At 40.6% G+C, this 57,671-nt stretch carries 56 protein-coding genes and 1 other annotated feature (1 of these 57 running past the window's edge); of the genes, 42 read left to right on the top strand and 14 right to left on the bottom strand.

The genetic code is table 11. The features are described from left to right. On the bottom strand, positions 1–502 hold the 5' portion of the coding sequence (locus WFH04_RS07680) for a M24 family metallopeptidase (protein WP_336823478.1). 599 nt of this gene lie to the left of the window's left edge; only the first 502 of its 1,101 coding nucleotides appear in the window; it begins with the start codon at positions 500–502; its stop codon lies off the left edge, out of view. A 101-nt stretch (positions 503–603) separates the two neighbouring features. Here WFH04_RS07680 and WFH04_RS07675 point away from each other — a divergent pair, with 101 nt between their 5' ends. The 4 genes from WFH04_RS07675 to WFH04_RS07660 all read left to right on the top strand — a co-directional run bounded on the left by WFH04_RS07675 (position 604) and on the right by WFH04_RS07660 (position 4,101). Further along, on the top strand, positions 604–1,284 hold the full coding sequence (locus WFH04_RS07675; protein WP_336823477.1) for a metal-dependent hydrolase: 681 nt from the start codon (positions 604–606) through the stop codon (positions 1,282–1,284). Between the two features lie 172 nt (positions 1,285–1,456). After that, positions 1,457–1,810 carry an NUDIX domain-containing protein gene (locus WFH04_RS07670; protein ID WP_336823498.1) on the top strand — a complete coding sequence of 118 codons (354 nt, stop codon included), beginning with the start codon at positions 1,457–1,459 and terminating at the stop codon, positions 1,808–1,810. A 58-nt stretch (positions 1,811–1,868) separates the two neighbouring features. Next, positions 1,869–2,219: a hypothetical protein gene (locus WFH04_RS07665; protein ID WP_336823476.1), complete on the top strand. Its 351-nt coding sequence runs from the start codon at positions 1,869–1,871 to the stop codon at positions 2,217–2,219. A 574-nt stretch (positions 2,220–2,793) separates the two neighbouring features. Further along, a complete protein-coding gene (locus WFH04_RS07660) occupies positions 2,794–4,101 on the top strand; it encodes a DRTGG domain-containing protein (protein ID WP_336823475.1) in 1,308 nt (435 codons plus the stop codon). 24 nt (positions 4,102–4,125) lie between these two features. On the opposite strand, the gene WFH04_RS07655 is transcribed toward WFH04_RS07660, so the two are convergent. Continuing rightward, complete coding sequence (locus WFH04_RS07655; protein ID WP_336823474.1) at positions 4,126–4,446, bottom strand: YtpI family protein; 321 nt, start codon at positions 4,444–4,446, stop codon at positions 4,126–4,128. Positions 4,447–4,538: 92 nt separating this feature from the next. On the opposite strand from WFH04_RS07655, the gene WFH04_RS07650 reads away from it, so the two are divergent. From WFH04_RS07650 to WFH04_RS07615, 8 genes are all read left to right on the top strand, one after another. After that, positions 4,539–5,483, top strand: a complete 945-nt coding sequence (locus WFH04_RS07650) for a DHH family phosphoesterase (protein ID WP_336823473.1) — start codon at positions 4,539–4,541, stop codon at positions 5,481–5,483. A gap of 19 nt (positions 5,484–5,502) precedes the next feature. Further along, the gene (locus tag WFH04_RS07645) at positions 5,503–8,577 is read left to right on the top strand and encodes a DNA polymerase III subunit alpha (protein WP_336823472.1); all 3,075 of its coding nucleotides are present in this window, start codon (positions 5,503–5,505) and stop codon (positions 8,575–8,577) included. 395 nt (positions 8,578–8,972) lie between these two features. Further along, on the top strand, positions 8,973–9,617 hold the full coding sequence (locus tag WFH04_RS07640) for a FadR/GntR family transcriptional regulator (protein ID WP_336823471.1): 645 nt from the start codon (positions 8,973–8,975) through the stop codon (positions 9,615–9,617). Then, positions 9,618–10,505, top strand: a complete 888-nt coding sequence (gene accD / locus WFH04_RS07635; RefSeq protein ID WP_336823470.1) for an acetyl-CoA carboxylase, carboxyltransferase subunit beta — start codon at positions 9,618–9,620, stop codon at positions 10,503–10,505. Next, positions 10,483–11,436 carry an acetyl-CoA carboxylase carboxyltransferase subunit alpha gene (locus tag WFH04_RS07630; RefSeq protein ID WP_336823469.1) on the top strand — a complete coding sequence of 318 codons (954 nt, stop codon included), beginning with the start codon at positions 10,483–10,485 and terminating at the stop codon, positions 11,434–11,436. The genes accD and WFH04_RS07630 overlap by 23 nt, the downstream gene beginning before the upstream one ends. 298 nt (positions 11,437–11,734) lie before the next feature. Next, positions 11,735–12,697, top strand: a complete 963-nt coding sequence (pfkA, locus tag WFH04_RS07625; RefSeq protein WP_336823468.1) for a 6-phosphofructokinase — start codon at positions 11,735–11,737, stop codon at positions 12,695–12,697. Positions 12,698–12,762: 65 nt separating this feature from the next. Beyond that, complete coding sequence (gene pyk, locus WFH04_RS07620) at positions 12,763–14,523, top strand: pyruvate kinase (RefSeq protein WP_336823467.1); 1,761 nt, start codon at positions 12,763–12,765, stop codon at positions 14,521–14,523. 108 nt (positions 14,524–14,631) lie between these two features. After that, positions 14,632–15,015 carry an FxsA family protein gene (locus WFH04_RS07615; protein ID WP_336823466.1) on the top strand — a complete coding sequence of 128 codons (384 nt, stop codon included), beginning with the start codon at positions 14,632–14,634 and terminating at the stop codon, positions 15,013–15,015. Here WFH04_RS07615 and WFH04_RS07610 read toward each other — a convergent pair. Next, on the bottom strand, positions 15,005–15,979 hold the full coding sequence (locus WFH04_RS07610) for an AI-2E family transporter (RefSeq protein ID WP_336823465.1): 975 nt from the start codon (positions 15,977–15,979) through the stop codon (positions 15,005–15,007). The genes WFH04_RS07615 and WFH04_RS07610 overlap by 11 nt on opposite strands. Positions 15,980–16,153: 174 nt before the next feature. Between WFH04_RS07610 and citZ the strand changes: the two genes are divergently transcribed. From citZ to hflC, 8 genes are all read left to right on the top strand, one after another. Continuing rightward, positions 16,154–17,269 (top strand): citrate synthase, encoded by a 1,116-nt coding sequence (citZ, locus tag WFH04_RS07605; protein ID WP_336823464.1) that lies wholly within the window; start codon positions 16,154–16,156, stop codon positions 17,267–17,269. A gap of 114 nt (positions 17,270–17,383) precedes the next feature. Continuing rightward, positions 17,384–18,643: an NADP-dependent isocitrate dehydrogenase gene (gene icd / locus WFH04_RS07600; protein ID WP_336823463.1), complete on the top strand. Its 1,260-nt coding sequence runs from the start codon at positions 17,384–17,386 to the stop codon at positions 18,641–18,643. 107 nt (positions 18,644–18,750) lie between these two features. Next, positions 18,751–19,689 (top strand): malate dehydrogenase, encoded by a 939-nt coding sequence (gene mdh / locus WFH04_RS07595; protein WP_336823462.1) that lies wholly within the window; start codon positions 18,751–18,753, stop codon positions 19,687–19,689. 310 nt (positions 19,690–19,999) lie between these two features. Continuing rightward, entirely contained in the window at positions 20,000–20,473 is a 474-nt protein-coding gene (locus tag WFH04_RS07590) for a MaoC/PaaZ C-terminal domain-containing protein (protein ID WP_336823497.1), read from the top strand. Positions 20,474–20,510: 37 nt separating this feature from the next. Then, positions 20,511–21,215, top strand: coding sequence for a response regulator transcription factor (locus WFH04_RS07585; protein WP_336823496.1), 705 nt, complete (start codon positions 20,511–20,513; stop codon positions 21,213–21,215). After that, the gene (pnpS, locus tag WFH04_RS07580) at positions 21,215–22,618 is read left to right on the top strand and encodes a two-component system histidine kinase PnpS (protein ID WP_336823495.1); all 1,404 of its coding nucleotides are present in this window, start codon (positions 21,215–21,217) and stop codon (positions 22,616–22,618) included. Before WFH04_RS07585 ends, pnpS begins: the two co-directional genes overlap by 1 nt. Before the next feature lie 381 nt (positions 22,619–22,999). Then, complete coding sequence (gene hflK / locus WFH04_RS07575) at positions 23,000–23,968, top strand: FtsH protease activity modulator HflK (protein ID WP_336823461.1); 969 nt, start codon at positions 23,000–23,002, stop codon at positions 23,966–23,968. Next, a complete protein-coding gene (hflC, locus tag WFH04_RS07570; protein ID WP_336823460.1) occupies positions 23,968–24,969 on the top strand; it encodes a protease modulator HflC in 1,002 nt (333 codons plus the stop codon). The genes hflK and hflC overlap by 1 nt, the downstream gene beginning before the upstream one ends. Positions 24,970–25,022: 53 nt before the next feature. Here the strand turns inward: hflC and WFH04_RS07565 are convergent, their stop codons facing one another. Beyond that, positions 25,023–25,259, bottom strand: coding sequence for a YkuS family protein (locus WFH04_RS07565; RefSeq protein ID WP_336823494.1), 237 nt, complete (start codon positions 25,257–25,259; stop codon positions 25,023–25,025). A 204-nt stretch (positions 25,260–25,463) separates the two neighbouring features. Here WFH04_RS07565 and polA point away from each other — a divergent pair, with 204 nt between their 5' ends. The 12 genes from polA (at position 25,464) to WFH04_RS07505 (ending at position 38,480) form a co-directional block, all read left to right on the top strand. Next, on the top strand, positions 25,464–28,088 hold the full coding sequence (gene polA / locus WFH04_RS07560; RefSeq protein WP_336823459.1) for a DNA polymerase I: 2,625 nt from the start codon (positions 25,464–25,466) through the stop codon (positions 28,086–28,088). Positions 28,089–28,097: 9 nt separating this feature from the next. Further along, entirely contained in the window at positions 28,098–28,970 is an 873-nt protein-coding gene (gene mutM, locus WFH04_RS07555; RefSeq protein ID WP_336823458.1) for a bifunctional DNA-formamidopyrimidine glycosylase/DNA-(apurinic or apyrimidinic site) lyase, read from the top strand. A 13-nt stretch (positions 28,971–28,983) separates the two neighbouring features. Next, entirely contained in the window at positions 28,984–29,580 is a 597-nt protein-coding gene (gene coaE / locus WFH04_RS07550) for a dephospho-CoA kinase (RefSeq protein WP_336823493.1), read from the top strand. Between the two features lie 111 nt (positions 29,581–29,691). Beyond that, positions 29,692–30,714, top strand: coding sequence for a glyceraldehyde-3-phosphate dehydrogenase (locus WFH04_RS07545; RefSeq protein ID WP_336823457.1), 1,023 nt, complete (start codon positions 29,692–29,694; stop codon positions 30,712–30,714). 202 nt (positions 30,715–30,916) lie between these two features. Continuing rightward, positions 30,917–31,375 (top strand): transcriptional regulator NrdR, encoded by a 459-nt coding sequence (gene nrdR / locus WFH04_RS07540; RefSeq protein ID WP_336823456.1) that lies wholly within the window; start codon positions 30,917–30,919, stop codon positions 31,373–31,375. A 30-nt stretch (positions 31,376–31,405) separates the two neighbouring features. Then, complete coding sequence (locus tag WFH04_RS07535; RefSeq protein WP_336823455.1) at positions 31,406–32,758, top strand: replication initiation and membrane attachment family protein; 1,353 nt, start codon at positions 31,406–31,408, stop codon at positions 32,756–32,758. Next, a complete protein-coding gene (gene dnaI / locus WFH04_RS07530) occupies positions 32,758–33,702 on the top strand; it encodes a primosomal protein DnaI (protein ID WP_336823454.1) in 945 nt (314 codons plus the stop codon). The genes WFH04_RS07535 and dnaI overlap by 1 nt, the downstream gene beginning before the upstream one ends. 70 nt (positions 33,703–33,772) lie before the next feature. Then, positions 33,773–34,004 (top strand) — a binding site (T-box leader). Between the two features lie 49 nt (positions 34,005–34,053). Beyond that, positions 34,054–35,991 carry a threonine--tRNA ligase gene (thrS, locus tag WFH04_RS07525; protein ID WP_336823453.1) on the top strand — a complete coding sequence of 646 codons (1,938 nt, stop codon included), beginning with the start codon at positions 34,054–34,056 and terminating at the stop codon, positions 35,989–35,991. An 814-nt stretch (positions 35,992–36,805) separates the two neighbouring features. Next, complete coding sequence (gene infC / locus WFH04_RS07520; protein ID WP_336823452.1) at positions 36,806–37,312, top strand: translation initiation factor IF-3; 507 nt, start codon at positions 36,806–36,808, stop codon at positions 37,310–37,312. A 26-nt stretch (positions 37,313–37,338) separates the two neighbouring features. Continuing rightward, positions 37,339–37,539 (top strand): 50S ribosomal protein L35, encoded by a 201-nt coding sequence (gene rpmI / locus WFH04_RS07515; RefSeq protein WP_041075504.1) that lies wholly within the window; start codon positions 37,339–37,341, stop codon positions 37,537–37,539. Between the two features lie 114 nt (positions 37,540–37,653). Next, positions 37,654–38,013, top strand: coding sequence for a 50S ribosomal protein L20 (rplT, locus tag WFH04_RS07510; protein WP_336823451.1), 360 nt, complete (start codon positions 37,654–37,656; stop codon positions 38,011–38,013). Positions 38,014–38,189: 176 nt separating this feature from the next. Then, the gene (locus WFH04_RS07505; RefSeq protein WP_336823450.1) at positions 38,190–38,480 is read left to right on the top strand and encodes a DUF1294 domain-containing protein; all 291 of its coding nucleotides are present in this window, start codon (positions 38,190–38,192) and stop codon (positions 38,478–38,480) included. 113 nt (positions 38,481–38,593) lie between these two features. Here WFH04_RS07505 and WFH04_RS07500 read toward each other — a convergent pair whose 3' ends face one another. Beyond that, positions 38,594–38,980, bottom strand: a complete 387-nt coding sequence (locus WFH04_RS07500; protein ID WP_336823449.1) for a sigma-w pathway protein ysdB — start codon at positions 38,978–38,980, stop codon at positions 38,594–38,596. 186 nt (positions 38,981–39,166) lie between these two features. On the opposite strand from WFH04_RS07500, the gene WFH04_RS07495 reads away from it, so the two are divergent. The 6 genes from WFH04_RS07495 (at position 39,167) to WFH04_RS07470 (ending at position 45,680) form a co-directional block, all read left to right on the top strand. Beyond that, positions 39,167–39,655, top strand: a complete 489-nt coding sequence (locus WFH04_RS07495; RefSeq protein ID WP_336823448.1) for a dUTP diphosphatase — start codon at positions 39,167–39,169, stop codon at positions 39,653–39,655. Positions 39,656–39,742: 87 nt separating this feature from the next. Then, a complete protein-coding gene (locus tag WFH04_RS07490; RefSeq protein WP_336823447.1) occupies positions 39,743–40,237 on the top strand; it encodes a helix-turn-helix domain-containing protein in 495 nt (164 codons plus the stop codon). 4 nt (positions 40,238–40,241) lie between these two features. Next, the gene (locus WFH04_RS07485) at positions 40,242–41,090 is read left to right on the top strand and encodes a metallophosphoesterase (RefSeq protein WP_336823446.1); all 849 of its coding nucleotides are present in this window, start codon (positions 40,242–40,244) and stop codon (positions 41,088–41,090) included. 180 nt (positions 41,091–41,270) lie between these two features. After that, on the top strand, positions 41,271–42,251 hold the full coding sequence (locus tag WFH04_RS07480; RefSeq protein ID WP_336823445.1) for a zinc-binding dehydrogenase: 981 nt from the start codon (positions 41,271–41,273) through the stop codon (positions 42,249–42,251). Between the two features lie 42 nt (positions 42,252–42,293). Further along, entirely contained in the window at positions 42,294–43,973 is a 1,680-nt protein-coding gene (locus tag WFH04_RS07475; protein WP_336823444.1) for a formate--tetrahydrofolate ligase, read from the top strand. Positions 43,974–44,207: 234 nt separating this feature from the next. Then, entirely contained in the window at positions 44,208–45,680 is a 1,473-nt protein-coding gene (locus tag WFH04_RS07470) for a GGDEF domain-containing protein (RefSeq protein WP_336823443.1), read from the top strand. Positions 45,681–45,765: 85 nt separating this feature from the next. Here WFH04_RS07470 and WFH04_RS07465 read toward each other — a convergent pair whose 3' ends face one another. Continuing rightward, the gene (locus WFH04_RS07465) at positions 45,766–47,463 is read right to left on the bottom strand and encodes a M3 family oligoendopeptidase (RefSeq protein WP_336823442.1); all 1,698 of its coding nucleotides are present in this window, start codon (positions 47,461–47,463) and stop codon (positions 45,766–45,768) included. A gap of 172 nt (positions 47,464–47,635) precedes the next feature. Between WFH04_RS07465 and WFH04_RS07460 the strand changes: the two genes are divergently transcribed. Beyond that, positions 47,636–47,920, top strand: coding sequence for a DUF6509 family protein (locus tag WFH04_RS07460; protein WP_336823441.1), 285 nt, complete (start codon positions 47,636–47,638; stop codon positions 47,918–47,920). Between the two features lie 398 nt (positions 47,921–48,318). Next, a complete protein-coding gene (locus WFH04_RS07455) occupies positions 48,319–49,302 on the top strand; it encodes an NAD(P)/FAD-dependent oxidoreductase (RefSeq protein WP_336823440.1) in 984 nt (327 codons plus the stop codon). Positions 49,303–49,678: 376 nt separating this feature from the next. Here the strand turns inward: WFH04_RS07455 and WFH04_RS07450 are convergent, their stop codons facing one another. The 3 genes from WFH04_RS07450 to WFH04_RS07440 all read right to left on the bottom strand — a co-directional run bounded on the left by WFH04_RS07450 (position 49,679) and on the right by WFH04_RS07440 (position 52,980). Next, a complete protein-coding gene (locus WFH04_RS07450) occupies positions 49,679–50,779 on the bottom strand; it encodes a DUF1648 domain-containing protein (RefSeq protein ID WP_336823439.1) in 1,101 nt (366 codons plus the stop codon). A 2-nt stretch (positions 50,780–50,781) separates the two neighbouring features. After that, the gene (locus tag WFH04_RS07445; RefSeq protein WP_336823438.1) at positions 50,782–51,165 is read right to left on the bottom strand and encodes a GntR family transcriptional regulator; all 384 of its coding nucleotides are present in this window, start codon (positions 51,163–51,165) and stop codon (positions 50,782–50,784) included. Between the two features lie 303 nt (positions 51,166–51,468). Continuing rightward, positions 51,469–52,980, bottom strand: coding sequence for a polysaccharide deacetylase family protein (locus WFH04_RS07440; protein ID WP_336823437.1), 1,512 nt, complete (start codon positions 52,978–52,980; stop codon positions 51,469–51,471). Between the two features lie 540 nt (positions 52,981–53,520). Between WFH04_RS07440 and trhO the strand changes: the two genes are divergently transcribed. Continuing rightward, positions 53,521–54,492, top strand: coding sequence for an oxygen-dependent tRNA uridine(34) hydroxylase TrhO (gene trhO / locus WFH04_RS07435; RefSeq protein WP_336823436.1), 972 nt, complete (start codon positions 53,521–53,523; stop codon positions 54,490–54,492). A 37-nt stretch (positions 54,493–54,529) separates the two neighbouring features. Here trhO and WFH04_RS07430 read toward each other — a convergent pair whose 3' ends face one another. The 3 genes from WFH04_RS07430 to WFH04_RS07420 are packed head-to-tail and all read right to left on the bottom strand — an operon-like array spanning position 54,530 to position 55,666. Further along, a complete protein-coding gene (locus WFH04_RS07430; RefSeq protein ID WP_336823435.1) occupies positions 54,530–54,958 on the bottom strand; it encodes a hypothetical protein in 429 nt (142 codons plus the stop codon). Positions 54,959–54,981: 23 nt separating this feature from the next. After that, complete coding sequence (locus tag WFH04_RS07425) at positions 54,982–55,464, bottom strand: hypothetical protein (protein WP_336823434.1); 483 nt, start codon at positions 55,462–55,464, stop codon at positions 54,982–54,984. A 1-nt stretch (position 55,465) separates the two neighbouring features. After that, the gene (locus tag WFH04_RS07420; protein WP_336823433.1) at positions 55,466–55,666 is read right to left on the bottom strand and encodes a helix-turn-helix transcriptional regulator; all 201 of its coding nucleotides are present in this window, start codon (positions 55,664–55,666) and stop codon (positions 55,466–55,468) included. Positions 55,667–55,833: 167 nt separating this feature from the next. On the opposite strand from WFH04_RS07420, the gene WFH04_RS07415 reads away from it, so the two are divergent. After that, positions 55,834–56,652: a DUF368 domain-containing protein gene (locus tag WFH04_RS07415; protein ID WP_336823432.1), complete on the top strand. Its 819-nt coding sequence runs from the start codon at positions 55,834–55,836 to the stop codon at positions 56,650–56,652. Between the two features lie 24 nt (positions 56,653–56,676). On the opposite strand, the gene WFH04_RS07410 is transcribed toward WFH04_RS07415, so the two are convergent. Next, positions 56,677–57,018: a DUF5658 family protein gene (locus WFH04_RS07410; protein ID WP_336823431.1), complete on the bottom strand. Its 342-nt coding sequence runs from the start codon at positions 57,016–57,018 to the stop codon at positions 56,677–56,679. A 142-nt stretch (positions 57,019–57,160) separates the two neighbouring features. Continuing rightward, positions 57,161–57,671 (bottom strand): IS3 family transposase (locus tag WFH04_RS07405; protein WP_336823430.1); only part of this gene is annotated, 511 nt, incomplete at its 5' end.

Raw genomic sequence — 57,671 nt, 5'->3', positions numbered from 1 at the left:
TACCTTCGGCGATTTCACGGCATCCGATTTCAACTGCACGGTCGGCAAGTTCTGCAGCTTTGCGCAATTTCGCAAGCTCATCCTCGCTTTTAATATTTCTCATTTTGTTCAACTGGTCGTCCAAACGGACAAACTCAGCTTTACTGTACAATTGCTGCATTCGTTCCAATCGCTCAACAGTTAGATGCGATTTTTCAATTGCAATTTTGTCTAATGCAACCCCTCTTTTTTGAACAGCGGCATTCAGTATTTCCCATGAATCGTCTGTATCTTCATAGCCAACTGCTTCAAATTCCCATCCGGTCGCCTTCAAATCAGGAACCTCCATAAGAGGGCAGATGACAAAAGGTTCAGCATCTTTAAAAATCATGACGCCTAAAAGCCTTTCATGAGGTTCACTTCTGAATCCCGAAACATAAAAAACATTATCAGGAGTTGTAATAAAAGTGGCATCTACGTTCTCATTTTGCAAAAACTTTTGAAGTTCATTAATTTTAGACATAAATACTCCTCCTTTTCACTATATAATCATACCAAAAAAAGAGGATTTAGACGTTATATACAGAACATTTAAGAGAGATTATTTTTTGGAGGGAATATAAGATGAAAATTTCTTATCATGGCCATTCAATAGTGAAGATTGATACAAAGGGAAAAACGATACTATTTGATCCGTTTATTACCGGAAACGGTTTGACTGATTTGAAAGTAGAAGAGGAAAAGCCTGACGTCATATTATTGACTCATGGACATAATGATCATGTAGGGGATACGATCGAGCTTGCTAAGAAAAATGATGCATTCGTTATTGCACCTGTCGAACTTGCGAATTATTTAGGCTCGTTAGGATTGCAAACTCATGGGATGAACATCGGAGGAGCGAAAGAATTCGACTTTGGAACTGTGAAGTATACACAAGCTTTCCATAGTTCTTCTTATACGACGGAAGATAATGAAGTGATCTATGCAGGAATGCCTGCTGGAATTTTATTCAAAGCTGAAGGGAAGACGATCTATCATGCGGGAGATACGTCGCTGTTCGGCGATATGAAGCTGATCGGGGATCGAAATCCAATTGATGTAGCATTTTTGCCGATCGGAGATAACTTCACAATGGGCCCAGAAGATGCAGCAACTGCAGTGGAGTTTCTTAACCCGAAATTAACGGTGCCAATCCATTACAACACATTTCCGCCGATCAAGCAGGATCCGCAAAAATTCAAGGAACTTGTAGAGACGCATGAAGTGAAAATTATGGAAGCTGGGGATTCACTCAATTTATAAGAAAGATAGCTGTTTTGACTTCGAAAACAAAGATCCATCGTCTGTTGTTGGCGATGGGTTTTTCGTTTTTATTTGTTGAATACACCTGAATAAATGCAATAGGGCATTTTTCAAATAAGAAAAGAGCTGGAAAACGAATGGTAAAAATGAGGATGTTGACTGAGCATATCTTCTGAATGGCAATAAGATTTTAATGTCGAAAAGATCTAAAGAAAGAACCCTAACTTCTAATTTATGGACCGGTCTCGGTGGACATTTGGAAGCTCATGAACATAATGTACCAGAAAAATCCTGTTTAAGAGAAATTTTTGAGGAAGCTGCTATTAGAAGTAATGAAATAGAACAATTTAAGCTTCGATATATTTTAATAAGAAGAAGTAAAGATGAGATTCGTCAACATTTTATTTATTTTGGCAGAACTACAAGGGAAGACTTCGTAAATACTGATCAAGGTGAATTAAACTGGATTGATCTTTCAGAAATACTACACTTGCGCCACCATGGGAATAGAAGAGGGCTATCTTAAGTAATGGATTATCCCCCTAACGAAATTTACAATACTTATAAGGGAGGCGATAATTCAAATGGTAGATTTATGTAACTGTGATCAAACGGTCAATTTAAAAGTTGAAGCGGATATCGGTGCGGACGCTATTTGGTGTGCTAAATGTTATGCCAATATAGATATAGAGCTTGTCCCACTATCAATTGAATTGAAGTCAGAATTGGCGAAATGGATTTTTCAATACGGTGAGTGGATTGATTGGAACACCGATGGCATCGTACAAAATGGGGTTGAACTTGAGGTAAAACATAATAAACAAGGATTGAGACTAACAGAAAAAGTACGAAAAGAGCTCACAGGAAAATATGAAGTATCATTTTCACCTTCGACATTTGCGAAAAGACAATCGAATAAGGAATTTAACGATTAATTACAGTATCTATTTATTGTCGCGCACCTGCCTAAACTTGGCTGGTTTTTTTCTGAAAAAATCCATTACGCCGTGTTACGTTGTGTTGCTCGTTCTATATTGTGATGCGCCGAGTTTACGTTGTGTTGCGCTCCATTTACGTTTCGTTGCGCTCACTTTACGTTGTGTTGCCGATTTATATCCCCTACGTTTATTACACGCACTTTTACATTGTGTAGCAAATGACCGATGCCTTAATCCAACTTTTCATTAGAAATTATGCTTGTTCAGCAACGTTTATGCGTTTATGTATGAAGTTATGCGCGTTCCAAGTCGTTTATACGCTTGTGCAGCGAGTTATGCGCATTTCATACTGTTTATGCGCTTGCGGGAAGCGTTATGCGTGCGTCAGTGAACGTTATGCGTCCTATTTGCCTTTTATGCTCGCGAAAATGTATTTATGCGTTTTTAATTCCTTCTATACATGAAAGCGATGTAACTTCGTAATGGGGGAATAGACAAGTAGTTGTATTGGCGCTATTTGGCATGTTTTATGATAAAATAAGGGTAGGTTATTAGAGAAAAAGGTGAAGGTATGTCAACAAAACATGAATTGATCCTACGTTATATTGAAAGTTTGGATGTAGGAGAAAAGATTTCGGTCCGTCAAGTTGCGCGTGCGCTTTCAGTTAGTGAGGGCACGGCGTATCGGGCGATTAAGGAAGCCGAAAACCAAAAGTTGGTTAACACGATTGAAAGAGTTGGCACAATTCGCATTGAAAAGAAGAAGAAAGAGAATATCGAACGGCTGACGTTTGCTGAAGTTGTCAATATTGTTGATGGCGTCGTCCTTGGTGGTCGAGGGGGCTTGCATAAGACGCTGACGAAGTTTGTGATCGGGGCAATGCAGTTAGACGATATGAGAAGATATATAGATGCCGGCAGCTTGTTAATTGTCGGGAATCGTTTGAAAGCCCACGAAATCGCTTTAATTGCAGGGGCTGCCGTTCTTGTGACTGGTGGCTTTGATGCGGCGGATGAAGTGAAGAAATTGGCGGATGAATTAAATTTGCCAATCATTTCTTCGAGCTATGATACATTTACCGTTGCAACAATGCTCAATCGCGCGATCTACGACCAATTGATCGAAAAGGAAATATTGCTTGTAGAAGATATTTTGACGCCTGTAGATGAAACGATTAAGTTTTATCCGAAAGAGACCGTCGGCTATTTTAACAATATTAATAGCAAAACGGTTCATTCTGGTTATCCTGTTGTTGAAAAGGATGGCAAACTGGTCGGCATCGTTACGTCAAGAGACGTTGTTGGAAAAGCTGACCATGAAATGATCGGGAAAGTGATGACCCCCCATCCGATTACGGTTAGTGGGAAGACGAGCGTTGCATCAGCAGGGCATAGCATGATTTGGGAAGGGATCGATTTAATGCCGGTTGTGAGCGACAGCGGCGTTTTGGAAGGGATCATTAGTCGGCAGGACGTTTTAAAGGCGTTCCAAATGACGCAGCGACAGCCGCAGCAAGGTGAAAAGATCGATGATATTGTTATTAATCAAATGAAGGCGGTTTCGGACGATCCGCAATCCATCGAATTTACAGTCGTTCCTCAAATGACAAATCAATTTGGTTCGCTATCATACGGTGCGTTAACGACCTTGTTGACAGAAGTTGGCAATCGTGCAATTAAAATGCGTAAGCGCGGAGAGAGCTTGCCGGAAAATATGAATGTCTATTTCATTAAACATGTTCAACTGGGAAGCACTGTTACCGTTGAGCCAAGAATATTGCATATGAGTAGAAGAATCGTAAAAGTGGATTTCGATTTATTTTCGGAAGGGGAACTTATTGCGAAAGCGATGTTCATGTACCAGCTGTTTGAAAGATAAAAACTGATGCCCAAATTATAGGCATCAGTTTTCATTCAGTCTCGTTTCCTCATCGACAAATTGGTTATAATGCTTCGCAGCTTTCGTATTGAAGATCATAATATAAGCGCCGAAAACGATAAACAGCCCAGCAACTATGTAAGTGGCGATTCCTTGAAACAGAATAAGTTGATTCACTCCGAAGAAAAATAGTAGTCCGCCTAAAAATGCACCAGCTTTGCTTGCAAACATTTTTTTGCGGATCGGGAATACGCTTCTTGTCCTGAATTGGCGTGTTTTAAAATAGAAATAAAAGACGCCGGATGCGACAATAAAGAAGACGAGCAAGAAATTAAGTGTTTTCATACAAAAAGCCTCCATCAAAGAACTGTTTCCATTGTATCGGCTTTTTACATAGAATGCGAATAGAAATCATTATAACCGGAGGAATTGGAAAAATGAAAAGACAAATCATTGACACAATTGAAAAGTACGACAAAATCATCATACATAGGCATGTTCGGCCGGATCCGGATGCTTACGGTTCGCAAGTAGGGCTGAAAGAATTGATTAAAGCGAATTATCCGGACAAGTTGGTATACGCTGCTGGAACGCATGATGAGTTGCTTTCTTATTTGGCGCTGCAGGATGAAATCGGACAGTCGGATTATGCCGGAGCGCTCGTCATTATTACGGATACAGGCAACACGGAACGCATCGATGCGGATCAGCATTATGAAGCGGCAGACTTTATCTTAAAAATCGATCACCATCCAGATGTCGACCAATACGGTGACTTAAGATGGGTCGATACGACAGCAAGTTCCACTTCAGAAATGATTTACGTTCTCTATGAAGAAGGTAAGGCGGAATATGGCTGGAAAATGCCGGTAGAAGCAGCGAGGCTGTTGTTTGCAGGTATCGTTGGAGATACCGGACGATTCATTTTCCCGAGTGCAACGGAAAAGACGTTTGAAATCGCAAGCAAACTGATTAAATATGATTTTGATCGAACGGAATTATTTGCGCGGATGTATGAGTTAGATCGCAATATATTGCATTTGCAAGGTTATATTTACCAAAATTTTGTTATGGATGAAAACGGAGCTGCCTATATTAAAATCGATCAATCCATATTGGAGCAATTCGATGTGACAGCAACGGAGACATCGTCGCTTGTCGGTTCCTTAGGGAATGTGTATGGGATTTGTGCATGGGTCATTTTCATCGAGGAAGATGATCAAATACGAGTTCGTTTCCGTTCAAAAAGACCAGTCATTAACTCGCTTGCTGCCGAGTACGGTGGTGGAGGACATCCTCTTGCATCCGGTGCATCCATATATTCTTGGGATAAAGCGGAAGAAATCATTCAAAAATTGAAAGGCTTATGTGCAGCAAATTAATTGGGCGGAGGGATTTCAATTGGCTCTTGTCTATCCGCAAGTAATTACCGGTGCGGATCTATTGCACGGTATTATTAAATTAGATCAATTAGCCCCGCTTCTGAAAAGGAGGGGGGCTGTAGCAGTTGGTATCGTCAACTCGAAAATGTATGGCGTCCGGTCTTTTTGCAAAGTGATGGAGAAATACGGCATAAAGCCGGTCATTGGCCTGTCGATTGAGCTGTTGATCGATGATGACCGGACTGTATTGCTCTATGCGTATGCAAAAGACGATATCGGTTACAGTAATTTGCTGAAAATTAGCAGTGCTTCTTCTACTCGTGAAACGGAAACATTGCCTTTAAAATGGTTGAAAGCATATAGTGCAGGCTGTATTTTCATCTGTCCGATGACGGATGATTCTTATGAAGGATTACGAAATGTGGATTTGATTCGCCTCCTGACAAACAGTTGTGGCGAAGAATCGCTTTACATCGGAGTCGGTAGGCCGGGCGGTATCCGCCATCATGAGGAGTATGCGATTGTTGAAATGGCTGAAGCAGCTCATTTGACGATTACAGCGATACAGGAATCTCGTTATTTGCATAAAGAGGATGAATTTGCATTCGAAGTCGCCTCGGCAATCCGCCTAGGCTATAAATTAAATGATCCATCTAAGCCACAAACACGTAAAGAAAATGCGTATGTACCGGCCGAAGAGGAATTGAAAGATTGGTTTTCAGATCGTCCGGAATGGCTTTCGAATATGTCTGAGATGCTTTTATCCTGTAATGGGGGCTTGCCGCCTGCTCAATTCATTTTGCCGAAATTTCCTGTAGCCGAAGGTATGACCGCCGAGAAATTATTGAAGAGCAACTGTCAAGCAGGCTTAAAGAGAAGGATTCCATTTATTGATGAAAGATATGAAAAGCGTTTGGAGAAAGAAATTGGCATCATTTGTGAAATGGGATTTGCCGATTATTTTTTAATTGTCGAGGATTTCATCCGATTTGCAAGAGAACAGGGCATTTTAACCGGTCCTGGTCGCGGATCTTCGGCAGGTTCGCTTGTCGCTTATGCACTCCATATAACCGATGTCGATCCAATTCGGTACAACTTGATTTTTGAGCGCTTTTTAAATCCAGGACGCATTACAATGCCGGATATTGACGTAGACTTTGCAGATCACCGAAGGTCAGAAGTGATCGAATATGTCGCCCGAAAATACGGCAAAGGTCATGTCGCTCAAATCATTACTTTTGGAACGCTTTCAACTAAATCGGTAGCACGAAATGTAGCCCGGGTTTTTGATTTTACAAATGAAGAGATGGCTTTCGTATCGAATGCGATCCGTGAAGAACATGCAAGATCGCTTGAAGAGGCAGTTAATAAATCAAAGCCGCTACAGCAATGGATTGCAATTGACCCGATTCGTGAAAAATGGCTGCATGCTGCAAAAGCATTAGAAGGTCTGCCAAGAAATGCTTCCACCCATGCTGCAGGTGTCGTCCTATCGCCAACCCCATTAGTGAACACAGTTCCATTGCAAAACGGGGGGGAAGACATCTATTTGACACAATGGGCGATGGGCGATGTAGAAGAGTCGGGCTTATTGAAAATGGATTTCTTAGGATTGCGGAACCTAACTTTAATGGATCGCATCAAATCAATGATCGAGCATGATAAAGGTGGAACATTCCGTTATGATAATATTCCATTAAATGACGACAAGACGCTTGAGTTATTTAGAGCAGGCGATACGACAGGCATTTTCCAATTCGAATCAGCGGGCATGCGCGACGCTTTACGACTTATAAAACCAGATAAATTTGAAGATGTCTATGCCGCTACAGCTTTGTATCGGCCAGGTCCGATGGAAAACATTCCTCTATATAGTAAAAGAAAAAATGCTCATGAACGTTTCACTTATTTGCATCCAGAATTGGAACCGATTTTAAAGGAAACAGAAGGCATTATCGTCTACCAGGAGCAAATTATGCAAATTGCGGTTCGTATTGCGGGGTTCTCCCTATCTGAAGCTGATTTATTGCGCAGAGCTGTCAGCAAGAAGAAAAGGGAAATTTTGCATGAGGAACGGATTCACTTTGTGCAAAGTGCTGTTCGCCGCAATTTTCCGGAAAAGGTAGCTGCTGATATTTATGATTTGATCGTTAAATTTGCAGATTATGGATTTCCAAAAAGCCATGCGGTTGCGTACTCTTATATTTCTTATCAATTAGCTTATGTGAAAGCGAATGAGCCAGCTTATTTTTATGCTGCGTTGTTATCGACCGCAGCTGGCAATCAAGAGAAAATGATGGAAATGATTCGGGAAGCAAAGGAGAAAGGCATTCAAATTTTGCCTCCTTCCGTCAACAAAAGCAAATATATGCATATCGTTGAAAATGGCCATATCCGTTTAGGTTTGGGCGCTATAAAAGGAATTACGCCAACATTTTACAATGTGCTGAAAGAGGCAAGAAGGATCAGCAAGCCATGGACATCGTTATTTGATTTTGCCGTTGCAATTGGCGGTGATCATTTTACGGAGAAAAATATTATCCCGCTCGTCAAAGCTGGGGCATTGGATGAATTCGGAGAAAGCCGGGCAGTGCTTTTAGCATCGATTGATGCGGCGAGGAATCATGCTTTGTTTGTCCGTCCGGAAGGTGATGATTTATTGCATGAAGTGATTTACTCTGTTGCAAACCCAAAATATTCTCCAGGCGGAACGATGAAAAGATTGACATTGCTTGAAAACGAGCGGGAAGTATTGGGATTTTATTTATCCGAACATCCTGCTGTCGAGATGAAAAGAAGGATGCAGGAACGTTATCTTGCTTTATCTGAAGTTGACAAAATGAACGACCGTACTTTTGTGAAAGTAGTCGGGCTCCTGATTGACATTAAAAGGATTCGAACGAAAAAAGGCGAGGCGATGGCTTTTGTTACGCTTCAAGATGAAACAGGCGAAAAGTCTTGCACCATTTTCCCGAAACAATATGCAGCGAATAATGTTCATTTGCAAGAACTGAATTTAGTAATGATCGAGGGAACAGTTGAAAGAAGAAGGGGACAGCCCCAAATAGTAGTACAGTCAGTGAAGGAAGTATAATTAAAATGAAAACAGTGTTGAAACGAAATGTTGTTTCAACACTGTTTTTTAATTTGGTTCTTAAACAGGAATATTTGCGCTCAATTGGAGTCGATATGCATGCAGCAATTGTATTTCTGCATATATCCCATGCGTCCCTGTCCGGAAATTTTGGCAAAAGGTGAGTGTTCGTGCGCTCCTATATTGACTTATGCGCTTATAGTTCGATATGCAGCTTTGAGCGATTGCATTGCATTCCTAAACATTGAAAAATCATCCTTTTGGTATATAAACATTCACTCTTTTTTTCCTAACTTCCTAAAAATACTTTACGTTTGCGCCTATTTTCTGTATGCTTAAAGACATGAGTGGTCTGACCACTTTCTACGATGAAGATTATCCAAAGGGGTTCTCGAATGCAAAATCCAAATCCACCATCAAAAATGTTTATTGATATTGTTAGCGAGCTGCGGTTGATGATTAAAACAGAAGGCGTAAAAATAGGAGATAAATTGCCTTCTGAACGAGTGTTAGCCGAAAAGTTGCAAGTTGGCAGATCTACTGTGCGTGAAGCTTTGAGAAGCCTTGAATTATTAGGCCTAATTGAAACGAGGCGCGGAGAAGGAACGTTTTTAGCTGATTTCAAAAAACATCAGCTCGTTGAAGTGCTATCCGATTTTGTCATGCAACAGCCGAATTCGGCAACCGATGTGGATAATACGAGGAGCATTCATGAGCGAGCAGCAATCCAAACCATTTGCGGTGATCCTGCTAAACATGCATTGCCTGTTTGGGAAAGCTTATATGCCAATTTGGAAGAGAGTGGTTCAGTGTTGCGTGAAGACATCATTCGGGAAATGATCGTTGCAGCGAACAACAGACTATCTTTGAAAATTTGGTTCATATTAAGACAATATAGCAAAATTCCTTTTTCGCAGATGACAGATGAAGGAGAAAAGCCGATTGTTGCCGAATTGTTACTAGGCATTATTCAAGGCGATGAGAATAAAGCACTATCGGCATATAGTCAATGGATTGATGAAATCGAAGGGGGAAAATGAATGCTACGCGATTTATTTGCAAAAAATAAAAAGAAACAAGCGATCACAATACCATCTTCGGATGCTAAACATGATGTACCAGAAGGGATTATGACGAAATGTCCCGAATGTAAACAAATTATATTAACAAAGGATTTAATGAAAACTGCAAAGGTTTGCCCGAAATGTGATTTCCATTTTAAAATGACAGCTCAAGAACGGGTGGAGTGCTTGTTCGATGAAGGCACTTTCCAATCGATGGACGATCATTTAAAAACGGAAAACCCGCTGTCATTTCCTTCCTATACAGAAAAAGTGGAAGCCGATGCAAAAAAGACAGGATTGAATGAGGCAGTATTGACTGGCGTAGGAAAGATAGATGGCCATGAAGCAGCAGTTGCGATAATGGATTCCCATTTCCGGATGGGTTCGATGGGATCTGTCGTCGGTGAAAAGATTACGAGGGCTGTTGAGAAGGCAACGGAATTACGTATTCCTATATTGATTTTCTCAGCGAGCGGCGGCGCCCGCATGCAAGAAGGGGTATTATCACTCATGCAAATGGCAAAGACAAGCGTTGCGCTAAAACGGCATGCGGATGAAGGATTGCTGTTCATTTCTATTATGACATATCCGACAACAGGTGGTGTGTCGGCAAGTTTCGCTTCTGTTGGGGATATTAATATCGCTGAGCCGAAAGCGCTGATCGGGTTTGCAGGACGGCGTGTCATTGAACAAACAGTTAGGGAAAAATTGCCAGATAACTTCCAAACGGCGGAATTCCTTTTGGAACATGGTCAAGTAGATGCAGTCATTCATAGATGTGATCTAAAAGAAAGCATCGGAAAATTGATCGGTCTCCATCAAGTGAAGGAGGAAGTAAAGCATGAGCAAAACATTGTCGTTTGAAGAACCGATCGTTAAACTGCGAGAAAAGATCGAGGAATTAGAAGAGTTCACATCGACAAATGAAGTGGATCTTTCAGATGAAATCGAAAAATTGAAAACCCGGCTTAGTAATTTAGAAATAGAAATATATGGCAATATGGAACCGTGGGATCGCGTACAAGTTGCAAGGCATCCACAGCGTCCGACAACATTAGATTATATCGCGGAGTTGTTTGAAGACTTTATTGAACTGCATGGGGATCGCAATTTTGGGGATGACGCAGCAATTGTAGGAGGACTTGGCCGTTTCGATGGCATGCCGATTACAGTCATCGGCCATCAACGCGGAAAAGATACGAAGGAAAATGTTAAGCGTAATTTCGGAATGCCGCATCCTGAAGGGTATCGAAAAGCACTACGCCTTATGAAACAGGCGGAAAAATTCGGGCGTCCGGTCATTTGTTTTATTGATACGAAAGGGGCTTACCCTGGAAAAGCTGCGGAAGAACGTGGTCAAAGTGAAGCAATTGCAAGAAACTTAGTCGAAATGGCGGGCTTAACGGTTCCGATCATTTCAATTGTGATCGGAGAGGGAGGGAGCGGTGGTGCGCTGGCACTTGGCGTAGCCAACCGGATTCATATGCTGGAGCATTCCACATATTCCGTCATTTCGCCTGAAGGGGCTGCATCCATTCTATGGAAGGACGCAAGCTTATCTAAGCAGGCAGCCGAAGCAATGAAAATTACAGCGCCGCATTTAAAGGAAATGGGTATTATAGATGAGATTATTCCAGAGGTATTGGGAGGCGCGCATCGTGATGTTCAAAAACAAGCTGATGCAATTAGGGAAGTTCTAAAAACATCATTACATTCCCTTTGTTCCATGAGTGGGTCGGAATTGATCGAAGACCGATATGAAAAATTCCGCCGAATTGGTGAGTTTACTGAATAAAATTGAAAAGCAATACGCTTGAAAATCGTTGGAATAGGCGACACTCCGTAATAGCGTTAGGCAATGGCTGCATTTTAAATGCAAGACCTTTTGCATGACAGCGGGCGGGTGGCTTTCCGTTTCAACGATTTTTCTTGTTTTAGCCTTAGTCTAAAACAGTTTTTTTATTAAGAATATGTCTCCTTACTTCTATAAGAATGCAATGAATGATAGAATATAGGCAATTCGACTGTTTAGGAAATGATACATATGTCTAAAAAGCTATAATGTAACTGCATATATGAAAGGAGTGTGCCAAATGCGAAAAATTGCTGTGCTAACAAGCGGTGGTGATGCACCAGGCATGAATGCAGCTGTCCGGGCAGTCGTACGGAAAGCGATTTATGAAAATCTTGAAATAGCCGGGATTTTCAATGGCTACCAAGGCTTAATCGATGGGAAAATTGAATTGCTTCAATTAGGCTCCGTCGGCGACATCATTCATCGCGGAGGTACGATGCTCCGTTCAGCAAGGTCTTCGGAGTTTATGACTCCTGAAGGAAGGGAAAAAGCTGTTGATCAATTGAAGCTGAATGGCATTGAGGGAATTGTCGTCATCGGTGGGGATGGATCGTTTAGAGGTGCATATGAATTGATGAAGATGGGAATTCCATGTGCATGTGTGCCAGCTACAATTGACAATGATATTAATGGCACTGAATTTACAATCGGCTTTGATTCTGCATTGAATACTGTTATCGATGCAATCGATAAAATTAGAGATACAGCGACTTCCCATGAAAGGACTTTCATTATTGAAGTGATGGGACGAGATGCCGGGGATTTGGCGCTTTGGTCAGGTCTTGCAGGTGGAGCGGAAACGATTTTAATTCCAGAAGAGGATTATGATATTCATGAAGTCGTTGAACGGTTGAAAAGCGGAACGGGCCGCGGCAAAAAGCATAGTATTATTATCGTTGCAGAAGGCGTTATGTCTGGGGGCGAACTAGCAAAAATGCTGATGGAAACAGCGAATATAGAGACACGTGTTTCTGTCTTGGGACATATTCAACGCGGCGGCTCCCCTTCTGCAAGAGATCGGGTCATTGCAAGCCAATATGGTGCAAGAGCGGTTGAAGTGTTAAAAGAAGGTAGAGGAGGAGTTGCCATTGGTATGCAAAAACATATGGTGGTAGACTATCCTTTGGAAGAGGTATTTGTAAAAAGGGATCATTCCGTGGACAGAGAGCTTTATAAATTGTCCAAGGAATTATCGATATAATAATCTTAGTGAGACATGCAAAAATTTACGCTGAAGCGTATGGATACTGGAAAGGGCGTTATTGAATGAGAAAGACTAAAATCGTATGTACAATCGGACCTGCAAGTGAATCACCTGAAGTATTGGAACAATTAATGGAGGCGGGTATGAATGTCGCACGTCTCAACTTTTCCCACGGTTCCCATGAGGAGCATAGGGCGCGGATTAAAGCGATTCGTGAAGCATCGAAACGGACAGGAAAAGTGGTAGGCATACTGTTGGATACAAAAGGTCCGGAAATCCGAACGCATTCCATGAAAAACGGGCAAGTCGAATTGATTACTGGAAAAGAAATCGATATTTCCATGCAGGAAGTCGAAGGGGACGAGCATGTATTTTCCGTAACCTATTCAAAATTGATTGAGGATGTAGACAAGGGTTCCGTCATATTATTGGATGACGGGCTTATCCAGTTGGAAGTGACTGGAAAAGATGAAGAGAAGGGTCTCATTCATACGATAGTCGTCAATTCAGGCGTCTTAAAAAATAAAAAAGGCGTCAATGTGCCAGGAGTTTCAGTCCAACTGCCTGGGATTACAGAAAAGGATAAAGAAGATATATTATTTGGCATTGAAGAAGAAGTAGACTTTATAGCTGCATCATTTGTACGCCGTGCCTCTGATGTTATGGAAATTCGGGAACTATTGGAGAAAAATAATTGCCGTCAAATTCATATCATTCCAAAAATCGAGAATCGTGAAGGCGTCGACAATTTAGATGAAATATTGAACGTCTCAGACGGTTTGATGGTTGCACGGGGTGATCTTGGCGTGGAGATCCCTGCGGAAGAAGTACCATTAGTTCAAAAGCAGATGATTGAAAAATGTAATCAAGTAGGCAAGCCGGTTATTACGGCAACACAGATGTTGGATTCCATGCAAAGAAATCCGCGCCCAACGCGAGCAGAGGCAAGTGATGTCGCCAATGCGATCTTAGATGGCTCGGACGCTATAATGCTTTCTGGTGAAACGGCTGCGGGATTATACCCGGTCGAATCAGTAAGAACGATGGACCGTATTGCTCTAGCCACTGAAGGAGCTGTCGATTATCGTTCGGTCGTTTCAACACGCCGCCGTGAAAAACATGGCAATATGACGGAAGCAATTGGACAGGCTGCCGCCTACACTGCAATTAACTTAAAAGTGAAAGCAGTATTAGCACCTACTGAAAGCGGCCATACTGCGAAAATGATTGCTAAATATCGCCCGGGCTGCCCAATTATCGCGATTACGTCTTCGGAAGTTTGTTCTCGAAAACTAAGCCTCGTTTGGGGGATTTATCCAATCTTAGGCGAACGTGTTTCATCGATCGATGAAATTTTGCAAGAATCAGTCGAAGAGAGTGTCAAGCACCAATACGTGACACATGGTGATGTCGTTATTATTACTGCTGGAGTTCCTGTCGGAGAAGCAGGTACGACAAACTTGATGAAAATCCACGTTATTGGCGACATGTTAGCGCGTGGGCAAGGAATTGGGAAAACTGTTTCTTATGGAAGAGCAGTAATCGTACCGAATCCACAAAATATTGACCCTTCCGCTGCAGAAGGAAACATTATCGTTACGAAAGCATCCGACCGGGATATGATGCCGGCAATTGAAAGATGTGCCGGATTAATTACCGAAGAAGGCGGATTGACTAGCCATGCAGCTGTCGTCGGCTTAAGCTTAGGAATCCCTGTCATTGTCGGTGTTGAAAACGCCACAAAAGTCATTAGCAATGGGGCAGAAATAACGATGGATGCTGAATCGGGCGTTATTTATAATGGACATGCAAGTGTGTTGTAATTGTTTTATAATTTGTACAAAGCGGGTATATTTATCCGCAAAGGAATCGATTAAATAAAGCAAAGGCCGCCGGGAAAATGGCGGCCTTTTGCAGATGGAGTTGACATTATGAAATGGCTAATATTTGCTTTTGTCGTTGTGCCATTAGTCGAGTTGGCGGTACTTTTATATGTTGGCAGCAAAATTGGCGTTTTATGGACAATTTTGCTTATTTTATTTACTGGAGCAGGCGGTGCATATTTTGCGAAAAGACAAGGCTTGAAAGCTTGGAATGACTTTCGGAAAAGAATTGCCTCCATGGAAACGCCGGGCAATGCAGCGATAGACAGCCTATGTATTTTCATCGGTGGTGTATTATTGATCTTTCCTGGGTTCCTGACGGATATAGTGGGCTTATTATTATTGCTGAAATGGCCAAGAAAGCTTATTCGGCCATTCATCGTAAGGCGCATCTACAAAATGATGAAAAATGGCCAAATTATTATCCGTTAAAAATCGGGTGCTGTTTCACTTTCAGTGCGGCGAACAGCAAAAAAGGCGTAAGTAAAATTCCAAGCAGCCCGAAAATGTAAAAGGAGCATACTGTAATGAAGAATGCATGGATCGGTTTTAATTTAAATGTTGAGGCCCACATATAAGATTCAGCTAATTGCCGAGAGATTAAGACGAACACATAAAGCAAAATTAAAGCAATTCCAATCGATAATTGTTTCGTGTACAAGAAAAAAATCGCCATTGGAATGATGAAAATACCTATTCCTAAGAATGGCAAACTATCAACGATGGACACTAAAAAAGCGCTTCCGATCGGTGCTTCAAATTGAAGGGCAGAAAAACCTAAACATAATATGATGAAGGTAAGCAAAAATAGTCTTGCTTCTACGAATAAGAACGTGCCGAATAATTCCCCTGATCTCATGAAAATCCTTTTCGCAGACTTTCGCATGCTGTTAGGAAAATAAACTAAAAACCAAAATTTGTTTTTGCCCGATTCTCTTAACGCAAAAAAATAGGCAACAAGGAAAATGAACAGGCTAAATATTTGTTGAAACAGCGTTGTTGTAAACGTAATTCCATAATCAATTAGCGCATGTCCATATTCAATCACTTTTTGTTCTAAAAAGGAGAATACTTTACCAGCTATGTCAGTGCTGCCCGTTAATGGCGAAAGATGTTTTTCTACGATTGGGACCGCATCCATTAAACCGTGCAATGCAATGAAAGAAAAAGCTGTAACGATAAATAGGATGGAAGCCATGACAAACAAGGTTGCAATTGTCAAAGGCAATTTAATCATTAGCCGGATCGCTGATAATATCGGTGAAGTGAAGTAAGCGACAAGAATTGCGATGCCGATAGGAGGGACTGCGAAAAGCAAAATTCCAGCAAGAACAGCGGGAATCCATTGTAGAAATGGGGCAGCAAAAGTTCTTAGTTTTTCGTGATTTTTCAGCATATTTCCGTCCTTCCAGCATTTTTTCATTACCAAAAACAAGCGTTTCCATTCACAAAACTGTTACATTTGATTATAATGGTCATGTAAGCGTTTAAGTGAAGGTAAAAGAACAGTAGATTTGCCATATGTCTCTCATGCAGAGCATAGGCAAAATTGAGCAAAGGAGCGATTCATATGACAGCAACAAAAGGATTGGAAGGGATCGTAGCGACACAATCCGCCATCAGTTCAATTATTGATGACACACTTACATACGTCGGATATGATATTGATGATCTTGCGGAAAATGCAAGTTTTGAGGAAGTTGTTTATCTGCTATGGCATCAGCGTTTGCCGAAAGAGGACGAGCTTTCAGAGCTAAAACAGCAACTTGCAGACAATATGGCTGTTCCTCAAGAAGTTTTAGATCATTTCAAAACATACCCAATCGCAGATGTACATCCTATGGCTGCATTGCGTACAGCAGTTTCCCTCTTAGGATTATACGATGATCAAGCTGAAGATATGTCTGATGAAGCAAACTACAACAAAGCGATTAAGCTGCAAGCGAAAATTGCTACAATTGTCACTGCTTTTTCCCGTATCCGTAAAGGACAAGAACCTGTTGCTCCGAAAAAAGAGCTTGGCTACGCAGCGAATTTCCTTTATATGTTAAATGGCGAAGAGCCGGAAGATATTGCAATAGAAGCGTTCAACAAGGCACTAGTGCTGCATGCAGACCATGAATTGAATGCATCTACTTTCACTGCACGTGTTTGTGTTGCGACACTATCCGATATGTATTCCGGAATTACTGCTGCAATCGGTGCCCTGAAAGGACCTCTCCATGGCGGCGCTAATGAGCAAGTAATGAAAATGCTTACTGAAATCGGCTCAGAAGACAAAGTGGAAGATTATATCCGCGAAAAATTAAACAATAAAGAAAAAATCATGGGGTTCGGACATCGCGTATACCGCAAAGGTGACCCTCGTGCAAAACACCTTCGCGAAATGTCTAAAAAATTGACTTCACTCCGCGGAGAAGAGAAATGGTATAATATGTCCGAGAAGATCGAATCAATCGTTACTGGCGAGAAGAAATTGCCGCCAAACGTTGATTTCTATTCGGCTTCGGTATATCATTCACTTGGGATCGATCATGATTTATTCACACCTATTTTTGCAGTATCCCGCTGTTCAGGCTGGACGGCTCATATTTTGGAGCAATACTCCAACAATCGATTGATTCGTCCACGCGCAGAATATGTTGGTCCAGATATGCAAAAATATGTGCCAATCAATGAACGATAATTTGTAAGGTTATTCAAAAGACATTCTGTCGATTTGAATGAGTTTACAAGGAAATACTTCGGGGCGGTATCCTCAGTATACCGGCCCTCTCATTTTGAAATGGAGGAATAGAAAATGGCAAAAATCACAGTAAATAACGGCGTTCTTAATGTGCCGGATCACGCAACGATTCCATTCATCATCGGGGACGGAACTGGCCCGGACATTTGGCATGCAGCATCCCGCGTAATGGAAGCGGCTGTTGAAAAAGCTTATGATGGCAAGAAAAAAATTGAGTGGAAAGAAGTTCTTGCTGGAGAAAAAGCATTCAACGAAACTGGCGAATGGCTTCCACAAGAAACGCTTGATACGATCGAAGAATATTTGATTGCAATTAAAGGACCTTTGACAACTCCAATCGGTGGTGGATTCCGTTCATTGAACGTTGCACTTCGCCAAGAGTTGGACCTTTACACTTGCCTGCGTCCTGTACGTTATTTCGAAGGTGTTCCTTCTCCTGTTAAACGTCCAGAAGACTGCGATATGGTCATCTTCCGTGAGAACACAGAAGATATCTATGCAGGTATTGAATACAAAGAAGGCTCCGATGAAGTAAAGAAATTGATCTCATTCCTTCAAAATGAAATGGGTGTTAACAAAATCCGCTTCCCTGAAACATCAGGTATTGGTATTAAACCAGTTTCTGAGGAAGGTACAAAACGCCTTGTTCGCGGTGCGCTTAACTATGCACTTAAAGAAGGCCGTAAATCATTAACGCTTGTACACAAAGGAAACATCATGAAGTTTACAGAAGGTGCATTCAAAAACTGGGGCTACGAAGTTGCTGAGCAAGAGTTTGGCGATAAAGTGTTCACTTGGAACCATTACGATCAAATTAAAGAAGCTGAAGGTACAGACGCTGCGAACAAAGCACAAGCTGACGCAGAAGCTGCGGGCAAAATCATCGTAAAAGATGCGATTGCTGATATCTTCCTTCAACAAATCTTAACTCGTCCAAATGAGTTCGATGTTGTTGCAACGATGAACTTAAACGGCGACTATATTTCTGATGCACTTGCTGCACAAGTTGGCGGTATCGGTATCGCACCTGGCGCGAACATCAACTACGTTACAGGACATGCTATTTTCGAAGCAACTCACGGTACTGCTCCAAAATATGCTGGTCTTGACAAAGTGAACCCATGTTCAGTATTGCTTTCAGGTGTTATGATGCTTGAGCATATGGGATGGAACGAAGCAGCGGACATGATCACAGCTTCTATCGAAAAGACAATTGCGTCTAAAGTTGTTACTTACGACTTCGCACGTCTAATGGATGGCGCGAAAGAAGTTAAAACATCTGAATTCGCGGATGAATTGATTAAAAATCTGTAAATCGTTAAAGTTATAGACATGCTGCGCTTTTAATCGGCTGTCTGATCAGTAAGGGGGAGCAAGTCTCCCCCTTTATACATATCGAATCAAAAAAGGAGAGTTTTGCCATGACAATGAAACGTAAAAAAGTCTCAGTAATTGGTTCTGGATTTACAGGAGCAACAACTGCATTTCTGCTTGCACAAAAAGAGCTATGCGACGTTGTATTAGTTGATATTCCACAAATGGAAAATCCGACAAAAGGAAAAGCGTTAGACATGCTTGAAGCAGGTCCTGTCCAAGGTTTCGATGCGAATATTATCGGCACTTCGGACTATGCAGAAACGAAAGACTCTGACATCGTCATCATTACAGCTGGAATTGCCCGCAAACCGGGAATGAGCCGAGATGACCTTGTTCAAACGAATCAAAAAGTCATGAAAGCTGTAACAAGCGAAATTGTAAAGCATTCTCCAAACACAACAATTATTGTGTTGACGAACCCAGTCGATGCAATGACATATACAGTATACAAAGAATCTAACTTCCCGAAAGAACGTGTTATCGGTCAATCGGGAGTATTGGATACAGCCCGTTTCCGCACATTCGTTTCACAAGAATTGAATCTATCCGTCAAAGACGTTACTGGATTTGTTCTTGGGGGACATGGAGACGATATGGTACCGCTTGTTCGGTATTCGACAGCTGGCGGGGTGCCTCTTGAAAAATTGATACCTGCTGAACGACTCGAAGAAATCGTAGAACGCACTCGAAAAGGTGGCGCCGAAATCGTTAATTTGCTTGGAAATGGTTCAGCGTATTATGCACCTGCCGCGTCGCTTGTTGAAATGGCAGAAGCGATTCTGAAAGACCAAAAACGAGTATTGCCTTCCATTGCTTATCTCGAGGGCGAATATGGAATGGAAGGCATTTATCTTGGTGTTCCAACTGTGCTTGGAGCAGGCGGTATCGAGAAAATTATAGAACTTGAATTGACGGATGATGAAAAAGCAGCACTATCGAAATCCGCGGATTCTGTGAAAGCCGTCATGAAGGTTCTAACATAATAATTGGAAAACCGGGAAGCCGTTTTGGCTTTCCGGTTTTTTAGTGATTTGTAGATGTTATGCGCTAATTAACCGCATTCATGAGTTTTTGCGACGATTTCTACGTTTAAGTTAGTGGTTTAAGTGTGTAAACGAAAATTTTTGAGTACTTGGCGTGTGTTATATGTAATGAATCGTCTATATGAGCAGTTCAGCATTTCTTAAACAGAGATGTGGAGTAGTGACGCCATTGCTTGCACTTTTCGGAACTTTATTGATACACTTTGAGTATCAACATTCTATTTTAGGAGTTAAGGGGGAGTAGTTTTTGATATTAGGGAAAAAAAGGCGGGTCGGCCGAAAGATTGACGAAATTGCTGTCGGTGAAAAGCTGAAGCTGACGGAGAAGATCGAGGATAAGGATTTACTGTTATACCTCGGATTGACGAATGACGCCAACCCATTATATATTCAGCATGATTATGCATCGCAGACACCATTTGAAAAGCCGATCGTTCCTACGATTATGTTGACGGGCATTATTACTTCTGCCATATCAAAATACTTACCTGGTCCCGGTTCACATATCGTAAAGCAAAATTTAAATTTTCCAGAGATCGTTTACCATTATGAAACAATTGAGTTTTTATTTGAAGTGATGCAAGTAGAAGTGGAAAAAAATATGATAACAGTTTCTGTGAATGCGAAAAACGAGGATGGTAAAGCTGTCATTGAAGGCACTGTTACAATTTTGCCGCCAGTAGTCGAAGAGAACTTGACATCTCGTGCATTGGATAATTTTTGATCATCATATTAGATAGAGAGCAAGGGAGATGGAGAAAATCGGTAGCAAAATCTTGATTGTGGACGATGAGCAGCCTATTTTGACGTTGCTTGAATACAACTTGAAGCAGTCCAACTTTGAGACAGTTAAAGCGTCCGATGGTGAAGAGGCCATATTGATGGTAGAAAATGAAAATCCGGATTTGATATTATTGGATTTGATGTTGCCCAAAATGGACGGTATTGAAGTATGTAAATATTTAAGGCAGCGGTCCATTAATACACCGATCATAATGCTTACTGCTAAAGGTGAAGAACCCGATAGAATTTTGGGTCTTGAGATTGGCGCTGACGATTATATGACGAAACCATTTAGCCCAAGAGAAGTCGTAGCGCGCGTAAAAGCTGTTCTGCGGCGCACGACCGACCGGACAGGCATTGATGAGGAAGAGAGTCAAGTATTGCGTTCAAGAGAGTTATCAGTTCATCCTGATCGATATGAGGTCTATTTAAATGGAAATGCGTTGGATTTTACTCCTAAAGAGTTTGAGTTGCTCGTGTATTTTATGCAAAATAAAAATCGTGTATTGTCGCGCGATCAATTATTAAGTGCAGTATGGAATTATGACTTTGCAGGCGATACAAGGATTGTAGATGTCCATGTGAGCCATTTGCGTGACAAAATAGAAGAAAATACGAAGAAACCCGTATTCATAAAGACAGTAAGAGGCATCGGCTATAAATTCGAGGAGCAGAAAAGTTGATGAGAGGATTTTACTCGCGATTATTCATTGCATTTGCTGTTTTGCTATTCATTTTGTTAACTGGTCTTGGCGTTGTCCTTGGCCAGTTTTTCCATATAGTAGACATAAAAGCTGACGCGATTGTTCAGAGAAAGTATTCGCAATATTTATTTGTTCTTATAGTTGTCACTTATATTATTTCATTATTTTTCGCGGCACGGATCATTAAACATTTTACTAAGCCAATTGACTCGGTTGCAGAAACGGCAGAAAAAATTGCATCCGGTGATTATTTAGCTAGAACACCATTAGTACAGGATGCTCAGCAGGATAGATTAGCGCTGTCCATTAATCAAATAGCGAGAAACTTGCATGAAATGTCCATCATGCGTGGTATGGAAAAAGAGCGTTTGAAAACTTTGATTGAAAGTATGGGAAGCGGGCTGCTTATGTTCGGCAGAGAAGGCTCGGTCAACTTATTGAACGGTGTATTTGAAAACACTTTCGGCTATACAAAAGACGAATTGATCGGGAAGCCATTTAAAGACATCGGTCTGCCGACTAATATTGAGAAGATAATTGAAGATGTTTTTTTAACCGAAGAAGCTCAAGAAAAGCAAGTTAAACATGGTCAAACATTTTTAAGTGTCTATGGTGCCCCAGTTATCGGAAAACATGGAAATTGGCTAGGGATTATTGTCGTTTTGCATGATATAACGGAGCTCATACGATTAGAGGAAGTGAGAAAGGATTTTGTCGCAAATGTGTCTCATGAATTGAGAACGCCAATTACATCGATAAAAGGGTTTACTGAAACGTTATTGGATGGTGCGATGGCTGAGCAAAATGTATTAAAGGAATTTCTTGAAATTATACAAAAGGAAAGCAATAGGCTTCAGCTGTTAGTCGATGATCTTCTTGAGTTATCTGGCATTGAAAGAGAAGGATTCGATTTGCACATCTCAAAGGTCACAGTTGCCGAGGTTATTCAAGATGCCATCAATATCGTTTCGGGTAAGTTGATTCGAAAAGATATGTCGATTGAAATGAATGATTTTTCACAAATTACATTTGAAGTCGACCGGGACCGTCTTATTCAAGTTATGGTCAATTTATTGTCCAATGCGATTAACTACTCAAAAGAACATACAACGATTCGAATAAACATAACTGAATCCGATCGGGAAGTTATCATTGAAGTGAAGGATGAAGGAATTGGAATTAAACAAGATGAATTGCCTCGTCTATTTGAACGTTTTTATCGAGTGGACCGAGCGAGAAGTAGGGAATCCGGCGGCACCGGTTTAGGCCTCGCAATTGTGAAACACCTTATTGAAGCGCATGGGGGACATGTAGCTGTAGAAAGTGAGATTGGCGTTGGCACATCATTTTTTATAGTATTGCCTAAGGGATCTGAAAAATAATTTTACAGAAAACAAAGGAAGCATTATAAACTGAAAAAGGAGCGAATTCTATTCGATATTGAATAGAATATGCTTCTTTTTTACTGACGAAGAAGGCGTCGTGTTCATTAATTGGTAGTATTAGGAGGTGCTACTACTGCGAGGAAGCAAAATTTTATAGAAGGATATCAAAGTATTGGGAGCATATCCGAGGAGCTTGAAGCCGAGCTTTGAGAAAAGAATTAACGATCTGCAAACAAATTGTTCGTGTTATGTACTGTTTTTCAGTGCCTCTTGAATAAGCAAATCATTTTTTTAAAGATTTAGTCGATAGTTTTTTTGAAACTTCTCGAGCATACGTCCGTAAATACGGTAGATACATAGAAGAAGGGGGATAAACATATGAGTGCAAAAAGAGCAATTGTAGCTATCGGAATGGTAGTTGCTGGCATTATTCTATTAGTCTGTGCTTTTACGACTTGGTATACAGTTGACGAATCTGAGCAGGCAGTCATTATTACATTCGGAAATGCCGATACGACTGTAACGGAGTCCGGTCTGCATTTCAAATTGCCTTGGCCGTTTCAAAACGTTGAAAAGCTTTCTAAAGAGACATTTAGTCTTCAGTTTGGTTATAAACAAAATCCTGATGGAGAGCTTGTCTCTTATGATAAAGAAACAAAAATGATTACTGGAGACGAATATATTGTGTTAGCAGATTTGATTGTCCAATGGAAAATTACAGATCCGCAAAAATATTTATTTAATGCGCAGGATCCTCAAGAAATCCTTCATGATGCGACTTCAGCTTCAATTCGCTCCATTATCGGAAGTTCCACGATCGACTCCGCATTGACAGATGGAAAAGCAGAAATTGAGGGAAAAACGCGGGATTTGCTTACGACTTTAATGAATTCGTATGATATCGGGATCTCGGTGCAAGGCGTTAAACTTCAAGATGTCGAGCTGCCGAATGCAGATGTTCGTGCTGCCTTTACAGCTGTGACGGACGCAAGAGAGACGAAGAATACGAAAATCAATGAAGCGAAAAAATATGAAAATCAGCGCGTGAACGAAGCGAAAGGTGAACGGGATGCGATTAAGTCGCGAGCAATCGGTCAAAAGACTGCCCGCATAGAGCAAGCAAAAGGGGATGTTGCTCTATTCAATGATCTCCATGCTGAATATGCGAAAAACAAATCAATTACCCGTCAACGCTTAATCATTGAAACGTTGGAGCAAGTTTTGCCTAAAGCGAAAATTTATATTATGAACGATAATGGGGAAACTTTGAAATACTTGCCCCTTCAAGAAATATCAAGACAAACACCGCCGCCGGCTGAGCAAAAATCGGAAGGGGGAGAAAACTGATGGCGAATGATAATAATCCGTTCAAAAGCATTGAGGAAAAATTCCTTGAAAAGCAAAGGGCGAAACAAAACCAAAAGAAGAATGCTGAAAAAGTAATCACTCCTAAAAAGCCTTTCAATATGAAAAAATATGTAAGATCAGCGTTAGTATTAACTGCGATTTTCGCAATTGCTGTCGTACTGCTTGCGAATGTCTTCATCGTAAAAGAAGATGAATACCGGATCGTCCGGCAATTTGGTGAAATTACACGAATCGTGAAAGAACCTGGCTTAAATATGAAAGTGCCGTTTATCCAAACGGTTTCCACATTGCCGAAAAATCAAATGACGTCCAACATATCAGAGGCGGAAATTACGACGAAAGACAAAAAGCGAATCATCGTCGATAACTATGCAGTTTGGAAAATTAATAACCCTGGTGAAATGATCTCAAACGCCAAAAATATTATTAATGCCGAAGCTCGGATGGAAGAGTTTATTTACTCGGTTATCCGAAATGAAATGGGGAAATTGAATTATGTTGATGTCGTAAATGACGAAAGTTCTTCCCGCGGCAACTTGAACGATGTTGTAACAGAAAAAGTGAATGGATTCCTTCAAGAAGGAAACTTCGGTATTGAAGTGATTGACGTGCGTATGAAACGCATCGACCTTCCAGAAGAGAATGAACATTCCATTTATACGCGAATGATTTCAGAACGTGAATCAACTGCACAAGCATATTTATCGGAAGGGGATGCCGAGAAGCAGCGAATTGAAGCTGAAACGGACCGTGAAGTGCAAGAAATGCTAGCGACTGCTAAAAAAGAAGCTGCGCTCATTCATGCAGAAGGAGAGTCTGAAGCGGCGAAAATATACAATAATGCTTTTTCGAAAGACCCTGAGTTTTACAATTTATATCGTACGCTGCAATCCTATTCAAAAACAATTGGGGAAGACACGATGATCATCTTGCCAGCAGATTCTCCATACGCAAAAATTCTAACGGGCTATTTTGAGTAAACAGAAAAAGGCAGAACCTATGGCTGTAGAATTGCCATAGGTTCTGTTTGTATTTATTGCAAAAGATTTACTTTCTTTTCAACGGCTTCAACGGCATCTTCAACTGACATGCCTTTCATAGAAACGACAGGGAAATCGAACTCATGAGTATTTCCCTCATTGATGGAACGGACGACTCCGATGTCGTATCCGGAAACCTGTTCGTCTGAATGAAACATTTTTACTTCATAACCTTTTGCACTTAGCGCTGCCATAACGTCTTCATAAGGCTGTTCCACAGCAATCTTCACCAATATACTTTTCCTCCTTTCGTAAAGTAATTGAAAGTTCTATCTTACAGTTCCCCCTATGATAAAAATTATGAACGCCTGAAAATATACTCGAACAAATGTATCGTACTTTTTTATTTATGATCGCCAACATGGTAAGATAAACTAAGATCAACATTTGAAAAATGGTTTTTAAAGCCTTGTAAAATAAGGGAGTGGTGGAGATTGGCAAAGAAAAAAATAGTGCTGTTAGATGGGAATAGCTTGGCATACCGGGCGTTCTTCGCATTGCCGCTATTAACAAATGATAGCGGTATTCATACGAATGCGGTGTATGGTTTTACAATGATGCTGCAAAATATTTTATCAGAAGAGAATCCGACACATATGCTTGTCGCATGGGATGCTGGAAAAACGACGTTTCGCCATAAAACGTATGGAGAATACAAAGGCGGACGTCAAAAGACGCCACCGGAGCTTTCAGAGCAGTTTCCCTATTTGCGCAAGCTGTTAGATGCGTATCAAATTCCGCAGTATGAATTGGATCAATATGAAGCGGATGATATTATCGGAACGTTAAGCAAAATCGGTAATGAAAAAGGCGATGAAGTGATTGTCATTTCAGGAGATAAAGATTTAACGCAACTATCAAGCAATCATACTACTGTGTATATTACACGCAAAGGAATAACGGATATTGAAAAGTACACACCTGCACACGTTATGGAGAAATACGGAATTGAACCTTTTCAAATCATTGATATGAAAGGTTTAATGGGTGATGCATCCGATAATATTCCGGGTGTTCCTGGAGTTGGGGAGAAGACAGCGTTAAAATTGTTGAAGGAATTTGGTTCGGTTGAAAATGTTTATGCTTCACTTGATAAAGTGTCGGGCAAAAAATTAAAAGAAAATTTGACCGAAAATGAAGAACAAGCATTCATGAGCAAAGAGCTCGCAACAATTGAACAAAACGCACCTCTCACTATTTCCCTTGACGAACTGCAATATGATGGGCCAAATGAAGAGCAAGTGAAGGCGATTTATCAAGATTTGAAGTTCAAGACATTATTGGAAAAAATGGCTCCGGAAGAAGCGGGAGTTCTGATGGAAGAAATTACAATACAACTTATCGAAGATCCTTCAACGATCGAGTTTAAAGATGAAATGGCGATTCATATCGAAATGGCAGATGTGAATTATTTAGATGCAGATCTTATGGGTTTAAGTCTTTCTGATGGTGAAAAGACGTACTATATTCCATTTGAACATGTTCGCAATTCAGACCAATTGAAAGCTTATTTGGAGGATGGCAAGAAAAAGAAATATGCTTCCGATTCAAAAGCTTTATATGCCTCATTATTTAGATATGGCATAAAATTGGAAGGCATCGATTTTGATCTGCTGCTTGGCGCCTATATTGGAAATCCTTCTGCAACATATACGGATGTTGCTTCTATGGTGAAAGATTTCGGCTATACGAATGTTCAATCGGATGAAGTGATATACGGCAAAGGGGCTAAAAAATCAGTTCCTGATGAGCAGACGGTTGCAGAACATGCAGGTCGAAAAGCGGAAGCTGTTTGGAAGTTGAAAGACGCGGTTGAGAAAAAGCTAAAGGAGAACGAACAATTTGATTTATATTATGAATTAGAATTGCCTTTAGCGAAAGTGTTAGGCCAAATGGAATCTACCGGTGTGAAGACAGATCTCGAGACGCTGCAGCAAATCGGGGTTGAGCTGTCCGCAAGGCTGTCAGAATTGGAATCCATTATTTATGAGATGGCAGGACAGCCTTTCAATATTAATTCACCGAAGCAATTGGGAGAGATTTTATTTGAAAAAATCGGCTTGACACCAATTAAGAAAACGAAGACAGGTTATTCAACAGCAGCCGATGTGCTTGAGAAGTTGGAAAGTGAACATGAAATTATTAGCTATATTTTGACATATCGCCAATTAGGTAAATTGAATTCGACTTATATTGAAGGACTGACAAAAGAAATCCATGAAGATGGAAAAATCCATACACGGTTCCAACAAGCGCTTACGCAAACAGGGAGACTAAGCTCCATTAACCCGAACTTGCAAAATATCCCGATCCGTTTAGAGGAAGGACGCAAAATTCGAGCGGCATTCGTCCCTTCAGAACCGGGCTGGCTCATGTTCGCAGCCGATTATTCCCAAATTGAGTTGCGTGTGTTGGCACATATTTCTCAAGATGAAAAAATGATCGCTGCATTCCGGGAAGATGCCGATATTCATACGAAAACAGCGATGGATGTATTTGGCGTCGATAAGGATGGCGTATCCTCGGACATGAGAAGGACAGCAAAAGCTGTCAATTTTGGCATTGTTTACGGCATAAGTGACTATGGCTTGTCGCAAAGCTTAAATATTACAAGGAAAGAAGCCGGGAAATTCATCGACACGTATTTGGCGTCGTTCCCAAGTGTTAAGCAATATATGGAAGACATCGTCGCAGATGCAAAAATGAAAGGCTATGTAACGACAATGATGAATCGAAGAAGGTATTTGCCAGATATTGTGAGCTCTAATTTCAATTTACGGAGCTTTGCCGAAAGGACAGCGATGAACACGCCAATTCAAGGCACCGCCGCTGATATTATTAAAAAAGCGATGATCGATATGGATAAACGTTTGAAGGAAGAAAAATTAGAGACGCGCATGCTGTTGCAAGTGCATGATGAATTAATTTTCGAAGCGCCAGAGCATGAGATAGAGAAATTACAAGAAATCGTACCGGAAGTTATGGAATCCGCAATAAAATTAGATGTTCCTCTTAAAGTGGAATGGGCTTTCGGGAAATCTTGGTATGAAACGAAGTGAGGAATGAGTATGCCTGAATTACCTGAAGTGGAAGGTGTCGTGCGGGAGCTGTCACCGGCTTCATCAGGAAGGACTGTTGCAAAAGTGACAGTCTCTGAAGTTGTGAAAGCATCAAAAGAATTAGGAAAAGAAGCGATCGTTAAAGGAATTACATTGGAAGATTTTATTGCCGAAATGGCTGGTGCAACGATTATGGACGTTACAAGAAGGAGTAAGTACATTTATTTCCATCTCGTAAAAGAAGGCGAGGCGCATTTGTTGGTTAGCCATTTAGGGATGACGGGAGCTTGGTTCGTTGTAGACACTTTAGACGATGTTACAGAGAAGAAGTTTAGGAACCATATGCATGTCATCTTTGAAATGGCTGACGGTGGACTCTTAGTGTATTCCGATATACGTCGCTTCGGTGAGTTGCGCCTGCTGCGTCAAGAAGGTGACTACCCGCCTTTATTGAAAATGGCGCCAGAGCCTTTTGAAGAAGATGCGATAGAGCATTTTATCGCTATGGCGAGTACTCCGAAATTTGCCCGTAAACCGATTAAAGAAGTTATTATGGATGGCCATGTCATCTCCGGCTGCGGCAATATTTACGCAACGGAAGCCCTTTTCAAAATGAAAATCCATCCTAACCGGACAACCGATCGAGTGAGCGAAAAGAGGAAAAGAGAATTATTTAAAGTCATCGTCGATATTTTACAAGAAAGCATTCATGCCGGTGGGAGTTCTATTTCAGATTATCGCAATATAAATGGACAAGCAGGCACAATGCAAGATCGTTTGAAAATGTACGGTAAGAAAGTGTGCACCGTTTGCGGAAAAGAGACGAAAAGCTTGAAAATCGCAGGCAGAACATCCGTCTATTGCCCTTCTTGCCAGAGATGAGGAGCGTATGTCAATGATTATAGGATTGACGGGCAGTATCGCAACAGGAAAAAGCACGGTTGCGAACATGTTAAGGGCAAAAGGCTTTCCGATTGTCGATGCTGATGTCATTTCGCGTGAAATAGTAGAGCCGGGTAGCCCTGTGTTAAAGGAAATATCGGAAGCTTTTGGAGAGGGCGCGTTACGGGAAGATGGCACAATGAATCGTGAATGGATCGGCGCAAGGATTTTTGGGGATGAAACAGAGCGTCAAAAGCTCAATCGGATTATGCACCCTGCAGTAAGAAAAGAGATGCTCCGCCAAAAGGATGAATGGCTTGGCAAGGGAGCGCAGATAGTCATCATGGATATCCCGCTATTATTTGAAAGCAAGCTTCAGCATTTTGTCGACAAAATCCTTGTCGTCTCGGCAAGTCCAAAAGTGCAGAAGGAAAGGCTGATGGCGAGGAATCATCTCACTGAAGAAGAGGCTGATGATCGCATTCATTCGCAACTGCCTATTGCTGAAAAGGAAAGCGGGGCTGATGCGGTTATTTATAATGACGGCACATTAAAAGAAACGGAAAAGCAATTGGATCAAATTTTAATAGAATGGCAAGCGCAATTCTGAAAAATAGAACATTGTTAATCTGTTCACAAACACTATGCGTCCAATTAAAATATGTTATACTAATTATCGGATTAACGATAAAAAGTATAACATCATCAGGAGGATTTATTCATGACAACTTCAATTGCCATAAACGGGTTTGGCCGAATCGGACGCATGGTCTTCCGACAAATGATTATGGAGGACAGCTTGAATGTTGTAGCGGTGAATGCGTCTTATCCATCTGAAACGCTTGCTCATTTGATTAAGTATGACACAATTCATGGAGCTTTTGACGGTGAAGTCGTTGCGGAGGAAGATGCGCTTGTCATTAATGGCAAACGGGTGAAATTGATAGCTGAACGCGATCCATCCAAGCTTCCTTGGAAAGAATTAGGCGTTGATATCGTTGTTGAAGCGACAGGCGTCTTCAATGCACGCGATAAAGCAGCGTTGCATTTGGATGCTGGCGCGAAAAAAGTCATTTTAACTGCTCCGGGCAAAAACGAGGATGTAACAATCGTTTTGGGCGTTAATGATGATAAATTAGACATCGATCAGCATGATGTCATCTCGAATGCGAGCTGCACGACGAACTGCCTTGCGCCAGTTGCGAAAGTATTGAATGATACATTCGGCATCGAAAATGGTTTAATGACAACTGTGCATGCTTATACAAATGACCAAAAGAACTTGGATAATCCTCATAAGGATCTTCGCCGTGCTCGTGCATGTGCGCAATCGATCATACCGACATCTACAGGTGCTGCGAAAGCTCTTTCTCTCGTATTGCCTGAACTGGAAGGTAAAATTCATGGCATGGCGCTTCGTGTTCCAACACCGAACGTTTCTTTAGTCGATCTCGTTGTCGACTTGAAAAAGGACGTAACTGTGGAAGCGGTGAACGACGCTTTCAAACAAGCGGCAGCAAATGAATTATCCGGCATCCTTCGCTTTACGACAGAGCCGTTAGTATCGATCGACTTCAACACGACGACAGAATCCGCAACGATTGATGGTCTTTCAACAATCGTTATGGGCGACCGAAAAGTGAAAGTGCTTGCTTGGTATGACAATGAGTGGGGCTATTCCGCACGTGTTGTGGGCTTGACTAAAAAAGTGGCTGAAGCGTTAACTGCTAAGGTCAATGCGTAAGTGATTAAAAACCGTAATAGAACCGGCGAAAAGCCATATACTTCTCACAATTGAGAGGTGTATGGCTTTTTTATCGTCTATGTAATTGCTCGAAAAGAAAATCGTTATTCGCAATCTCTGCCAAAATTCCATTGGAACTCTCCAGTTTCGACAGAATTCTGTTATAATCAATATACTATACGAAAATGCGGGGGAACAAAAAATGATATGTCCAGCTTGTCATTATAATGGCACCCGGGTCATCGATTCCAGGCCCGCGGAAGAAAATCGATCAATTAGAAGACGCCGGGAATGTGAAAAATGTGCTTTTCGTTTCACTACATTTGAAAAAGTCGAGGAAATGCCACTCGTTGTTGTGAAAAAGGACGGTACACGTGAAGAGTTCAACGGTGAAAAACTTTTAAGAGGTCTCATCCGCGCGTGCGAAAAACGACCAGTCGATTTGGAGGCGCTCCATAAAATCGTCTATCTGATCGAAAAAGAATTGCGAAGCGCGGGCATTGTGGAGATCAAATCAGAAGATGTTGGTGAAATGGTCATGGAAAAATTAGCAGATGTAGATGAAGTGGCGTACGTCCGATTTGCATCGGTATATCGCCAATACAAAGATATTAACGTTTTCATCGAAGAATTGAAGAACTTGCAAAACAAGAAATCATAAATTGTAGGAAAAAGGAGGCGGCCGGATCGCATGCTATATGAGGAGCTGCAACCGATTGACATCTTCAGAATCAAGTTGGCACAACCGTTTTCGGACTATGACCGGCAACTCCTGACATTATTTTATCAACCTTTGATCGGTCCAGATGCGATGAGCCTATTCATGTCCCTTTGGTCAGATGCAGAAGGAGACCAAGATGCAGAGCATAATCATTATTATTTGATGAATTTGCTTACAATGCCATTGGGTCGTATTTTTGAAGCTAGGATATCTTTAGAGGCAATAGGGCTACTGCGGACATATTGCAAAAGGGAAGTGAATGACCGAACTTTCCTTTACGAGCTTCTGCCGCCTTTGGATGCAAAAACATTTTTGGATGATCCACTATTGTCCACATTCCTTTTCAGTAAAATTGGAGAGCAAGCATACCGGAATTTACGTGCCCGTTTTTTGGATGACAACAGAATAGATGAAGGTTATGAGGAAGTATCGAGAACCTTCTTGGATGTATATAAGCCGATAAGATATGGAGTTTCAGAAGATTTGGAGGATACCGGGGCGATTAAAGGAAGAATCGAATCCAACGGTATTCCTTTTGCTCATTCTGATTTTGATTATCAACTGATGTGTTCGGGATTATCGGAGCAAATGGTGCCTAAAGCGTCGCTCGCCATGCTATCGAAAGAATTGGTCGAGAAATTGGCATTTCTTTATTCATTGACGCCAATCGATATGCAGAAGGTTATTATGATGGCTTTGGATGAAAACAACTTGCTTCCAGAAGATAGAGTTCGAAAGGCAGCAGTCGATTATTATAAGATGAATATATCCAAATCAGCGCCAAAACTTGAAAAAGTGTTTTCGAAAGAACGCATGATACCTCTAGAAGAGCCGAAAACGCGTGAGGATAAATTCATTCATTACTTAGAAAATACTCCACCGCGTGAAATGCTAAGGGATTACACGGGCAATGAACCGCTTCCAGTGGATGTTGAACTTGCGGAACGACTCGTCACAGTCCATGGCTTTCCAGTTGGAGTCGTAAATGTGCTGTTGCATTATGTCATCATTCGCAATGACGGTAAAATTACGAAAAACTATGCGGAAAGAATTGCATCGCATTGGAAAAACAAAAAGATTATGACTGCAAAACAAGCGATGGAAATTTCAAGAAAAGAGCATGACCAATATTTAAAATGGCAAAACGAAGGAAGCAAAAAAACAACTTCTCGGAAGCCTTCAAGAGAGGAAAAGGTTCCGGAATGGTTTTACAATGAAGAAAAAGATCAACAACCTGCTTCTGATTCAGATCCGTCCATTGACGAAAAACGCAAGCAGCTGCTTGAAAAATTAGAAGCGATGAAAAGCGGGGTGAAATCATAATGGAACCGATCGGCAACACTTTGAAACGTGTAATAAATGCATCTTCTTTAACCGCAAGATATGAAGAACTTCGCAATGAAGTAATGGAATCTCCGGGAGTGCAGGAATTCATTTTAGACCATTCCCAAGAGATTGACAAAACAGTTGTCGATAAAAGTCTTGGTAAATTATATGAATATGCAACCGCTTCGCATCATTGCGACCAATGTCCGAATATTGAAGGGTGCATCAATGTCATGAAAGGTTTTGAACCGAAATTAGTGCTTTCCCGCGGTTATATTGATCTTGATTATGTAAAATGTCCGAACAAATTGATCGACGAAGAAAAGCGTAACGTCACAAACATGATCGATAGCATGTATATGCCGAAAGACGTAATGGAAGCGCGGCTTCATGATATTGACCTCGAACATGATCCGAGCCGCGTATTAGTCGTGGAAGCTTGTGCTCAGTTTTTGAGCGCAATTGGCGAAGATGGCAGTTTACCTGAACGAGGCTTATATATACACGGTCCTTTTGGAACAGGGAAATCTTATATTATTGGTGCGTTGGCTAACGAATTGGCACATCGTCAAATACGGACAGTAGTTGTTTACATTCCTGAGTTTTTAAGGGAGATGAAGCAATCGATCCAAGACCAGACGCTGAATGAGAAAATTGATTTTGTAAAGAAAGCAAAAGTGCTTATGTTGGACGATTTTGGTGCGGAAACGATGTCTGCATGGGCAAGGGATGAAGTTTTAGGAACGATATTGCAATATCGCATGTCTGAAAAACTGCCGACGTTTTTCACGTCAAACTTCAATTATGATGAATTGCAGCACCATTTATCCTATACGCAGCGTGGAGAAAAGGAAGTCGTCAAAGCGGGGCGCATTATGGAGCGAATCAAGACAATAAGCCGTCCAATCCAATTGAAAGGCAAAAACCGGCGGACCCAATAATATTGTAAAAGGTACCACTTGCAATTTCGCTTCTTCCTATTTATAATAATGGTTATTAATTATCTAAAAATAAAATGCATTGAAAAGGACAACAATCGGTTGATCAACCGTACAGAGAGTGGGGACAATGGCTGGAAGCCCTGCAGGAAGGATCATCGATTTACCACCTTGGAGCAGCATCAGTGAACATTGAAGTAGCTGATGACGGACCCGGCCCGTTAGCCGTATCGAGCTTCGTCTTTCCGGTAGCCCCGGATAGAAGGAAGAAGGGTGGAACCGCGAGCTATAGCTTCGTCCCTTTATTGGGATGGGGCTTTTTTGTTTGCAAAAAAATGATAAGGAGTGTTTGTTATGTCAGAAAATATCGAACTGAAATTTCCAGATGGAGCGGTAAAAGAGTTTCCGAAAGGCGCTACAACTGAGGAAGTGGCAGGTTCCATTAGTCCTGGACTGCGCAAAAGTGCATTAGCCGGAAAAATTGGTGAGCGGCTGATTGATTTAAAAACGCCGATTGAAGAAAATGGAGACATTGCGATTATTACACCACAATCTCCGGAAGCGCTTGAAATTTTGCGCCATAGTACCGCTCATCTGCTTGCACAAGCAGTAAAGCGTAAATTCCCGGATGCGAAATTAGGCATCGGTCCAGTTATTGAAAACGGTTTTTATTATGATATTGATTCACCGACTCCAATAACTGCTGAAGACCTTCCTGAGCTTGAAAAAGAAATGAAACGGATCATCGGCGAAAACTTGCCGATTGTTCGCCATGACGTTTCTCGAGAAGAAGCAGAAAAACGTTTTAAAGAAATTGACGATCCATATAAGCTTGAATTGTTGGAAGCGATCCCTGAAGGGGAGCAAGTTTCCATTTACGAGCAAGGTGAATTTTTCGACCTATGCCGCGGTATCCATGTTCCATCGACAGGTAAATTGAAAGAGTTTAAACTGCTAAGCATTGCAGGAGCTTATTGGCGAGGAAATTCTGATAATAAAATGCTGCAACGGATTTACGGCACAGCTTTCTTCAAAAAAGAAGAACTTCAAGAACATCTTCGTATGCTTGAAGAGGCGAAGGAACGTGACCACCGTAAAATCGGTAAAGAGCTGAATTTGTTTACAAACTCACAAAAGGTTGGACAAGGTTTGCCTCTATGGCTACCAAAAGGCGCTACTATCCGCCGCATCGTTGAACGCTATATTGTCGACAAAGAAGAAAAGTTAGGTTATCAGCATGTTTACACACCAGTATTAGGTAGCAAATCATTATATGAAACATCCGGTCACTGGGGGCATTATCAGGATGGCATGTTCCCTGTTATGAGCATGGACAACGAGGATTTGGTTCTTCGTCCGATGAACTGCCCTCACCATATGATGATTTACAAAAACGGCATCCACTCATACCGTAATTTGCCGGTCCGTATTGCAGAGTTAGGGATGATGCACCGCTATGAAATGTCCGGTGCACTTTCGGGATTGCAGCGTGTACGCGGAATGACTTTGAATGACGCGCATATTTTCGTGCGGCCCGATCAAATTAAAGACGAGTTCCGTAGAGTAGTGGAGCTCATCATTGAAGTATATAAAGACTTTAACATTACGGATTATTCATTCCGCTTATCGTATCGTGACCCTGAGGATACAGAAAAATATTACGATGACGATGAAATGTGGGAGCACGCACAACGTCTGTTAAAAGAAACTATGGACGAAATGGGCCTTGAATATGTGGAAGCAATCGGTGAAGCGGCATTCTATGGTCCAAAATTAGACGTACAAGTGAAAACAGCAATCGGTATGGAAGAAACATTATCGACAGCGCAGCTTGACTTCTTGCAACCTGAACGTTTTGAGCTGACTTACATCGGAGAAGATGGAAAACAGCATCGTCCGGTTGTAATCCACCGTGGTGTCGTATCAACAATGGAACGCTTCATCGCATTCCTAATCGAGGAATACAAAGGTGCATTCCCGACATGGCTTGCGCCTATCCAAGTCGAAATGATTCCGGTATCTCCTGATGCGCACCTAAACTACGCAAATGAACTGAAAGATAAGCTTGTCGCTGCAGGAATCCGCGTTGATCTTGACAGCAGAGACGAAAAGTTAGGCTACAAAATCCGTGAAGCGCAAGTCCAAAAAATTCCTTACATGTTAGTATTGGGCGATAAAGAAGTCGAATCTGGGGAAGTAAATGTCCGTAAATACGGCGAACAAAAATCCGAAAGTATGCCATTCGACGAGTTTTTAAAAGAGCTGCAGGAGACAATTGCCAATAAAAACTGATCTCATATAAATGGTTTTATCTTACTTGTACAGGATGGTTCATTGAAGATGACCCAACTGCTTTGCAGATCGGCTGCTGTATTGAAAGTGATACAGTAGTCTTTCTGCAAGAAATTACTCACACTCATTGTCACTGAAGGATCGTCAAGCAAACAAAAATGATTTTGTAATTGTTTTGTTCCAATGCTCCGTCATTCAGACAGTTTGGTATGTACTGTCTGTTACTTGCAGTGCTGGCGACATCTCGGGGATATTATAGTCCAGTCCAATGATACAATGGACGGATCGCATGGTCTTCGGAAATCATGCGTTATAGAGGAAAGCCACTATTTTAGAAGTGGAATCCTAAGTTGATTAATCAAACAGGGGCTCTAAAAGTGATCATCAATGGCTGCAGTCTTATGCAATGTGAAGGGTATTTAAATGCTTTCATAGAATGTAGAAGCAATTTATCTTTATTATTGACTCTGCAAAACACACATGCTATACTTATTTAGGTTAATGAATACAGTTTGTGGTATAAGAAGGAGCTACCCGCTTCTCACCTGATTGACGCTTACAAGTTGTTGACAGGTCAGCACATTAGTGAACGTGCCGTGCATTTATGCACGTAACACATACGCGGGTAGACAACTTATTGCTTGTCTACTTTTTTTATTGTCCAAATCAATGGCAACAGCCTTAAAGCTGTAGCCATATGCTATCAAAATTGAATGGACTGTGGGACCCCCCTCCCCGTCAATTGGTGGGGTGGTATACCCAAACCGTGTATTCGCGAGACATTATCCGGAGGTGGATTACTATTAGCAAAGACATGTACGTAAACGAGGGCATCCGTGCCCGCGAGCTTCGACTGATCGACCATAACGGCGACCAGCTCGGCATCAAATCCCGCAATGAGGCACTTGATATTGCAGCACGCGCGAATTTGGACCTCGTCCTTGTCGCTCCGCAAGCAAAACCCCCAGTAGCTCGTGTCATGGACTATGGGAAGTTCAAGTTTGAGCAGCAAAAGAAAGAACGTGAAGTGAGACGGAACCAAAAGGTCATCAACGTCAAAGAAGTGCGGTTAAGCCCAACCATTGACGAGCATGACTTCCAAACAAAACTTCGCAACGCTATTAAATTCTTGCAAGCCGGCGACAAGGTGAAAGCATCCATCCGTTTCCGCGGACGTGCTATTACACATAAAGAAATCGGTCAACGTGTTTTAGACCGCTTTGCCGAGGAATGCAAGGAAGTATCTACGGTTGAAGTGAAACCGAAAATGGAAGGCCGGAGCATGTTCCTAATACTTGCACCGACTGCCGAAAAAAAGTAACACGAACGATTTAGGAGGAACAGATCATGCCAAAAATGAAAACTCACCGCGGATCCGCAAAACGTTTCAAAAAAACAGCAACTGGTAAAGTGAAACGCGGCCGCGCTTATACAAGTCACCTTTTTGCAAACAAGTCCACTAAAGCGAAACGCCACTTGCGTAAAGCTTCACTTGTTTCTTCTGGAGACTACAAACGTATCCGTGAAATGATCACTTACATGAAATAATTCATCGAATTACCGTTCAATAAATCTGGCGGTCCAGCATGAGATAGCGTCTGTGCCGTGATTTTTGAGCTTCACATTACAACATTCTTATAGGAATAGCAGGAGGTAATTACTATGCCACGCGTAAAAGGTGGAACAGTGACGCGAAAGCGCCGTAACCGAGTATTAAAATTAGCTAAAGGCTATTTTGGATCTAAACATAGACTTTATAAAGTAGCAAACCAACAGGTCATGAAATCATTCAACTATGCATACCGTGACCGTCGCCAGAAAAAACGTGATTTCCGCAAGCTTTGGATCACTCGTATTAACGCTGCTGCTCGCATGAATGGCATCTCTTACAGCACAATGATGCACGGCTTGAAAGTAGCTGGCATCGAAGTGAACCGTAAAATGCTTGCTGACCTTGCAGTAACAGATGCTCAAGCATTCGCTCAACTTGCAGAAACAGCAAAAAAATCAGTTGCAAAATGATTGATTTAAGAAAATCCCGCTTCTGGAGCATTTCCGGAAACGGGATTTTTTACTGTTCATTTTCATGCATTTAGAGATACTGAATCTATTTTTTATGAAAAAGATACATAGTAATCCGTTCTTCTTTCTTAATGAAATCAATAAAGTATAAAATAGGGGCAGGAGATGAAAAACGAATGAAACTTATAGTGCTTTCATGGATACTTTTCGCATCTATTTGGACTTTTTTCACGATGGGCTATGACAAACGCCAAGCAAGACGGAAACAGAGAAGGGTACCTGAAAATACGCTTTGGATCCTATCGATTTTTGGGGGAGGTATCGGGGCTTATATCGGCATGATTGTTTTTCGTCATAAAACAAGGCATACTGCGTTTCGGATCGGGTTTCTTCTATTGGCGATCATCTATACAATGGCCATCTTTTATTGTTTAGGGTTTACTATGGGCAAACTGCAAATTGCATGACAGCCTTTCCAGTAATGAGCCATAGTTGTTGCTACGCTTTTTAAACAAATTATGAAACTTTAAAAAGACTGTAGAAAAAGAACAAAGAACATTCTCTACAGTCTGGCCGGCAATCAATGGTTTTTCATCAATTTTTCAATCGGGTTTTTCCAGTTGATTTCTGCATTTGGATAGTTCGATTTAATTTCAGAGCTTAAAAACTGAAAATCATCTTTCGTTAACCCCATAAGTTTAGTCTCATCCTTCACCCACACGAAAATAGAGACAACTTCAAAAGCACTCTCAGTTGTGCCTAAATATTTTTCACCTTCGAATAAGGCGCCTTTATACGTAATGAAAAAATTCTTTCTTACATTTTTCACATCATCATAGAAATAATATTTTTCTTGTTCATATGCTTCGTCCAATTTCCGTTTCGGATCAGTTAAGAAACGGATTCCGCGGTAAAAAAGGTAAATGACGAACGCAATAATAATAACGCGGATTAGCAGTCCAACCATAACAGTATCCCCTCACAAATGTAGATATAGTCTTTACCTTATACGAATGAGAATCTGTTTGGTTTCAAGATAATAAAATTTTAATGAAATATAGGTAAAAAAATTGAACGATGTAGCAATGGTGTTTTACAAATGAAATCTTAATCCGATATAAAAATAGCGACGATCAGTTTTGGAGGAGAGCAAATGCAACTATCAACATTATTTTCAATGCAAAGGGAACTGGACACTTTCATCGAGAAAAATCAACAAGTGAACAAGGATGTCTTCTTTGAAAAAGGATTAGCGCTACTCGTCGAATTATCCGAGTTGGCAAATGAAAGCAGGTGCTTTAAATTTTGGAGTACGAAAGGTCCGTCAGAAAAAGATGTGATTCTTGAGGAGTATGTAGATTCGATTCATTTCTTATTATCGCTTGGAATTGAAATAGGACTGGATTCTCTCAGTGAATGGCCCGAGGATGAAGAGGTGATAGGTGATTTGACCCACTTGTTTATAGAAACATCAAATGCAATACACCAATTTTTATTGAAAAAGGATATGGTGAGCTATAAGAAGGTATGGGTTCATTATGGTGGGATAGCAAAAAAATTATGTTTTACCTACGATGAAATCATCAATGCATACATTGAAAAAAATGAAGAAAATTATAAGCGACAGCATTCAGGCTACTAAATATATAATAAAAATATATATTATCATTGACAAGTGCATCCAATTAAAAATAAGATGGAGATAAGTATAAAGGAGGAGGCTTTTACTGTGAATGATTGGAATAAAGAAGATTTTGGACTAAGACTAAAGTCCTTGAGAGAGCAAAGAGGTTTATCGATGATGGCATTTGGCGCTGCTATCGGCACTTCTGCAAGTCGAATTAAAGATTGGGAAAAGGGTAAAAATGCCCCTTCTGCAGCATGGATCGCAAAAATTTCTGATCGATTCAATGTTTCAACGGATGAATTAATTTTAGGAGATCCAAAAACTTCACGCGCCTTTACACCGAATAGCTCGACTAATATTGAAATGCTATTCGAGCGGCTGCGGGAAAACATATTAATGGAAAAAAACAGTGAAGAAACCTTTGAAAACTTGGATGAGTTGTATGCTGCGGTTGATGCTGCAAACAAAGAACAGTATAGAAGCGGAAAAGGAAGAAGGCTTGCTGAGCGTGAACTGCTTAGTATATTGACTGACTTGCCTAAGAAAGATGTCTTAGAATTATTGGAGTTAGCAAAGATAAAGAAACGTTGGCAATAACATAATGCCAAGGTTCGGTAGGAAATGGCTTTTCACATTTTTAATCATCATTGTCGGCATGTATATGTATTATGGAAATAGGACAATTGAAGTAACTTCGATGGATATTCATTCATCTAAAATACCACCTTCATTCAATGGTTATAAAATTGTGCAACTATCTGATGTACATGACTCGAAGTTCGGAGAGCATCATTCGGATGTAATAGAAAAAGTTGTTAATGTCGAGCCGGATGCTATTTTTATTACCGGTGACCTGATCGATCGGAATCGTTATGATTTAGAGCAAAGTTTGGATCTTGTAAATGGTTTAAAAGATATTGCTCCGATCTATTATGTTACCGGGAATCATGAGATTTCTACAAATGATCAGCTACATATCCAAGAGGAGCTTACTCGCTTAGGGGTCCATGTACTATCAGATGAATTTATGCTCATCGAAAATGCTTATGGCGAACGAATGTTGATAGGAGGGATTGAGGACCCTCTCAATAGTGTGTTAGAGGATGAAGAAGCTACTCGTATTTCGCTTAATAAAACTTTTAACGATGCTTCAGATCGTGTTTTCAAGATTTTATTGGCTCATCGGCCCGAACAGTTTGAAGTGTACGTTGACTATGATATCGACTTAATATTTAGCGGTCATACGCATGGCGGACAAATTCGATTGCCTTTTATCGGAGGAGTTTTTGCTCCTGGGCAAGGATGGTTTCCAACTTACTTGTCTGGACATTATGAAAAACAGGAAACACAAATGATTGTCAGCAGAGGATTAGGAAACAGTGTTATTCCCATTCGGCTTTTCAATCAACCAGAAATAATCGTCGTAACACTACAAGTGAATAAAGAATAAAAGCGCAGAAAGCATCCATTTGCTTATATGCGCTTTTTTGCATTCGTTCTTTATCAGATTTGTATCGATCTTTTATAGTAAGAGTTTCCGATTTATTATGATTATTCGATTGGATTGTTGTATGATAGTTATGAATTGAATAATAGAAACGCTACCATATTTTAAAGTGAGGTGGGATGGTTGAAGGCATTCGTTCATGAAAACGGTCTTTTAAAAGTTATTGAAATTGCAGATCCAATTGCTAATAAAGGAGAAGTTGTTGTTTCATTGAAAGCGGCAGGATTGAATCGCAGAGATATCAACATCCCCAAAAGACGCGGTGATGCACAGGAAGCATTGGTGTTAGGGTCTGACGGAGCAGGGATCATTGAATCGATAGGAGACGGTGTTACGGGCTGGCAAATTGGGGATGAAGTGATTATTAATCCATCCTTGCGATGGTACGACAAAAGTGATGCCCCGCCGGGTGATTTTGAAATTTTAGGAATGCCTGACAATGGGACATTTGCTGAAAAGATCGCCATTTCAGCGGAGCAAATCGAGAAAAAGCCGTCAAACCTATCTATGTTAGAATCGGCTGTCATCGCATTGTCTGGTTTAACGGGTTTTCGTGCATTATTCACGCAAGGGAACTTAAAAGCAGGAGATACAGTATTCATACCTGGAGCTGGAAGCGGCGTATCTACGTTCATGATCCAATTTGCAAAAAATGCTGGAGCACGGGTAATTACGAGTTCACGATCTGAAGCTAAACGGCAACGAGCGCTACAACTGGGGGCAGACCGTGCAATCGATACGAACGGAGATTGGCCATCTTTATTGCAAAATGAAACGATTGATCTTGTAATCGAAAGCATCGGCAGAGCTACGTTTAACCGATCATTATCGATACTTAAGTTGGGCGGTCGAATCGTTGTTTTCGGCGCGACGACCGAAGATGAAGTCGAGTTGGATTTGCGTAAATTCTTTTATGGGCAATATCAATTATATGGTTCCACGATGGGCAGTCGTGAAGAACTGCGAGAAATGTTACAGCATTTGGAGAAATACGAAGTGAAACCAATCATCGATAAGCAGTATCCGTTGGAGGAAGCAGCGCAAGCTTTTGAATACCTTGAAAAGAATGATCAGTTCGGGAAAATTGTCTTAACGTTCAATTGATAGGCCTATTTAGTTCAAAAGAAGAGAGAGGCGGGGGAAAGAATGACGGAAAAAGCGAAACCATTAACAGATTTACAAATAGCAACAGAAGCGGTCATGCAGCCAATCGGGGAAATTGCAAAGAAAGCAGGCATCCCCGAAGAGGCAGTTGAACCTTATGGACGTTACAAGGCGAAGATTGACATTGATAAGTTACCTGTTTCAAAAAAGAATGGCAAGGTTGTATTAGTGTCGGCAACAAGCCCGACGCCTGCTGGAGAAGGAAAGTCAACGGTTACTGTCGGATTAGCGGATGCCCTTTCAAAGTTAGGCGAAAAATCGATGATTGCATTGAGAGAACCTTCTTTAGGACCCGTAATGGGCATTAAAGGGGGAGCCGCAGGCGGAGGATATGCTCAAGTGCTTCCAATGGAAGAAATCAATCTGCATTTCAATGGAGATATCCATGCAATTACAACTGCGAATAATGCTTTAAGTGCAATGATCGATAACCATTTGCACCAAGGCAACGCATTAAACATTGATCCGAGGAGAATCACTTGGAAACGTGTATTGGATATGAATGACCGTGCGTTGCGACATGTGACAGTCGGACTTGGAGGGCCAGCACAAGGCGTTCCGAGAGAAGACGGTTTCGATATTACTGTTGCTTCGGAAATTATGGCAGTCTTCTGTCTATCGACAAGTTTGACGGATTTGAAGGAGCGTATTTCCCAAATCGTCATCGGTTACACATATGATAAGGAAGCGGTCACGGTTCGCGATTTAGGGGTTGAAGGGGCTTTGACTTTGCTGTTGAAGGAAGCGTTCAAGCCGAACTTAGTGCAAACAATTGAAGGCACTCCTGCGTTAATACACGGTGGTCCTTTTGCTAACATCGCACATGGATGCAATTCTTTGATTGCAACAAATACCGCTCGGCAACTAGCTGATATTGTCGTAACAGAAGCAGGATTCGGTTCAGACTTAGGCGCTGAAAAATTTATGGACATAAAGGCAAGAATAGGCGGATTTTCACCTGACGCAATCGTCCTTGTTACGACAATCCGTGCGCTAAAAATGCATGGGGGCGTTGCGAAAACCGATTTAAACGCTGAAAACGTTCAAGCTGTAAAAGACGGAATCGCCAACTTGGATAAGCATATTGAAACAGTGCGTGCCTTCGGTGTTGAACCTGTCATCGCTTTAAATCGCTTTATTACAGATTCGCACGACGAACTGCAATTTGTATTAAGTCATTGCAAGGAAAAGGGAGTGCGTGCAGCTTTGACAGATGTGTGGGGTCAAGGCGGAGAAGGCGGCATCGAGTTAGCGAAGCACGTCTTATCTCTATTGGAAGAACCGAACCAATTTGCCCCATTATATGATGTAGAACAGCCAGTATTAGAAAAAATAACAACGATTGTTCAAAAAGTGTATGGTGGAAAAGGTGTAATATTAACGGATAAGGCAAGAAAAGACTTGTTAGCGATTGAATCGAATGGGTGGGACATACTCCCAATCTGCATGGCGAAAACCCAATATTCATTTTCTGATGACCCTAAGAAGTTAGGAAGACCTGAAGATTTTACCATTACAATTCGTGAAATCATTCCGAAGTTAGGTGCAGGATTCCTCGTTTGTTTAACGGGAGATATCATGACGATGCCGGGGCTTCCAAAAAAGCCAGCTGCTTTATCGATGGATGTTGATGACAAAGGAAATGCAATTGGCTTAATGTAAATTCAATTGTGCTATACGATCAATGCGATTGGCGAAGAAAATGAAACACATTTCTTCGCCTTTTTGTCTACATGTTGAATGGAAACGTTAACAGATGAATAACTTACTATTAGGGCAAAATTATGACAATTTTTCAAATAGGCCAAAGGAATTACTGCGGCTAATGTATTTCTATCTCTTCTTCATGTATAATTGTATGAAACAGCACCAATAGGTCCGAAGGGGTATGTCGTTGTGTCTAAGAACTTCAGATTCAAGCTAACCGTCATCTTGATCATCTTCTCGCTTCTATTGTCGTTACTCATTGCTGTACTTGATTATAAAAAAATGCAAAAACAAATATGGATTGGCCAAGAAAATAAACTATTGATGGCTGAAGAAAAAATAATTGGAAACTTGAAGACAATCGACAAAGTATATGAGATTTTTGATTATCAAATCGCAGAAAAGATGGAACAGTATTCTAGAGAATTACTTGCGAAATACGAGGAAAATCCAAATTTTGCTTCATGGGATTTTGAGCACTTAAAAACAGCGTATGGAATGGATATTTATATATTGAATGCCGAAAATAAAGTTACATATAGCAGCTTTCAACCGGATATTGGACGTGATTTCAAATTATGCTGCGAATCGTTTTCAAAGCTATTAGACACACGTAGAGAAGGATCTTCATTTACTCATGACGGCATGGATTTACAAGCGGTTACCGGAGAAATAAAAAAATTTAGTTATATGCCTACACCGGATCATATGTATTTGATTGAATTAGGAATGAATCTTGAAAATGAAGAAATTTTTAAGCAGTTTAACTTTTTAGATACAATAAATGAACTAACGAATGAAATAGAAGTGATCGATCAAATTCAAGTGTATAACTCGGATGGATATGTAGTGGGCGTTAAAAGCGATGATGGGGATAAACTTAGGATTGACGGCCAATTCTATGCGATTTTCAAAGAAGTGAAAGAAAGCGGTCAATATAGGGAAATGATTGTCAATCAACCAGACGGGCAATTGACGTATCGCTTTATACCTTATCAGGCGGATGAAAAAAGAGGATTTTCGACAGAGCGGGTCGTTGCAATTGTTTACAACGACCATGAATTGAGAGGAGTATTATCTTCATATAAAAACCAGTTCATTACTCAATTGCTCGTCATTTTAGCTGCTGCAGTTGCTTTATCTTTTATTATCGCAAGACTTGTTGCAAAACCAATTCATTTAGCTTTCCATGATAGTTTAACCGGATTGAAAAATCGTGCAGCGTTTGAAGATGAACTCCAGAAAAGATTAGAGCGAGAAAAGAGCAAAGTCGCCCTTATGATGATTGATCTTGATAACTTTAAAGCTGTAAATGACCAATTGGGACATGGTGAAGGAGACCGTCTATTGCAAGTAGTAGCAAAGACAATTGAGGAAGTCATCGGATCTTCAAATTTCGCTGCGAGAGTCGGCGGGGACGAATTCTTAGTCATATTGGACAGTATCCACTCCAAAAAAATTGGAGAGATTTCAGAGGAATTACTAAAACGAATTAATGAAGAAATATCCTTCTACAATACTATACATACATCCATAAGCATAGGCGCAGCTTTATCATGTAAGGAAGATGATTTTGATTCACTCTATAAAAAAGCGGATGAGGCATTGTATAAGTCTAAGGAGAACGGAAAAAATCAATACACATTATATAGCTGTTCCTAAAGCAAAGGGCTTACATTCAAATGTGGGTGTTTGTAAAAAGCTGAGGGCGTTGCAAATATTGCAACGCCCCTCAACCATTCATACATTATAATGATTTATCGTCAACGTTGTTCAACCAAGATTCAATCGTTCCGATGACCGACTCCACGCAACCATCTTCGAATGGGGAAATTAAATTTGCTTCTTTCACAAGCTCAGTAAAAGACTTTGATCCGCCTAATTTACATAAGTGCACATAATCTTTCCATGCACTTTCACGATCTTCAAGTGAGCGTTTCCAAAATTGGAATGCACAAATTTGTGCCAAAGTGTAATCGATGTAGTAAAAGGGCACTTCGTAAATATGTCCTTGGCGTTGCCATACTGCGCCGGATTCCAAATAAGGAATGCCGTCATAATCACGCATCGGCAAGTATTTCCGCTCAAGTTCTTTCCATGCTTCCTTTCTTTCCGCAGGTGTCATTTCAGGGTTTTCGTAAATAACATGCTGGAATTCATCTACCGCAACGCCGTATGGCAAGAAAAGCAGGCCGCTGCTTAAATGTGCAAATTTATATTTCTCCGTATCTTCCTTGAAAAATAACTCCATCCAAGGCCAAGTGAAGAATTCCATGCTCATGGAATGGATTTCAGCGCCTTCATGGGTCGGCCAGACGTATTCTGGAATGCCGATATTGCGGCTGCTGTACACTTGGAATGCGTGACCTGCTTCATGGGTCAGAACGTCGATATCTCCGGAAGTGCCGTTAAAGTTGGAGAAGATGAAAGGTGAATCGTAATTGTCGATAAAAGTGCAATAGCCCCCAGCTTCCTTCCCTTTTTTTGCTTCCAAATCAAGGAGATGCTTATCGGTCATATACTTGAAAAACTCATCCGTCTCAGGGGAAAGCTCGGCATACATTTTCTTGCCGTTTTCCACGATCCATTCTGGAGAGCCTTTCGGAGTTGCATTGCCTGTTAGGAAATTCAATGATTGGTCGTAAAATTTCAATTGGTCAACGCCGATCCGTTCAGCTTGCCGTTCGTATAATTTGTTCGCGAGAGGAACGATATGTTCCAAAACTTGGTCGCGGAATTTCTTTACCATTTTCGCGTCATAGTCGATCCGGCTCATTCTCGCATAGCCTAATTCAATAAAGTTTTCAAACCCTAATGTTGTCGCCATTTCATGACGAACTTTTACGAGATCATCATAAATCCGATCGAATTGCTCGCCATTCTCCGCGTAAAATGAAGTAGAAGCTTCCATCGCGGATTTTCGGACTGAACGGTCTGTCGACTCCATATACGGCCCCATTTGCGCTAACGTTAACGTCTTGCCGTCAAATTCGATTTGAGCGGAAGCGACTAACTTGGCGTATTCCGAAGTCAACTTATTTTCCTTTTGCAACAAAGGAAGGATTTCCGGTGAAAAGGACTTAATTTCGTTGTCAGCCAATGCGAATAATTGAGGACCCCATTGTTCTTCAAGCTCTTTGCGATAAGGCGTCGAAACGAGTTCCTTATAATAGGGAATGAACAACTCTTGAAACTCAGGCCCGATTTCATCGAAATAATCTCTTTCCTTTTGATAAAATTCGTCATTTGTATCAATGGATGACCGAATGTACATCAAATTCGATTGCGTAGAATAATCACTGCCGATTGCATTGATTTTTTGGATTACATCATTTTGCTCCTCATAGGAAGCAGCATTTCTGAACCGCTCAAGCAATTCATTGAATTCTTTTTTGATCGTTTCCATATTTGGTCTTTTGTATTCGAAATCTTCAAACTTCAACAATTGTTATACCCCCAAATAGTTATAGTAACGCCTTACTCCATTGTTAATCAATTGTAATGAAATTGCAAAAGATATTTTCCGAAATGATAGGTAAAAGGCAGAATAATCCCTTTTGCGGGGTGAAATATTGTAAGATAGTATTGAAAAGACGATAGTGAGGATGAGGTTTATAATGGAAATAATCGAGTATAGTGTAGAGGAATTAATCGACCCGACTGGAATACTTACAGGCAGAAGGTTTGAATTTATGCTTTATATACTGTTTGATGAAGAAGATGAGCTTTATGAAGAGCAAGGAACAGGTTTGCGTGTCCTTTACGCAGTAGATGGCGATCAGGAGAAAATTGCTTCCTACCATTTCTTCGAGCGCGCAACAGACAAAATTCTTGATTTTGAATTGGAAGATGAGGAAGAAGCTTTCATAGCGCATTTTTGCAAAAAGCATATTGAAAAGTAAAGACAGAGCTATTTATTAGGATGCACATCTATGACCTATGCTTTAAGAAATACAGTAGGAAGGGACTGATCACCTTTCCCTGCACCGAGTAATCTGTGTATGCTTAAATGGGGAAGGGGCTACAGCTCTTTATTTATTATACAATTAGCTCGAAAACTAAATCCTTAAAGAGCAATACATACATCTGGGTATAGAATACTATGAAAATAGTATGAACATCCAAAAAATTAAGTTATTTCTTATGGAAGGAACCTTATAAAAATAATTGATAATCGAATCAAAATATGTGTGTTTTATTGAAAAATGATAGATAATGTGTGTAGAGTAGATAAGTAAGAGTGTATGATGAAGATTTTAGTCCTCATCTAAAAAGTCGAAAAAAATTGGAGTGTATATAGATGAATAATGAGATTGTCGATATTACTATAATCGGTGGGGGACCTACAGGACTTTTCGCGTCTTTTTATGCCGGCATGCGGGAGATGTCGGTGAAAATCATTGATAGCTTGCCCCAATTGGGCGGTCAGCTTATTGAACTCTATCCGGATAAATATATTTATGATGTTGGTGGATTCCCGAAAATTTTAGCGAAAGATCTAGTTGCTAACTTAGTGACGCAAGCTCACTATGCAAAACCTGAAATCCATTTAGGAGAAACTGCATTGTCAGTAACTCGGGACGGCGATCATTTCATCCTTCAAACAGATAAAGGCGTTCATTTAACAAAAACAATTTTATTGACCGCAGGCATCGGCGCGTTCCAACCAAGAAAAATCGGCTTAGCTGAAGAGGCTGATTTTGAAGGCAATACTTTGCATTACGGCATAAAGGATCTTTCTATGTTCAATGGTCGCAATGTGTTAGTTTGCGGTGGAGGAGACTCTGCTGTTGACTGGGCATTAATGTTGGAAGATATTGCGGAAAGCGTATCCTTAGTGCATCGCCGCGAGCGTTTTACTGCACATGAAACGAGTGTTAACCAACTAATGGCTTCGAAAGTAAATGTATTAACATCGCGTGCAGTGAAAGCGATTGAAGGGGAAAACGGTGCTGTAAGTGAAGTTGTACTTGCACAGAAAGACGGTACTGAAGAGCGCATGAGCATCGATCATGTAATCGTAAACTATGGTAATATTTCTTCTTTAGGCGCAATAAAAGAATGGGGTCTTGAAATGGACCGCAATTCCATCATCGTCAATTCAAGAATGGAAACGAATATTGAAGGCATCTATGCAGCAGGAGATGTAACAAGCTATGACGGCAAAGTGAAACTGATCGCTGTCGGTCTTGGCGAAGCACCAGTGGCTGTCAACCACGCAAAAGCGTATATCGATCCGAAAGCAAGACTGCAGCCATTGCACAGCACAAGCGTATTTAATTGATTAAGAAAACCGGAGTGGAAATACAACCATTCCGGTTTTATTTATTGCGCAAATTTAATAATGCGACTACGCTCTAGAAAGACGAATACGTATTATGTTTGACGAACTGCTTTCAAACGCGTAAAGCTACAAAAACGTATAAACATCATACGAATAAAATGTTCGAACTGCGCATAATCCTGTTAATTAATCGTATATTCAAGGTGATTTGCGCATAGCTGAACTGTGTGCACGCAAAAATTCATGAGCAGGCAGGAAATAGCCCAATTCAGATCTCACACCCTTGTTTATTCAATTCAAAGTTTATCACACTATTTTCCATAGCAACGAATCGCAAAAATCCCACTCCAAACAACCTCGTTTGGGGTGGGATTTGTTATAGAAAGGCAGTAATAATTAAAATGAGAGCAAGCGGTACAAAAATAATTAAATAGCCAATTGGATTGCCGAAATTTATTGTCCAGCCAATACCAAATCTCTTCTCAACGAAAATGGATGGGTCCTCTTTATTAATATAAAAGACACCTGCTTTCCAATAGCGGTCATCATCGAAGTCAGTTACGCCTTCAATTGGCTCTTCTTCCTCAACTGGAATACGAGCACCGCCTTGGCCAACTTTAAACGCATAAATGACAGTTGCCAACAGAATGACGAAAAGGAATCCGAACGGCATGGAAATCATAAATACAGAACTGACAATGTCTTCATGGATCGTTGTTATATGCAGGAAAGAAGTAAGGATTGTTGTAGCTAATGATGTTAAAAAGAGAAAGTAGCTCGTATATTTTCGAAAAGACAATTGTTGCACTTTCGATGAGCTGCGTTTAGCTGGATTTAATCGAATTCCGGATTTTTTAGTCGTTGCATTAACTCCGATCATCATTCCTTGCATAATGAATGAAATGAGCAGCAGCGCAATTACGGAAAACGGGTTTTTCTCAGTGAATGCATCCGGTTGGCCATTTGGACCCCAATGGGTGGGTATTAAGTCTGGCATCGCCTCATATTGCGTAGCTGTATAAGCGATGAGCCCAATTGTGATGATCATAGGCAACGCAAAAATATAGTTTGGCAGCATTTCATCGTTTGAATGGCTTGTGAGATCAGCAATACGGACTTTTTTCAAGTTTGCACCCCAGCTTTGCTCCTTTTTTCTTTTTGTAGTCCGTATGTGAAAGTATACATATAGCCCCATACTAACAAGTAAAACGCTCAGTTGGGAAGCGACGCCAGATAAGATGATGCTCTCTTCACTGCTATTATTGAGACCGAAAATTAATAAAGTGATGATAGCGATGATGCCAGTCATCATAACGAAAAAAGAATAACGCTTTTTATAAGTCATTAATACAGAATCTTCTGTATGGCCTTCAGGAATCGTTACTCCAAAGACAATATGGGGCTTTAGTAAATAGGGAATTGCTGCCTGCAGCCCAACAATAAACAGAATGCAAGCAATTAATATCATTAATACCATTCTTATTCCTCCATAATTTCTGATTTAAGAGAAGTCGTTAAAGCATGAATTTCTTCCTGAGTCATTCCATATACAATTGCCTCTGCAATCAATGGCTTCAGCAATAGGGCGAGCTGGTTTATGCTTTCCGTATTCGTTCCTTTATCTGGCTGCACTTTAATAACAGCGCCAGATTTCGGAATGATATCAATGATTTTTTTCTTTTCCAATTCATGATAGGCTTTATTGACTGTGTGCATATTGACACCTAAGTCTGCTGCTAAGGAACGGACAGAAGGCAATGTATCTTGCGGTTTTAATCTTCCTTTTGCAATCAATTCAATTAGTTGCTGTGCCAATTGGGTATAAATAGGTATATCCGAATCTGGTTCAATTTGGATTAACATTGCGATGCCTCCGTTCTGTTCTAATGTTATTATAACAAAGTCGGAAGTAATTGAAAAGCAGGCGGAGCATGATTTCTCCACAAGAAAGCCTTAAGGATACGAGATCCTTAAGGTGTAAAGTAATTTAATAGATGAATTCCTCAAGTATATCTTGAAAATGCTTCTTATGTAGAAGGGGCAGTGAACATTTGTAAGACCAACCTGCAATACCTCGTGAAATTCACCACAATTAAAAAGATGCCTAAATTCCGCATAGGATGCAGAAACTTAGGCAAATTGAATTCTTCATAGTTTGGTTCACGATTAATCTAATTCAGAGACAGTGACAAATGTGTATCCTTCAGCTTCCAAATAATTGAGTACATCTTCAAGGCCATCGGCAGTAGATTGGTGAATGTCATGCATTAGAATGGTGCTGCCGTCTTTTACATTGCCTTTTACAATTTCAAGCAGCTTATTTGCATTTCGATGTTTCCAATCAAGTGTATCGACATCCCAAAGTGTGACTGGCAAATCCGTTTGAGCTCTGACAGATTGATTTACTGCGCCATACGGAGGCCTGAACGACTTTGCTTGTTCTCCCGTCACTTCTTCAATGATTTTTGATGTGTTTGCAATTTCTTTGCGAACCCGATCTGCGTTCAATTTCGTCAAGTCGGGGTGATTCCAAGTGTGATTTCCTAATTCATGTCCAGCTTCCATAACGGCTTTCGCCAGTTCTGGATAATATTCAACACGACTTCCTAACATAAAGAAAGTTGCTTTTGCATCATGACGAGCCAACACTTCTAAAATTTGCTTAGTCACTTTCGGATCCGGTCCATCATCAAATGTTAAAGCTACTTTTTTCTCTACATTTTCTATAGGTGTTTCTGCGTCTTTCGTAGAATCTTGATCGTCAGAGACTTTTTCATCATCTCGTTCAACTTTTTCTGATTGTTTTCCTTCCTTGCCATTATGATCAATTGGATTAGAAGCATCGGTATCTTGATTTTGCGGTTGATGTTCAGGCAATTGATACTCATCGCTAATAATGCCTTTTAAACGATCGAGCGGAATGTTAATGATTGCAGGTCCTACTGATTCTTCAGCAATTGTTGCAGGATCGAAGTAGAATAGTAAAGCTTCGTCAGTCAATGCAAAGTTATTGAAGTTCCGCCAAGAAGGTTCTGTGCGTAAATGAATTTCATCAATTAATAGATGATTTTTTAATGACTCATCCTCGTAAATAGCTTCACGTAAAAGAGTAGATAAAGCAGATAATTTTTCAAGGTCGTGAGCAAATAGATCAGCTATCGTAAAACGTTCACCAGTCTCCGGATTTAAATGGAATGAACGAATTTCCATAACACCGTTTTGATCATCACTGAAACTACTACTATTAAATAATACGAAAGAATAGTTGCCTGAATGATGGAGCAATGTTTCGAAAGCAATATTTAATTCTCCCGTAACATCGTCATTTTTAGCCGTTTTTTTCTCCGAATCATTTATGTATTGTTCGCGTATATCAGTTATGTACTTAGTCACTTCTTCATTAAATTCAGAATGAATACTTTGCGGATATTGAATCGCAAATGGCGTTCTTTTGTCGTTCGACGTTTCAATAATGATTTTGATGCCAGGGTAGTTGGAAGCGATTTGGTCTACAATGACTGGCACTGGTCTATGTTCCTCTTTCTTTTCCGAAGCGTTTGACTGATGATCGGTCGGCTTCATAAATAAAAAGACAGCGAATGCTGTTAAAGAAAGAATGGCTACCGAGAAAATAATATCAATCCAGGCTGAGCGGGCTTTGCGGCGTGGTCTTTTCATGCTTAGGGTCTCCTTTTATGTATTCTATTCTGTTAGACGGGCAATTGTAGGGAATAGTTTCGAAGAAATGGGAGATTTGTCGATTCTTCTTGTAATCAATTATACATGAATTATATTAACAGTTAAATGGCAAATCTTCTATGGAAAAAAATGAATGGTTTCTAGGCAGTGATTAACACGTGCCATTTAGGCAATACGTCTTTTTAAAAAAACTTTTTTGTGCTATACTATATAGCGCCCGGATCTTGCAAATGCGGGTTAGCTGTTGTGTTTACAATCGAATAGTAGAACTTGAATCGGCATGAATTCTCTACTTTTATAAGTGGCAGGATAAATGCTCCTTTGCGTTGTCGAAATTAGAGGAAATTCCTAATTCAATGCTGATCAAGTTAAGCTTTTAGCGGATGCCACAGGTGTAAAAGGCAAGTTTTTGCCTTTATTCGAATGAATTCATATGTTATTCCGCTGAAGCAATGATTGATACAAATCCCGGCTGTTATCCCTATTGCAAAGAGAAAAAACAGAAGGTGGTTAAACGAAATGGAAAAAGGCAATTATAGGGTCTTATTATTCTACAAATATGTAGAAATTGAAGATCCTGAAACATTTACTGCAGAACATTTGGCATTTTGTAAGGAATTAGGATTAAAGGGCCGCATACTTATCGGCTCTGAAGGTATTAACGGTACTTGTTCCGGAACAATTGAACAAACCGATGCCTACATGAAAAAAATGCATGAAGATGAAAGGTTTAAAGATCTTTGGTTTAAAATTGACGAAGCTGACGGACATGCATTCAAAAAGATGCATGTGCGCCATAGAAAAGAGATCGTAAATTTAAGCCTTGACGAAGATATAAATCCATTAGAGCTGACAGGCGAATATTTGAAGCCAGCGGAATTTTTAGAACAAATGCAAGATGAGAATACCATTGTTTTAGATGCAAGAAATGATTATGAATATGACTTAGGACACTTTAGGGGAGCGGTACGGCCGGACATCGAAACATTCCGCGAGCTTCCACAGTGGATTGAAGAAAATAGAGAGATGTTTGAAGGCAAGAAAATTTTAGCGTATTGCACAGGTGGCATTCGTTGTGAAAAATTCACTGGTTGGTTAAAACGCGAAGGGTTCGAAGACGTTGCACACTTGCACGGAGGAATTGTCACATACGGAAAAGACCCAGTAGCGAAAGGGCAGCTATGGGACGGGAAATGTTACGTCTTTGACGAAAGAATTGCTGTTCCGATTAATCAAGTAGAGCACGTTGTCGTAGGGCGCGATCATTTCGACGGGACGCCTTGCGAACGATATGTGAACTGCGCAAATCCAGAGTGCAATGCGAAAATCCTTTGCTCTGAGGAAAACGAGCATTTCTACATGAGAAGCTGTTCAGATGCTTGCCGTACGCATCCTCGCAACCGTTATTTCATTGAAAACAATATGACGGTTGAAGAATTCAATGAGCGACTTGAAGCAATCGAAAAAGCGAAGCAAAAAGAATTAGTGTAAAAGATGAGCACCGTTCAGAGCGTCTGAACGGTGTTTTTTATACGCTGTAATAATGTCTGTAGGAAACGTAAAACGCAATCAACCCTGAAATTGGAATGATGGCGATGCTAAAAAAGATGGCAGGTAATTGGATTGTTTGTTCAAAGAGAGTGAAAACTGCCGCTAAGCCGATTACGATAAAGGAAACGACAAACATAGACGAAAATGCAATTTTGTATGCTTCGCCATTCACTTCCTTTTCCCGTTCATCAGACGGATTCAGCGCGGGAATGATGTGGCCATTATATAATATTAATCCACCACTAGTTTTGCTAATCTTTCTTTGGTGAAAATGCATAACTACGATTGTGAGAACAAAAAGAATCCGAAGTACTAGTTTGGTAGTTGTAGAAAAATGCTCTGTCCCAAACTCAGTAACGCTGAGCATTTGTAACCCAAACGTAATGACTAATACAATCCGTCCCATTTGTCCCCATTTGTTATCCCTCCTTATTTATACTGGTACACTTTAAAACTAATAAGATATGTGATTAAGCCGACGATCGGGATCGAAGCAGTAGCAAATATCGGATACCAAGGGTAGTCTAAGAAATAATTCGGAATGAACATATAGGATCCAATAACGATTAGCGAGTAAATTAATAAAACAGCAAAGGCGTAACTAACGGACTTTCTCGTAATATCGACAGTCCGCTCATCTGTCACGTCATATTCGAACGTTAAAAATGATTTTACCTCAGCATTTTTGTTTCTTTTCACAACGATGAGCTGAATGATATTCGCCAGTAAAAATAACACCGAAACCACAGCAAACAAATTGCCGTAAAAAGGACTAATGTACACTTCGAAGCCATCGATGATGCCTCTTTCCATCTGGATGAAATACTGTTCGATTTTAATATAATCGTACACCATTAATGCAGTCGAAATAAGAAACATCGCACGTAAGAAAACAGCAATCGTCACTTTCAATTCATGAATCCTCCTTTGTAAATATTTCTTCAATCGGCATTTGGAACACTTCTGAAAGGTTCATTGCCAACAGCAGGGAAGGGATATAGCTTCCTTTTTCCAGCGCTACGATTGTTTGTCGTGTCACACCGACCCTTTCAGCTAATTCACCTTGCGTAAAATGATGTCTTGCTCGCAATTCTTTTACTTTATTTGTGATCACCCAAACTCACTCCTAATGAGTAAACTACTTACATGTATAGTAAACCATACATAATGTAAAGTCAACTATACAAATGTTTGAATCGTCTCATTTTATTTCAAACGCCTCTTTTAAGTCGTAAAATGTTATAATATGAACATTGAATTGATATTGGAGGATTTGAATTTATGGAATGGAAGAATATATATCGCGGATTTTTAATCGGAATCAGCGATTTAATCCCTGGAGTGAGTGGAGGTACGATCGCATTCATTCTTGGTATATACGATCGGCTTTTAGTATCCATTAGTGGTTTTTTCAGTAGGGAATGGAAAAAGCATATTCGCTTTTTGCTGCCGCTTGCAATTGGTATTGGACTTACATTATTGCTTTTTAGCAAGCTAATCGATTTTCTTCTGAAAAATTACCATCAGCCGACCCAATTTTTCTTTTTAGGTTTGATAATCGGGGTAATTCCTTTTATTTCAAAACAAGCGAAAGTGACAAAGAATTTTCGTTTCGGTCACTTTATTCTACTATTGCTTGTAGGTGCGGCTTTAGCATCAACAGCATTCATTAAACCTGAAGACGCTAGCGTCATTACGTCGTTAACATTTCAAAATACAATAGGGCTGTTCTTGGCAGGATGGGCAGGCAGTATGGCGATGTTATTGCCTGGAGTGAGTGGATCTTTTGTCCTTTTATTGTTAGGCGTCTATGGAACGGCAATCAATGCGCTGTCCACTTTGAATATTCCGATCATCATTGTAATTGGTGCAGGCGTCATTGTAGGATTTATCGTGAGCAGTAAGGCGATACATTACTTGCTTGGTCGTTTTACAAATAGTATGTTTGCGATTATTTTAGGTCTAATTGTCGGTTCGATTTTTGTGATTTATCCTGGCATCCCAGAAAGTGGAACACCTTTTGTTATGAGTGTAATTGCGTTCATTACAGGACTGATTGTAGCGAACATGTTTAACTCTGCAGACACATCAACGACATAAAAAATAATCGGCTGAGTAAGCGACTCAGCCGATTTTTAATGAAATTAAAATGATCCAAAGTAAATGACTCGACAAAATGATTACGTATAGGATGAGTGCGCCGATCATCATAAAGCGTAGATAGAGCTTTGGCTGCAAAATTGTAGATAAGTATAGTAAAGAGAGCGGCAATAGTGTTTTAACTACATAGAATAAAAGTATACTACTATTATATATGCTTCTCATAAACGGATTTGCCTCTTGAATAAATCCATTGCGCAAACCGATATCGGTGAAAATAGCATCTAATAAGCATAAACAAAACAAAAGAAAGCTTATATTGTACATTCGCTGTCTTGCATTTGGAAGGGTTTTTACATTTTCCATATCCCATCATCCTTTTAAGATTATCTTGTAGCTACTATAGGATAGGTAAACAATACAGTATTTATTCGAGGCAAAAAAATAAATAAAAAACGTCAAGGAGCGGGCACTGCCTGTCGTTTTTGAGACAATAATAAAACACCTTCTAAGCAGCCTTTAGTCGGTATTCAACCGGCGATTGGCTGTTTAGTTTCGCTTGAATTCGGATATTGTTATAGTAAGTAATGTATTCTTCAACGATCTGGATCACACACGCGTTTGTCGTGCGATCAATATCGTCGAGGTAGAACGTTTCTGACTTTAGCGAGGAGTGAAACGTTTCGATTGGGGAATTATCAGCAGGCGTGCCTTTACGGGACATGCTCATGGTAATTCCTTTCTTTTTGACTGCTTCCTGATAGGCATATGACGTATAGACGGATCCCTGGTCACTATGCAGGATACAGTTTTCAGGCAGCTCTCCCAATTGTTCTAAGGTATCTAGAACGAAGGCAGTATCCTGTGTGGAACCAATGGTGTATGCCACGATTTCTCCATTATACAGATCCTTAATACTCGAAAGATACATCATAGATTGCCCAAATGGCAAGTACGTAATATCGGTCACTAACTTCTCCAAAGGCTTCTCAGCTACAAAATCACGGGATAGGATATTC

Origin of the sequence: Sporosarcina sp. USHLN248 (assembly GCF_037144575.1) — a bacterium.
Classification (GTDB): domain Bacteria; phylum Bacillota; class Bacilli; order Bacillales_A; family Planococcaceae; genus Sporosarcina; species Sporosarcina contaminans.
This window is presented reverse-complemented; position numbering and strand designations above follow the sequence as displayed.

What these genes read in the sequence shown, in the direction of transcription:
- WFH04_RS07675 (WP_336823477.1), top strand. Translation starts at nt 604, where the DNA reads ATGAAAATTTCTTATCATGGCCATTCAATAGTGAAGATTGATACAAAG.
- WFH04_RS07665 (WP_336823476.1), top strand. Translation starts at nt 1,869, where the DNA reads ATGGTAGATTTATGTAACTGTGATCAAACGGTCAATTTAAAAGTTGAA.
- WFH04_RS07660 (WP_336823475.1), top strand. Translation starts at nt 2,794, where the DNA reads ATGTCAACAAAACATGAATTGATCCTACGTTATATTGAAAGTTTGGAT.
- WFH04_RS07655 (WP_336823474.1), bottom strand. Translation starts at nt 4,446, where the DNA reads ATGAAAACACTTAATTTCTTGCTCGTCTTCTTTATTGTCGCATCCGGC.
- WFH04_RS07650 (WP_336823473.1), top strand. Translation starts at nt 4,539, where the DNA reads ATGAAAAGACAAATCATTGACACAATTGAAAAGTACGACAAAATCATC.
- WFH04_RS07640 (WP_336823471.1), top strand. Translation starts at nt 8,973, where the DNA reads ATGCAAAATCCAAATCCACCATCAAAAATGTTTATTGATATTGTTAGC.
- accD (WP_336823470.1), top strand. Translation starts at nt 9,618, where the DNA reads ATGCTACGCGATTTATTTGCAAAAAATAAAAAGAAACAAGCGATCACA.
- WFH04_RS07630 (WP_336823469.1), top strand. Translation starts at nt 10,483, where the DNA reads ATGAGCAAAACATTGTCGTTTGAAGAACCGATCGTTAAACTGCGAGAA.
- pfkA (WP_336823468.1), top strand. Translation starts at nt 11,735, where the DNA reads ATGCGAAAAATTGCTGTGCTAACAAGCGGTGGTGATGCACCAGGCATG.
- pyk (WP_336823467.1), top strand. Translation starts at nt 12,763, where the DNA reads ATGAGAAAGACTAAAATCGTATGTACAATCGGACCTGCAAGTGAATCA.
- WFH04_RS07615 (WP_336823466.1), top strand. Translation starts at nt 14,632, where the DNA reads ATGAAATGGCTAATATTTGCTTTTGTCGTTGTGCCATTAGTCGAGTTG.
- WFH04_RS07610 (WP_336823465.1), bottom strand. Translation starts at nt 15,979, where the DNA reads ATGCTGAAAAATCACGAAAAACTAAGAACTTTTGCTGCCCCATTTCTA.
- citZ (WP_336823464.1), top strand. Translation starts at nt 16,154, where the DNA reads ATGACAGCAACAAAAGGATTGGAAGGGATCGTAGCGACACAATCCGCC.
- icd (WP_336823463.1), top strand. Translation starts at nt 17,384, where the DNA reads ATGGCAAAAATCACAGTAAATAACGGCGTTCTTAATGTGCCGGATCAC.
- mdh (WP_336823462.1), top strand. Translation starts at nt 18,751, where the DNA reads ATGACAATGAAACGTAAAAAAGTCTCAGTAATTGGTTCTGGATTTACA.
- pnpS (WP_336823495.1), top strand. Translation starts at nt 21,215, where the DNA reads ATGAGAGGATTTTACTCGCGATTATTCATTGCATTTGCTGTTTTGCTA.
- hflK (WP_336823461.1), top strand. Translation starts at nt 23,000, where the DNA reads ATGAGTGCAAAAAGAGCAATTGTAGCTATCGGAATGGTAGTTGCTGGC.
- hflC (WP_336823460.1), top strand. Translation starts at nt 23,968, where the DNA reads ATGGCGAATGATAATAATCCGTTCAAAAGCATTGAGGAAAAATTCCTT.
- mutM (WP_336823458.1), top strand. Translation starts at nt 28,098, where the DNA reads ATGCCTGAATTACCTGAAGTGGAAGGTGTCGTGCGGGAGCTGTCACCG.
- coaE (WP_336823493.1), top strand. Translation starts at nt 28,984, where the DNA reads ATGATTATAGGATTGACGGGCAGTATCGCAACAGGAAAAAGCACGGTT.
- WFH04_RS07545 (WP_336823457.1), top strand. Translation starts at nt 29,692, where the DNA reads ATGACAACTTCAATTGCCATAAACGGGTTTGGCCGAATCGGACGCATG.
- nrdR (WP_336823456.1), top strand. Translation starts at nt 30,917, where the DNA reads ATGATATGTCCAGCTTGTCATTATAATGGCACCCGGGTCATCGATTCC.
- WFH04_RS07535 (WP_336823455.1), top strand. Translation starts at nt 31,406, where the DNA reads ATGCTATATGAGGAGCTGCAACCGATTGACATCTTCAGAATCAAGTTG.
- dnaI (WP_336823454.1), top strand. Translation starts at nt 32,758, where the DNA reads ATGGAACCGATCGGCAACACTTTGAAACGTGTAATAAATGCATCTTCT.
- thrS (WP_336823453.1), top strand. Translation starts at nt 34,054, where the DNA reads ATGTCAGAAAATATCGAACTGAAATTTCCAGATGGAGCGGTAAAAGAG.
- infC (WP_336823452.1), top strand. Translation starts at nt 36,806, where the DNA reads ATGTACGTAAACGAGGGCATCCGTGCCCGCGAGCTTCGACTGATCGAC.
- rpmI (WP_041075504.1), top strand. Translation starts at nt 37,339, where the DNA reads ATGCCAAAAATGAAAACTCACCGCGGATCCGCAAAACGTTTCAAAAAA.
- rplT (WP_336823451.1), top strand. Translation starts at nt 37,654, where the DNA reads ATGCCACGCGTAAAAGGTGGAACAGTGACGCGAAAGCGCCGTAACCGA.
- WFH04_RS07505 (WP_336823450.1), top strand. Translation starts at nt 38,190, where the DNA reads ATGAAACTTATAGTGCTTTCATGGATACTTTTCGCATCTATTTGGACT.
- WFH04_RS07500 (WP_336823449.1), bottom strand. Translation starts at nt 38,980, where the DNA reads ATGGTTGGACTGCTAATCCGCGTTATTATTATTGCGTTCGTCATTTAC.
- WFH04_RS07495 (WP_336823448.1), top strand. Translation starts at nt 39,167, where the DNA reads ATGCAACTATCAACATTATTTTCAATGCAAAGGGAACTGGACACTTTC.
- WFH04_RS07485 (WP_336823446.1), top strand. Translation starts at nt 40,242, where the DNA reads ATGCCAAGGTTCGGTAGGAAATGGCTTTTCACATTTTTAATCATCATT.
- WFH04_RS07475 (WP_336823444.1), top strand. Translation starts at nt 42,294, where the DNA reads ATGACGGAAAAAGCGAAACCATTAACAGATTTACAAATAGCAACAGAA.
- WFH04_RS07460 (WP_336823441.1), top strand. Translation starts at nt 47,636, where the DNA reads ATGGAAATAATCGAGTATAGTGTAGAGGAATTAATCGACCCGACTGGA.
- WFH04_RS07455 (WP_336823440.1), top strand. Translation starts at nt 48,319, where the DNA reads ATGAATAATGAGATTGTCGATATTACTATAATCGGTGGGGGACCTACA.
- WFH04_RS07450 (WP_336823439.1), bottom strand. Translation starts at nt 50,779, where the DNA reads ATGGTATTAATGATATTAATTGCTTGCATTCTGTTTATTGTTGGGCTG.
- WFH04_RS07445 (WP_336823438.1), bottom strand. Translation starts at nt 51,165, where the DNA reads ATGTTAATCCAAATTGAACCAGATTCGGATATACCTATTTATACCCAA.
- WFH04_RS07440 (WP_336823437.1), bottom strand. Translation starts at nt 52,980, where the DNA reads ATGAAAAGACCACGCCGCAAAGCCCGCTCAGCCTGGATTGATATTATT.
- trhO (WP_336823436.1), top strand. Translation starts at nt 53,521, where the DNA reads ATGGAAAAAGGCAATTATAGGGTCTTATTATTCTACAAATATGTAGAA.
- WFH04_RS07430 (WP_336823435.1), bottom strand. Translation starts at nt 54,958, where the DNA reads ATGGGACGGATTGTATTAGTCATTACGTTTGGGTTACAAATGCTCAGC.
- WFH04_RS07415 (WP_336823432.1), top strand. Translation starts at nt 55,834, where the DNA reads ATGGAATGGAAGAATATATATCGCGGATTTTTAATCGGAATCAGCGAT.
- WFH04_RS07410 (WP_336823431.1), bottom strand. Translation starts at nt 57,018, where the DNA reads ATGGAAAATGTAAAAACCCTTCCAAATGCAAGACAGCGAATGTACAAT.